This window comes from Candidatus Avelusimicrobium stercoris, from assembly GCF_002437085.1.
In the GTDB taxonomy this organism is placed as follows: Bacteria; Elusimicrobiota; Elusimicrobia; order Elusimicrobiales; family Elusimicrobiaceae; genus Avelusimicrobium; species Avelusimicrobium stercoris.
In genome coordinates, this window is record NZ_DJOA01000018.1 from 21,177 (window position 1) to 75,129 (window position 53,953).

Consider the following 53,953-nt stretch of genomic DNA (forward strand, 5'->3'; position numbering starts at 1 on the left):
AAACGAGAATCGCAGGAGTTATCCCGATTGTCCCCCATAGCAAAATAGGTGTTTTCCGGCACTACCACAGGGCCAAAGGAATCGCGTAGTTCAAGCCCTAAATAATTATCAAGCAAATGCTCTTGCCACAAGGTTTGATACTCTTCTTTATCTTCCACTTCAAAATAAGGCACGCGCTCTATATTTTCATAAACCTCATAATCTTGCGCAGGTAGTTCTTTCCCATTAACCCACGGGCGGCCGTTTTTAACCTGAACCGTATCACCCGGCATAGCAATTACACGCTTTACAAAATCTTTACCATATTGGCTACCCCCGCAGTTTTGTTGAGAGCGGTCCTTAGCCGGAAACTGGAAAACAATAATATCACCCGGTTTAATTTGCTCATAAGGAAAAAGGCGGATATCCGTAAAAGGAATACGCAAACCATAGGCGGCCTTGTTTACAAATAAATGGTCTCCCTCTACCAAGGTATAGCGCATAGAAGCGGAGGGAATTTTAAAGGCCTGAATAAAAAAGAACATCACAATAGAGGCCACAAACCCGGCAAAATAAACCGTGTTACTCCACTCCAAATCAGCCTTCATTAGTTTTTGTCTTTTTTCATCAGCCACTTTTTTACCCTTAAAAAAACCATAAACACCACACCCAAAGGCTAAAATAATTCCTAAAATAAGTTTAGGCCAATTTAAAGGCTCCCCTGTTCCACCTCCCATTACAAAGGTTAAAATATATGCCGCGCAGGATAAAATAATAAATAAGAAAGAACTATGCCACCAGGCAAAGGCATTATTCGTAGTCAATTTATCCTTTTTATTTAAATAACGGGTAAATAACGTAAAGGCATACATAATACACGCCACTACAAAAAGACGTTGTTCCATATAGGCTCCTAATTTGTTTTCACGTGAAAACTGTTGTTTAATACTTGTTGATAAATTTGTTGATATTGTTGAGAACTCTGCCCAATCCGCTGGGAAATTTGTGCAGAATTATTACGCATTTGCTCACGCAAGGGTGCATTGTCCGTTAGTTCTGCCATAAAGCAACTAAGCAAGGTAACATCTTGCGCAGGGAAAACAAAGCCATTTTTACCGTGTTCCACCCATAGGGGCATATCCCCCACCTTACTAACTAGACAAGGCAATCCCACCTGGATAGATTCCAATAAAGACAACGGCAAGGACTCTTCCACGGACGGCAAAACAAATGCGTCCGCCATATTAAGCCAAGCATTAATATTATCTTGCTTCCCGGCCAATAATACCGTTTTTTCCAGTCCGTTTTGGTGGATAAACTCTTCCAGCATAGGCCGTTTTTCCCCCTCTCCCACATATACTAAACGGGCGTTTGGGTGTTTTTTAACTACGTTACAAAATGCCTTTAATAAAGTGAAAGGGTCCTTAACCGGGGCCAAGCGCGCCACATCCATAAATACGGTATGTTCCGGAGTGTAGCCATACTTTTGGCGCATTTGTTTGCGCAAAGATTCGTCTGCATAAAAAACAGTTTTATCTACTCCGTTTGGGAGCAAATAAACCTTATTTTTATTATATTTTTGCTTTTCTATTAAATACCGGGCCGTAGAAAAGGATTCCGCCACAGTCAGCGTATCTAAATCTTTTAAAAGTCTATCTGCCCAGCGGAGCGGAAAACTCTTTTTAGACAAATCAAAATGCGGAGTTGTAATGAGTTTTACCTTTTTTCCTGCGCACGCCACCCGGGCATATTCTATGGCGCGGTAGAGCATTGCGTGAACAATATCCGGCTGAAAATCTTTAATTTGCGCCGCGAGTTTTTGGATAATTCTCCCACCCAGCCAGCGCATATTCAGGCTTATTACTTGTATGTGATGTTGGGCCAATTCCTGTGCCACCGGCCCCAGCGGTTTTAAACAAACTACCCGCACGGTATGCGCTTGGGCCGTTTTTATGGTCAGTTGTAACAGGGCCTTTTCCGCCCCCCCTACATCAGTTGAAGTAATAACATATAAAATTTTCATATGTCTTATTATACCAAGTTTCACCCTGCCGCGCGGCCCCGAAAAACCAATAAAAAACGGGGCATAAAATGCACCCGTTTTTATGTGTAAAAAAATACTTAAAATTTAAGCATTTTTTTTAAAACTGCCCCTAATTTTAATTTTGAGGCTTAAACTGGTCCTTTCCTACCCCGCAAACCGGGCAAACCCAGTCCTCTTTTACATCTTCCCATTTGGTTCCGGCCGGAACGCCGTTGTCCGGGTCCCCTACTGCCGGGTCATACACATAACCGCAAACTTCACAAACGTATTTCACCATAATTTACTCCTCCCTATTTTTTATAAATGCGTGGCGCCCGCGGGTGTTTTACCTTTTATCACGTTATGATAATAATCATACGTTAAGGCTTTTCCCTCCGGGTTTAGAACGCCCGCATCCTTTACTTGCCCAATAAAAAGCGTATGGGTGCCCATATCCACCGTTTGGCTCACTTCTACTTCCATATAAGAAAGCGTATGCTCCACGACGATAGGGCACCCCAAAAAGCCCGTTTTATAGGGTACCTTTGCCAGTTTATCAAATGTCCGTCCCGAGCGGAAACCGAAGATTCCGATAAACGGCAACGGCGTATTTTGTTCTAGCGGCATAGCGGCAAACACACGGCTTTTTAAAATCATATCGTGCGTAAGGCTGTTTTTATTGACGGAAATAGCCATTTGGGCCGGGTCCGCCGTTACCTGGAAGACGGTGTTTACGATAAGACCGTTCTTCTTTTCCCCCTCGCAGGTGGTAACAATATACAGCCCGTACGTTATATAATTAAGCCCTTGGTTAATGTCGTTCACCGCCATATAGAAAACTCCGTTATTTTACTTTTTCGGCCAATTTTTGGCTGATAAGCAGACCCAAATCGCGGCAGGCTTGCTTTACTTTCTCGTCGGGCACAAAAGGCGATTTGATAGCCGGGGCCACCACTTCCACCTTCATTGCTTCCAAGGTTTTAGTCAGTTCGTCAATAGGCGCCCCGCTCCAACCGTAGGAGCCGAAAGCCGCGCCGATAAGGCCCTTTTTGCGCAACCCCTTTAAGTAGCAAAGCATATCCGCCATAGACGGGAAAATCTGGCTGTTAAGCACCGGTGAGCCGATAATAAGCGCGCTGGCGTCTAACAGTTCGGTAACTACATCACTGCGGTGGTTGCTGTGCATAGAAAGTTGTTTTACTTCCGTGCCGCCCGCGCGGAGTCCGTCGGTAATGTAGGACGCCATTTTTTCGGTACTGCCCCACATCGTATCATAGACGACAACCGCCTTGTTTTTCGGCGCCTGCGTGGCCCATTTAGCATACAAATTAATGATTTTGGCCGGGTCCTTGCGCCATACAAAGCCGTGGTCCGGCGCAATCAAACGCGGGGAAAGCCCCATTTTTTTAACTTGGTCCAAAAAGCGCAAGACGATATCGGAATACGGCAGGACGATATTGGCGTAATATTTTTCCGCTTCGTAGAGCCACAAGCGTTCCTCGTTCTCGTCATCAAACAGTTTGCCCGTAGCGTAATGCATACCAAAAACGTCATTGGTAAACAGGACGTTTTCCTTTTCCAGGTAAGAAAACATACTGTCCGGCCAGTGTAACATACGCGCTTCCACGAACGAAATCGTATCGCCGCCGACGTCAATGCGGTCCCCGGTTTTAACGGTTTTTAACTTCAAATCACAATGGAACTGCTCGGTAATATCTTTAAAACCCATTGTAGAAACATACACTTCTTCGGGCTCAATATAATTTACCGCCTGCGGCAAAGCGCCGGAGTGGTCCATTTCCGAGTGGTTGGAAATAATAATTTTGATTTTTTTCGGGTCAATTACGCTCTGGATGCGTTCCATCATTTCGCCGTAAAATTCCTTTTTTACGGTATCAATCAGGGTCGGTTTTTCCCCCATTACCAAATAGGCATTATACGTCGTACCACGCCTGGTGGAATAGCCGTGGAAATCGCGGATGTTCCAATCAATCGCCCCCACCCAATAAACTTTGTCTGAAATTTTTACCGCTTGCATCATATTATTTTTTCCCCTTAAATTAATTTTCCTTCTGCCATAAACCGTGTAAATTGCAATATTCCCGCGCCGTTACTTTATCCGACGCGCTCTTAAATTCCGCCTGCGGTTTTTCGCCGGGTTTTAAATATTTGCGCTGGACCTTGCCGCATTTTTCGCAAATCAGTTCAATCCACTCAATATAATGGTTGTCCAACATCGGGTGTTCCACACTACCCACAGTTACGCGGTAACCGCCGTCAATTTTTTCAATCACGGGGACGTGCTTTTCAGCCGCACCGTCGGAAATGCCCGCCTGCATTAGTTTCATCGCGTGCCCGCAGCAGGAGAGTTCTCCCCCCGCCGCGTGGACTACTTCCACCATATTACCGCAAGTTTCACATTTATAAATATCGTTTAATTTCGTCATATGCACCTCTTATAAAACCTTTTTGATTTCGTTTAAAACTGCTTCATAGTCCGGCTCGTTTGTTACTTCCGGTACAAACTGTGTATAGGTAACAATGCCTTGCTTATTAATGACAAAGACCGCCCGGGTAAGTAACCCCAGTTCCTTAATCAGTACGCCGTAATCCTGTGCAAAGCCGAAGTTGCGGTAGTCAGAAGCCGTAATCACCTTTTTTACGCCATTGGCTGCACACCAGCGAGCCTGTGCAAAGGGCAAGTCCTTGCTTACCGTTAATACTACAATATCACCCGGCAATTTGTCAGCCTCCATATTAAAGCGGCGCGTCTGTACACTGCATACCGGCGTATCCAAAGATGGCACACAGGAAATAACAAGTACCTTGCCTTCTAAATCCTTCTTGGAAATTTCTTCCAAATTGTTGCCGATTAGTTTAAAATCGGGCGCTTTTTCCCCCACTTTCACGGGGTTCCCCAGCAACGTAACCGGGTTTCCGTTCATTTTTATAGATAAGTTTGTCATCGTAAAAACTCCTTATTAATAATTATTCCTATTAATACTATATCATATTTCCCGCTTTTTTGCATCATAACAAAGGTTCCTTATCCGCACAAGCACAAAAAGGGATTAGTTTATTTAAAAAGAGTATTTTTTGGCAAAAACCGCGTTTTTAACACTTTTTATATGTTTTAATAGAAATATAGCCAAAATTTCAAAAAGCGGTTTATTTTGCATTTTAACCCCATTATCAACCGTTTTAAACATTTTTTATTTGACGGAGCCCGTAATAAGTGGTATTATAAAGAATATATTATTTTATGGTGGCTTTACTGTGGATAACTTTCAGGACACACCCCAATTAATTCCCGTTTTTCAAGATATAGAAAATATTATAGGTAAGGATACTTACGATATGTGGCTTCGCCCGGCGCAGTTTGCCTACGCGGGCAATGTGCTTACGATTTCCTTACCCAACCAATTTTGGGGTAAAACGATTCGCGAGCGTTACGAACATATTATAAAGGACGCTTTTTTAAAACATTTAGGCGCGGAAATTAACGTCGTTTACGAGGTTTCCGCCCAACAACCTACCCCGACGGTGCAAACCGCGCAGGATGTTCTTTCCGCCGCGCCCGTTTTGGCGGCCTCTGTGCAGGCAGCCCCGGCAATAAAAAGAAACCCTTTTCCCTCGCGGTTAAATTCCGCCTATATGTTTGATAACTTTATTGAATCCCCCTCCAACCGCTTTGCTTACAAAGCGGCCGAAGCCGTGGTTCATAAACTGGGTAACCGCGAAAATAACCCGCTGGTGATTTATTCTTCCCCGGGGCTCGGCAAAACCCATTTACTCCACGCCATCGGCAACCAAATCTTAAAGGAAAACCCAGACGCCAAAGTTTTATATATGTCCGGCGAGGAATTTGTGAGCGAATACATTGAGGCCTTGCAGAATAAAGCCTCGGAAAGTTTCCGCAAAAAATACCGCTCCTTGGATTGTTTTTTAATGGATGATATCCAATTTGTAGCCGGCAAATCCGCCAGCGAGGTGGAATTCTTCTACACCTTTAACGCGCTGTTTGAAAGCCATAAACAAATTGTGCTCTCGTCCGATAGAACCCCCCAACAGTTGGAACTGGATGAACGTTTGTCCTCGCGCTTGCTGTCGGGTATTTGCGTAGAGGTAAAACGCCCCAATTTGGAAACGCGTATTGCCATTTTGCGCCAAAAAAGGGACAGTATTAACTTTGACATCGGCGACGACGTATTAGCCTTTATCGCCGAGGGCGTACAGACCAATATCCGCGAATTAGAGGGCTCCCTCTTCCGTTTGGTGGCCTATTGCGGGATGCACGGCGTAACGCCCACTATATCCATTGCCAAGGAATTATTGGCCGATATTTTGGTAAGCGACAACGATTTGTCCATTAACGTAAATACGATTAAAAAAATCGTAGGCAAACATTTTAATATTAAAATGGAAGATTTTAATTCCAAGCGCAAGACGCAGTCTATTGCGTGGCCGCGCCAGATAGCAATGTTTTTAACCACGGAACTGACGGATTTATCCCTGCCGGAAATCGGCCGGGAATTTAACCGCGACCACAGCACCGTGGTCCACGCGCGCGACTTGGTAAAAGAAAAAATAGAGACGGATCCGTTTTTTGCGGCCGAAATAAACCAAATTATTTTGGATATTAAGGCTGTGGATAAGTAGTATATAACCGGTGGATAACTTGGGAATAAGTTTAAAAAACGGCTAATAAAATTTTTTGCGGTGGATGATGTGGATAAAAAAACCGGGTTATACACAAGTAAACCCCAACAGTTGTATAGGTAAAATCACATTATCCACGCAATCAACAGGACATATAATAGAGATTAAGATATGAAAATAAATATTACTAAATCAACCTTTTTGGAAGGCATACAGATTGTTTCTTCGGGTGTTTCATCCAGAACCACGCTGCCTATCCTGCATAACTTTTTGATTGAGGCGCAAGCCGGAAAGTTAAAGTTGGTCCGTACCGATATGGAAATGGCCACCATCCACTATGTAAATGCAGAAGTGGAAGAAGAGGGCAGCATTACTGTACCGATAAAGGAATTTTCGGAAATTATCAAAAACTTACCCGATGATAAAGAAATCAACTTGTACACCGACGAAAACAATAAATTTCATATCAAATCCGGCAAGAGTAAATTTTGGGTAATCGGCACCCCCAAGTCCGAATACCCGGCTATTCCCGAGGTGGAACGCACGAACAGCGTTTCGTTGTCTCCCTTGGAATTGCAGGATATGGTGGTTAAAACCGCCTTTTCCGCTTCCACGCAGGAAACCCGCTATATTTTAAACGGCCTTTTGTGGAATAACACCCCTGAAAAGTTTGAAGTCGTCGCCACCGACGGCGGCCGCTTGGCGGTGGCCTCGCACGCATCTTTGCCGGGCAGCAACGAATTTAAAATTATTATTCCCACTAAGATTTTGAACGAAGTCTGCCGCTATATCACCATTGCCAAACCGGGCAAGGACGATATGATTGAAGTAAACGTGGCTTCCAACCAAGTCAGTTTTATGATGAAGGAAACCACCTTTATTTCCCGCTTGATTGAAGGCAATTTTCCGAATTACAACCAAGTAATTCCCACCAAAAAGAACCTTGGTTTTGAAGTATTTACCAAGGATTTGCTGGCTTCCACCCGCCGCGCGAAACTTTGTATCGGGGAATTTGGCGCACTCGTTAAATTCAAATTGGAAAATAACAATTTGACGATTTCCGCCAACTCCCAAAAGATGGATTTTACAGACGAATTACCCGTAGAATACACGCAGGAAGCCTTTGATGTGGCCTTTAACCCGGATTATATTATTGACGTACTGAAAAACATCGCTACGGAAAAGGTTTCTTTTTCGTTTGTAAACGCTTCCCAGCCTGTACTGGTGGAACCGGTGGGCGATACGATGTTTAAATATGTCATTATGCCGGTGCGCGCTTAATGAAGTTCGGCCAAAACCCCAAAAAAGAGTGGCGTTCCAGCGCGGAACTGGAAAACCGTTTTAACGGCCTAAACCGCCGTTTAAACAGGCTTATGATCTTGGACCACGTATGGAACCAACTTATTGGAAATAAAGCCAAATTTTGGGTATTAAAGGCCGTTAAAGACGATACGCTCTATGTGCAGGTCAAAATTTCGGTGGCTAAGAACGAATTAATCGCCCGCCGCCAGCAGTTAATTAAAGAACTGAACAAACATTTTGAGCAGCCGTGGATCGGAAAGATAGAAATACAATAGATTTGCCGTATTTACATTAAGGAGTTGTAAATGACAACCGAAGAACAGAAAGAGAAGGATTACGATTCTTCCAAAATTACCGTTTTAGAGGGATTGGAAGCGGTCCGCAAACGTCCGGCTATGTACATTGGCTCTACGGGGCTTCCCGGGCTTCACCACTTGGTGTACGAAGTGGTGGATAACTCTGTGGACGAAATTTTAGCCGGCGGGGCCACTACCATCACCGTTACGATTAAAGATGATATGACCTGCTCTATTCAGGACGACGGGCGCGGTATCCCCGTGGACCTGATGAAGAACGCCAAGGACGCCAAACTGCGCAATAAATCCGCGCTGGAAGTGGTAATGACCGTTCTCCACGCGGGCGGTAAGTTTGACAGCGGAGCTTATAAAGTGTCCGGCGGTTTGCACGGCGTGGGTGTGTCCTGCGTAAACGCTTTGTCTGAAACAATGGAAGTGGAAGTCCGCCGCAACGGGCATATCCACTACCAGTGCTACCACCGCGGTAAACCTGCCGAACCGGTTAAAGTGATCGGCGATACCGACGAACACGGTACCAAGGTTACCTTCCACGCAGATAAAGAAATCTTCGGCGATGTGGCCTTTTCCTATGAAACTATCGGCAACCGCTTGCGCGAACTTGCGTTCTTAAACGCGGGCATCAAAATTATTTACACCGATGAACGCAAGGAAGACAACCAAACCGTTACCTTCCATTACGAAGGGGGGATTGCCCAGTTTGTTAAGTATTTAAATACCAATAAAACCGTTATCAACCCGGAACCGATTTATTTAACCAAAGAGGTGGGGGATAATTATATTTCCTTTGCTATTCAGTATAACGAAAGTTATTCTGAAAACGTGTTTTCGTTCGTTAATAATATTCACACCGTGGAAGGCGGTACGCATTTAAGCGGTTTCCGCTCTTCGCTTACGCGTATTATTAATGAATACATCAAGAATAACAACCTTTCCAAACATAAAGATATTTCTGTGGGCGGGGATGATATTAAAGAAGGTTTGACGGCTGTTTTGTCCGTCAAAATTCCGCACCCGCAGTTTGAAGGGCAGACCAAAACCAAATTGGGCAACTCGGAAGTGGAAGGTATTGTCCGCTCTGTGGTGAGTGATACTCTTTCTACGTTCTTTGAAGAGAACCCCAAAACGGCCCGCGCCATTTGCGAAAAATGCGTCGGCGCCGCGGTGGCGCGTGAAGCCGCCAGAAAGGCGCGCGATTTAACCCGCCGCAAAGGTGCCTTGGAGGGGGGCGGACTGCCGGGTAAACTGGCCGACTGCCAAGAAAAAGATTCCGCCAAGTGCGAACTCTTCCTCGTAGAAGGGGACTCCGCAGGCGGTTCTGCCAAACAAGGGCGCGACCGTGTGTTCCAGGCCATTTTGCCGTTGCGCGGTAAAATTATCAACGTGGAAAAAGCCCCGCTTGTGAAGATTTTGTCCAGCGATACCGTGCGCGACTTAATCGCCGCCGTCGGTACGGGCGTAGGCGAAGGGGAAGGCGGTTTTGATATTGCTAAACTCCGCTATCACAAAATTATTTTAATGGCTGATGCTGATGTGGATGGACAGCACATTTCTACCTTGCTTTTGACGTTCTTCTACCGCCAGTTAAAGCCGCTTATTGAAAACGGCCACGTCTATTTGGCCCAGCCGCCTTTGTACAAGGTGAAAAAGGGCAAAGTGGAACAGTATCTGCAAACCGAAGACCAAATGCAGCAATGGCTGATGAAGGAAGGCCTTGCCACCGTTACGGTTACGGATATGAAGAAACAGGAAGCCCTGTCCGGCGACCAGTTGCGCGATTTGCTTAAAATTCTGCGCGACGTGGAAGACACCTTGGGCAAACTGGAAGTTAAAAATATTACGCTTTCCGATTTTATGGCGTTCCTCGCCGAAGGCAAAGTGCCGGTGTACCGCATCCCGTTAAGAAGCGGCGGTTTCCGCTATTTCTATACGGAACAGGAATACCGCGAATACGAGGAACAGTATATGCAGGAAAAACGCGACGAATTAGCCGCCGACGGCGTGGATATTGCCACCGTCAGCAATGATTCGCTCGTGCCGGAACACCAGAGCCTCTTTGAGTTTGGCAAATTGCTGGCTGACGAAAAGAAGATGGAAGTCTTCGGCTTTACGTTTGCCCAATACCCGGTGATTGAAAACGAAAAAGAACGTATCAATCCGCTGTTTAAAGTCAATAACGGCAAGACCGACGCCTTGGTATATAGTTTGGCGGAACTCTTGCACGCGGTAAAGGAAGCCGCTTCCTCCGGCGCTACGATTCAGCGCTACAAAGGTTTGGGTGAAATGAACCCCGAACAGTTGTGGGAAACCACTATGGACCCGGCCAAACGCAAACTTATTCAAGTAAAAATCAACGACGCCGCCGATACCGAACAGGCGTTTACGATGTTGATGGGCGACAAGGTGGAGCCGCGCCGCGACTTCATCCAATCGCACGCCTTGGAAGTAAAGAACTTGGATATTTAATATACGGGGCGTTTAACGCCCCACAGATTTAATCCGTAACAGGAGATATTTTTAAATGAGCGAAGAAATGAACAACCAGCCCCAAGCCCAAAATACCAATGTGGACTTGTTCGGCAATATTCAGCAGCGCGATATCGCGGGCGAAATGCGTTCTTACTACATTGATTACGCTATGAGTGTAATCGTAGGCCGCGCGTTGCCCGATGTGCGCGACGGTTTGAAGCCGGTACACCGCCGTGTGTTATATTCTATGAACGAAATGGGCCTCAAATACAATAAGGCCTATAAGAAATCCGCCCGTGTAGTGGGTGATGTACTCGGTAAATATCACCCGCACGGCGACACAGCCGTATATGATACGCTCGTGCGTATGGTGCAGGACTTTTCCTTGCGCAAACCTTTGATTGACGGTCAGGGCAACTTCGGTTCTATTGACGGCGACTCCGCCGCCGCTATGCGTTACACCGAGTGCCGCTTGCAGCGCATTTCCGAAGAAATGCTGGGCGACTTGGACAAAGACACCGTCAAAATGATTCCCAACTACGACGGCTCCTTAATGGAACCATCCGTCTTGCCGGCTAAACTCCCTGCCTTGCTCGTAAACGGTTCCGCCGGTATCGCCGTAGGTATGGCCACCAATATTCCTACGCACAACTTGGGCGAAGTCTGCGACGGTATTATCGCTTATATCCACAACCCCGACATTTCCACCAAGGAAATGATGAAGATTATCAAGGGGCCGGACTTCCCCACGGGCGCCATTATCCGCGGTACGAAGGGAATTTATGAATACTTTGAAACGGGCCACGGCAGCGTAAAAGTGCAGGCCAGCACCGAAATTGAAGAGCGCAAAAACGGCCGCGAAGCCATTATCGTAACCGCTATTCCGTACCAGGTAAACAAAACTGCGCTTATTGAGAGCATTGTCGCCCTCGTGCGCGATAAAAAAGTTACCGATATTTCCGATATCCGCGACGAGTCGGACAGACGCGGTATGCGCTTGGTAATTGAGGTAAAACGCGACGGTAACGCCCAAGTGGTGTTAAACCACCTCTTTAAGCATACCCAGTTGCAAACCTCGTTCCCGGTCAATATGTTGGCGATTGTGGACGGCCGCCCGCGTGTGCTGTCTCTCAAAGAAGTAATGAAGGCCTATGTAAAGCACCGCCAAGAGGTTATTACCAACCGCACAAAATTTGATTTAAATAAAGCACAAAGACGTGAACACGTTTTGAACGGTTTACTGGTGGCTATTGCCAATATGGACGAAGTCGTCGCCATTATCCGCAAAGCCAAGGACCCGACCGAAGCCAAATTTACGTTAATGCAACGCTTTAACTTGTCCGAAGTGCAGGCGCAGGCTATTTTGGATATGCGCTTACACCAGTTGACGCAACTGTCCGCGCTCGCTATTGAAAACGAACGCAAGGACTTGCTCAAACTGATTGCGGAATTGCAGGATATTTTGGGCAACCCGCAGCGCATTTTGGATATCATCGTAGAAGAACTTACGCAGTTAAAGAAAGACTACAACGACCCGCGCCGCACCGAAATCGGCCCGGATATGACGGACTTCTCTATGGAAGATTTGATTGAGAAGGAAGATGTAGTCATCACTATTTCCAACGACGGCTACGCCAAACGCATCCCGCTCTCTACGTATAAGAGCCAGAACCGCGGCGGAAAGGGTATTATCGGCAGTAAAACGAAAGAGGAAGACTTTATGGAACACCTGTTTGTAACGTCTTCGCACTCTACTATTTTGCTGTTCACCAATCGCGGCCGCGTATTTGCGTTACGCGCCTTTGAAATCCCCGAGGGCAACCGTATGTCCAAGGGTAAGGCGATTGTCAACCTGTTGCAACTGACGGGCGAGGAAAAAGTAACTGCCGCCACCGCCATTGAAACGTTTGACAAAGAACATTGCGAAAATACGTACCTGACGATGTGCACCCGCTTGGGCACCATTAAGCGTGTGGCCTTGGGCGAATTTGCCAACATCCGCCGCTCCGGCATTATTGCCATCGGCTTGGAAGAAGGCGACGTGCTCGTCGGCGTACAGACCACGCACGGCAAATCGGATATTTTGATTGCCACCAAGAACGGCAAATCCATCCGCTTTGACGAAAACCAAGTGCGCTGTATGGGCCGCCCGGCCAAGGGTGTGCGCGCCATTAACTTAGGCGCCGGCGATGTAGTGGTGGGTATGGAACAAGCCCCCAACGACGAACCGCAGCCCGATGTGCTCTCCGTCTGCGAAAACGGCTTTGGTAAACGCACGGAATTTAGCGAATACAAACGCCAGAACCGCGGCGGTATGGGTGTAATTACCATTAAAACCAGCGCGCGCAACGGCTCGGTAGTGGGCATTAAACTGGTGGACGAAACGAAAGACTTGATGATTGTAACCGAAAAGGGGATGACCATCCGCGTCCGTTGTGCCGATATCCGTTCCGTCAGCCGCAACTCCCAAGGGGTTACGCTGGCCAAAATGGACGAAGGCGACAAAATTGCCCGTATTGCTCCCGTCGTTAAAGACGAGGAAGAAGCCGAATCGGACGAAAAATAAGCCGCTAACGGATTAGATTAAAAGCCCCGGTGGGTGATATAACCCGCCGGGGTTTTTGCGTGTTACAGGAGTGTTTTGATTGTTCTTCGTAATGTTTTTATAACATTGGTGGTTATTCTGAACAGCCACCCTTATTGCTAGGCGGCACCCCGTAGTGTTTCTGTACGGGGACTATTGATCGGCTTCAGAATCTACTTTTTGGGGTGTTAGTCGTTGTCGTCATCCCCGAGTGTTTTTGTCGGGGAACTGTTGTTTTTTTAAAAAGAGGAAAACGACAGATACTGGACAGAAACTTTCCAGTATGACTTTTTTATTTAACAACGACAAGTTTCGTTAGAGCTCGACATAACAGAATAGTGTGGCTCCACCAATCATTAGCCTTGCGTATAGAGTAGCGGCGCGCAACGTGCCGTTTCGTTCGGGCGCGTCATAACAAACGCAGTGTTGCTCAATGAATCACTAGGCTCGCGCATAGAGTAGCGGCGCGCAGCGTGCGGCCCGCAGGGCAGGGTGTTTACAAGAGGGCGCGAAAGTGGTATAAGAATAATAGGGGAAATCTACTATGAGGACAAATCCGCATATTTTAGAAATAAATACGCGTTCCTGGTTAAGACGCCTGGAAACGCAGTTGGGCCGGCCTGTAACCTTGGCGACGATTCCGGATGAACATTGGGACAGAATCAAGGAAGCGGGCTTTGACGCCGTGTGGCTGATGGGGGTATGGAAGTTAAGCCCGGCGGCAGAAAAAATTGCGCGTGAGCATAAGGATATCCAAGCGCAAATCCGGGCGATAAAGCCGGATTTCAAGCCGGAGGATATCACGGCTTCGCCGTACGCCGTATATGAATACACCGTGGATGACACTTTGGGCGGGGACGCGGCGTTGCGTGAATTACGCGGCAAATTAAACAGCCGGGGCATCTGCCTGCTGTTAGACTTTGTGGGCAACCATACGGCTATTGACAGCCCAACGGTTACCGCACAACCCGATTTGTATATTAATACCGGTAAAAATATGCCTAAATCGCACCCGGATTGGTTCTTCAAAAACCCGGACGGCGTGTATATTGCCCACGGGCGCGACCCGTACTTTGCTCCGTGGACCGATACGGCGCAACTGAACTATTTTAACCCCAAAACGCGGGAATTTATGTTGCAAAACTTACTGCGCGTGGCCGATATGTGCGACGGCGTGCGTTGCGATATGGCAATGTTGCAGTTAAATAAAGTCCAGCGCGATACTTGGTGGGAATTTATCGGTAGCGATTTGCCCAAAGAGGAATTTTGGCGCCAAGCGTTGGACAGCGTGCGCGAAAAACACCCGGAATTTACCTTCATCGCCGAAGTGTATTGGGGATTGGAGTGGGATATCCAGGAAATGGGCTTTGATTATACGTATGATAAAGTGCTTTATGACCGCCTGCGCTTTTCCAACGCCGAGGACATTAAAGGCCACTTGGGCGCGGAACATTTGTTTCAAATGCGCTCTATCCGCTTTATCGCCAACCACGACGAAGAGGAAAGTTTAAAGGCCTTCGGTAAAGAAAAATCCTTGGCGGCCAGCACAATTATCGCCACCTTGCCCGGCGCGCGGATGTTCCATTATTTCCAAATTTTGGGCCGCCCGGCGCGTATGCCTATCCAGTATGTAAACGACACCTTCACGGAAAATGCCGAGGTAAAGGCGTATTATATGCGCTTGTTGCAGATTGCTTCCGCTCCGGCGTTTCACGGGGGCCAATGGTCTCTGCGCGATGTAACCCCGGCCGAAATGGGCAATGACAGTTACCGCAATATTTTGTCTTGGCAGTGGAAACAAATGAACACGGGCAAAATGGTCATTATCAATTACAGCGGCGCACCTGCCAAAGGCCGCCTGCATATGAAGGGCGTTTATGGCCCCAACAGCCAAGTAACCGAGGAGTTCACGGGTGAAAAACTGACCGTTACGCCGGAAATGCTTTCCCAAGGGTATGTAGTGGATTTAAAGCCCTACGAAAGCAAAATCTTTACTTACACCGTGTAAGGCAAGAGCAAAATTTGCATATAAAAAACCCGCGGGCAGTTGGACGCGGGTTTTTTATATTATTTGTGCTAAAAAAGTGCGCAGGGTTGCTAAATTTAATACAATACTAATAAGCGGCGGTTGTACGACTTAAAAAGGTAGATTTTTTGCCCAAATTGTTTTATAATATTAAGTGTACTTACCGCCCGGTAAATAAACCGGGGGATACCTATGGCGCTGGGACCTTTTACCAAACAGGACCATTTGCAAATTACGACGTTAGGCTTGGAGTTTGCCGTGTCGGAAATCTTGGGCGCTTACGTAGGGTACAGGCTGGATGAAAAATTAAACACAAGCCCGTGGTTTTTAATCGGGGGCGTGATAGCCGGGTTTGCATTGGGCTTTTACCAAATTTTGCGTTCGGCCAAACAGATGCAAAAGGACGCCGCAACTTTAAAAAAGGCAGATAAAAAAGATGGACGTAGCTGAAATAATTTCTCATCATATTTTGGACCACGATTGGGGCGTATCCCTGGGTGGTTTCCGTATTCCGCTTACCACGCATAGCGTTACGATTTTGGCGGTAAGCGTATTGCTGTTCTGTGCGTTGTGCTGGATTGCCCGCGTGCGCCAAAGCCGTTCCGGCCGCCTGCTTACGGCGCTGGCGGAAGAATATGTGCTGTTCATCCGCGACGGTATGGTACTGCCCAATATGGGTAAAGAAGGCAAGGGCTTTCTGCCGTATTTCTGCACGCTGTTTCTGTTTATTTTGTTTGTAAACTTGGCGGGTATGATTCCCGAAATGAAGACCGCCACTTCTAACATTTCCGTTACGGCCGCCTTGGCGTTGTGCTCGGGCGGGCTTATCTTGTACAGCGGGCTTAAATTCCACGGCATTATTGGCTTTTTAAAGGGGTTTGTGCCATCGGGTACGCCCGGTTGGCTGGTGCCGCTTATCTTTCCGCTGGAAGTCATCAGTTTGATTATCAAGGTGTGCGTGTTGGCTATCCGTTTGTTTGCCAATATGCTATCTGGCCATATGGTGCTGATTTGCTTGCTGTTGATTATTTTTATTGTCGGGCAAATGCACATTGCGGCGGGCGCGGGTGCGCTGCTGCCGGCGATGTGCTTGGAAATTTTTATGACGTGTCTGGAACTGTTGGTAGCGTTTTTACAGGCGTATGTGTTTACGTTGCTGACGGCTATTTTTGCAGGATCTGTTATTCATACGCATTAATTTGAAAAATCTATCAAGGGGATTACCCCAAAGGAGAAGAACTTATGGAACTCGTAGCACTTAAATATATTGCCGCCGGTATCGGCGCGGGACTTACCGTCATTGGCGCGGGGCTCGGTTTGGGTAAAATCGGCACCGCCGCTTTGGAAGGCACCGCCCGCCAGCCGGAAGCCGGTTCCGACCTTCGCACCACGATGATCATCATCGCCGCGTTGTTGGAAGGCGCCGCTATGTTGGGCTTGGTTATCTGCTTGCTCACGATGGTAATGAAATAAACTTAAAAAGAGTAATCTATGGAAGATTTATTGAAGCCTGATTACGGCGTACTCGCTTTGACGGTTTGCAATTTTTTGCTGCTCGTCTATTTGCTTAAAAAGTTTGCGTGGAACCGCATCATTGGTGCCTTGGAATCGCGTGAACAGCAAATAGCGCAGGACAAATTGCAAGCCCAACAAGCGCGCGAGGCTGCGGAAAAAGTCAAACGCGAATTGGACGAAAAATTGTCCCAAATCGCGGACGAAGCCGCTAAAAAAATGGCCGAAGCCGTAAAAATGGGCGAAACGCAAAAAGAACAACTCTTGGCTACGGCCAAAGAGCAGTCCGAACGCCTGGTAGAACAGGCCAAAGCGCAAATTGAAGCCGAAAAGAACAAAGCGCTTTCGGACGTACGTGGTGAAATTGCCCGCGTGAGCGTGTTGGCTGCTTCCAAGGTAATTGAACAGCAGTTGAACGAAGACTCTGCCAAAGCCGTGGTGGACCGCGTGCTGGCGGAAGTAAAGGCGAAGTAATATGAACAGTTCAGACAGAATTGCGGTGCAGCGCTACGCCGCCGCCTACAATGCGTTAAGCGCCACGAACGAAGAGGCCGCCCAACGGGCGCAATCTTTACAAGTGGCCGCCGAAGCGTTGGCAGGCGTGCAGACGTATATGTCCAGCCCGCGCATTTCCACGGATGCCAAAAAACAAACCGTCAAGGAAGCGCTTAAAGCGTTGCCCGAGGCGGCTTCGTTTGTGGAAGTGCTGCTGGACGCGAAACGCTACGCGCTGTTGGACGCCGTCGTCCGCCGTGTGGGGGAACTGTTGGATGAACGGTTGGGCATTTTGCGCGCGGAGGTTATTTCCGCCCGCGCACTCAGTGAGGCCCAGCAACGCCAAACCGAAGAAGCCCTTTCCGCGCGTTACGGCGGAGAGGTAAAAGCGATTTTTAAAACGAACCCGGCCCTCTTGGGCGGACTCCAAATTTGGTGCCGGGGGGAACTGATAGACGGCAGTCTGCAAGGGCGTTTAGCCAAGTTGCAGGCGGAACTAGCACAGTAACAATGGTAATTATATGGCAATCAGACCAGAAGAAATAACCAATATCATTAAAGAAAAGATTGAACACTTTGACGCGTCCGCCGATGTCAACGAAGTGGGTACCGTTATCCAAGTAGGGGACGGTATCGCCCGCGTACACGGGTTAAACAACGTAAAAGCATCGGAATTGGTGGACTTCGGCAACGGAGTGAAAGGTATGGCGCTGAACCTGGAATACGACAACGTCGGCTGCGTGCTGATGGGGCCGGACCACTTGGTTCACGAAGGCGGTACCGTTAAACGCACCGGCGAAGTTATCAGCATCCCCGTAGGCGCGGATATGATTGGCCGCGTGGTGGACCCGCTCGGCAACGCGTTGGACGGCAAGGGCGCGGTAAAGACCGACAAAAATATGCCGCTGGACATTGTAGCCCCCGGTATTATTGACCGCCAGCCCGTCAAACAGCCGCTCCAAACCGGTATCAAAGCCATTGACGCTATGGTGCCGATTGGTAAGGGCCAGCGCGAACTTATCATTGGCGACCGCCAAACGGGTAAAACCGCTATCGCGGTGGACGCCATTATCAACCAAAAGAATATTCCCGCTTCCGAACGTTGCATTTGTATTTATGTGGCCGTAGGCCAAAAACAGAGCACGGTGGCCCAAGTGGTCAAAACCTTGACCGACTTCGGCGCTATGGACTATACGATTGTAGTGTCCGCCACCGCTTCGGATCCGGCTTCCCTTTTGTACATCGCCCCGTACGCGGGTTGCGCTATCGGCGAATACTTTATGTGGCAGGGCAAAGACGTGCTTATCGTGTATGACGATTTGTCTAAACACGCGCAGGCCTACCGCCAGATGTCCTTGCTGTTGCGCCGTCCGCCAGGCCGCGAAGCCTATCCCGGCGACGTATTTTACTTGCACTCCCGCTTGTTGGAGCGCGCGTGCAAACTTTCCAAAGAAAACGGCGGCGGCTCCATTACCGCTTTGCCGATTATTGAAACGCAGGCCAACGACGTTTCCGCGTATATTCCGACCAACGTAATTTCTATTACCGACGGTCAGATTTACCTGGAAAGTAGTCTGTTTTTAAGCGGCATTAAGCCGGCTATTAACGTCGGTTTGTCCGTATCCCGTGTGGGCGGCTCGGCCCAGCGCAAAACGATGCGCAAGGTGGCCGGTACGCTGCGTATTGACTTGTCCCAGTACCAGGAATTGGAGGGCTTTGCCCAATTCGGTTCCGAACTGGATAAAGAATCCCAGCGCCAAATCGCCCGCGGTAAACGTATGACGGAACTCTTGAAACAGAACCAGTATTCTCCTATGAAAGTAGGCGAAGAAGTGCTGGTGCTTTACGCAGGTACGCACGGCTATTTGGACACGGTGGAAGTAAGCGACGTGTTGGAATACGAAAAACAACTCCTCGCCTATGCCCGCGCCGAACGCCCGGACGTGCTGGATACGCTCAATGCCTCTGTGGAACTGACCAAAGAAGTGGAAGACAAAATGGTCAGCGCGTTGGACGCGTTTAAAACGGTTTTCAAACCTTCGCAACAGGAGAAATAAATGGACGCTAAAACCAAGAAAAAATACCTGGTTACCGGCGGCGCCGGATTTATCGGCAGCAACATTGCCAAAACGCTGGAAGCCCAGGGACACGAAGTAACCGTCTTGGATGATTTTTCCAAGAACGGACATTTCAAAAACTTAATCGGTTTTAAAGGCGACGTTATTACGGCCGACCTGTTTGAATATATGCCGACCGATATGTATTTTGACGCCATCTTCCACGAAGCGGCTATTACCGATACCACGGTAATGGATCAAAAGGCGATGATGGAACAAAACGTGGAAGCGTTCAAAAACTTACTCGCTTTTGCGGCGGATAACGAAATTAAAAAGGTCATTTACGCCTCTTCCGCGGCCACTTACGGCAACGGGCCCGTCCCCAATGTGGAAACGCAGCCCACGCACCCGGAAAACGTCTATGGCTTCTCCAAGGCCATTATGGATAACGTAGCCCGCCAATTTGCCGACGACAACAACGATATGAAGATTATCGGCTTGCGCTATTTTAACGTATATGGTCCCGGTGAATATTTTAAGGGCAAAATGGCCAGTATGGTCTATCAGTTGTACAACCAGATGAAGGCCGGCAAACGCCCGCGCGTGTTTAAACACGGCGAGCAAATGCGCGACTTTGTATATGTAAAGGATATCGTTAAAATCAACCTCTGCGCCTTGAACAACGGCAAAGAAACGGGCGTTTACAACGCCGCTACGGGTATTCCGCGCGATTATAACGACATTATCAAATGCTTGAACAAAGAACTGGGCACCAACTTGGAACCCGAATACATTGACAATCCGTATCCGTTCTTCCAGTTAAAGACCCAGGCGGACATTACCAAATCCAAAGAAAAACTGGGCTACGAGCCGGATTACTCGCTGGAAGCGGGTATTGCGGATTACGTGTCCATTTTGGAAGGCCGCAACAAATAAGGAACCGCTATGGAATCGTTAAGGGACATACGGCAAAATATTAAAGCCATCAAATCCACGCAGCAGATTATGCAGACGATGAAGATGATCTCCAACGCCCGCATCCGCCGCGCGCAGGACGCGATGACCGCCGCCCGTCCGTTCGCCAAAAAGATGTACCAAATGGTGGACGATTTAAAGCAGGATATCTTGGCTATGCCACAGCCGGATGACGTGGCAGAAAGTTGGGCCGGACGCTTTTTTATCAACAAGACGGGGAACCCGAAGAAGGTCGGGCTCCTCGTCATTACGGGTGATAAAGGGCTGGCGGGCTCGTTTAACGCCGTTATTCTGCGCAGCGCGCTGCACTTTTTAAAGGAAAACCAAGACAAGGAAATTTTCGTCTTTGCCGTGGGCAAAAAAGGGCGCGATTTTCTGGCGCGTTTAAAAATGCCGAACCTGCATTTGGTATATGAAAGCGTAGGTATCTTTCCAAAGGTGTCTTACGCGCACGCCGAACTGTTGGGCGAAGCGGTGCTCAAAACGTATTTTGAGCAAAACCTCGGCTCCGTAACGCTGATTTACAACGACTTTAAATCCTTGGCCAGCCAAAACTTGGTGGAGCAGAAGTTATTGCCCTTCCATTTTGAAGCCACGGAAAGCAAAAAGGACGAAAGCGACTTTTTATTTGAACCGGGTATGCTGGAAATTTTTAAACTCTTGGTGCCCCGCTTGGTAAAGGCCAATATGTACCGTATGCTGCTGGAATCGCAGGCAGCCAACTTGGCCGCTACTATGAACGCGATGGACGCCGCCAGCAAAAACGCCGGGGAACTGGTAGCCGCGTTGGGCGTAAAACTCAACAAAGTGCGCCAGGCCAGCATTACGAACGAAATTTTGGATATTGTGAACGGGGCCGAAGCCCTGAACAGTTAATTCTACAATACAGGAAACCATATGAAGACTGGAAAAGTAATTCAAATCATTGGCGCGGCTGTGGACGTGCAGTTTGAACAAGACCACCTGCCCGCCATTGAGAACGCCATTGAAATAGAAATGGACGGCGGAAAAAAGATTGTGGCCGAAGTTGCCCAGCAGATGGGCGACGGGATTGTGCGCTGCGTATCTTTGGAAAGCACCGACGGTCTCCAACGCGGCGCCAAAGCCGTGGATACCGAAGGGCCTCTGTCCGTGCCGGTGGGGGAAGCGTGCCTGGGCCGTTTGATGAACGTGCTGGGCAAAGCGCAAGACCACAAGGGCGACATCAAGGCCGCTATGAATATGCCTATTCACCGCGACCCGCCGACCCTGGAAGACCAAAACCCGACCCCGGAAATTTTTGAAACCGGTATTAAAGTTATTGACCTGATTGCCCCGTATATGAAGGGTGGTAAAGTAGGTTTGTTCGGCGGCGCCGGCGTAGGAAAGACCGTACTTATTATGGAACTGATTAACAACGTGGCGCGCGAACACCACGGCAGTTCCGTATTCGGCGGCGTGGGGGAAAGAAGCCGCGAAGGCAACGATTTGATGCTGGAAATGAGCGAATCCAAACTTTCGGACGGCAGCACCGTATTGGACAAAACCGTATTGGTTTACGGCCAGATGAACGAACCGCCAGGTGCCCGTGCCAAAGTAGCCTTGACCGCTCTTACGCAGGCGGAATACTTCCGCGACGTAAAAGGCCAAGATGTGTTGTTGTTCTTGGATAACATCTTCCGCTTTGTGCTCGCTAACTCCGAAGTGTCCGCGCTCTTGGGCCGTATGCCCTCCGCGGTAGGTTACCAGCCGACGCTTAACACCGAAATCGGTAACTTGCAGGAACGTATTACTTCCACCAAGAAGGGCGCTATTACGTCTATTCAGGCCGTATATGTGCCAGCCGACGACTTGACCGACCCCGGTGTGGCGGCTACGTTTACGCACTTGGATTCCACGTCTGTATTGTCGCGCCAAATTGCCAGTTTGGGTATTTACCCGGCCGTGGACCCCTTGGAATCCACGTCCCGCATTTTGGACCCGCGCATTATCGGCGCCGAACATTATAATGTTTCCCAAAGTGTGCGCAAAATCTTGCAGAAATACAAAGATTTGCAGGATATTATCGCCATTTTGGGTATGGACGAACTCGGCGACGAGGACAAAAAGACCGTGGCCCGCGCCAGAAGAATCCAAAAGTTCTTGTCTCAGCCGTTCTCTGTGGCCGAACAGTTTACGGGGCACCCGGGCAAATACGTCAAATTGGCCGATACCATTAAAGCCTTTAAGGGTATTGTGGACGGCGAATACGACCATATCCCGGAATCGTGCTTCTATATGTGCGGCGGCATAGAGGATGTGTTGGCCAATTACGAAAAAGTAAAAGACAAAGAGTAATTTATGGCTAAAAAACTGACCCTTAACCTGATTACGCCGGAAAAACCGCTTATTTCCAACCTGGAAGTGGATATGGTTGTTCTGCCCGCTTTACTGGGGGAAATGGGTATTCTGCCCGGGCACGTCAAAACGATTGTGCAGTTGGGTATGGGTTCCCTGCGTTATAAAAAGGACGGGAAGGAAGAAGAGTTTGCCGCATTGGGCGGGTTTGTGGAAGTGCTCAACGATGTGGTAAATGTATTTGCCGAAAGCGCCGCCTTGGCGGACGAGATTGACGAGGAGGCCGAAAAGCAGAAGATTAAAAAGGCCAAGGAGTCCCTCTCCGGCAAAGATGCCGATATTGATTTTGAACTCGCGGAAATGGAATTAAAGCAAGCCATTGCTCGTATGAAGGTCAAAAAGCGGCATATTTAGCAGTATTTAGACTTATATACCCCGCTGGGAGAAAGTTTCCCGGCGGGGTATTTTTACGCCTTTAAAAGGGTATTTGGCCGCAAGAAGCCATAAAAAAGCCCGCACCACATAAGCGGTACGGACTTTACTTGCTGCAAGAACGCTCTTAGGCGGCTTTTACCACGTCCACCAATTTCTTGAAGGACACGGGGTCTTTAATCGCCATTTCAGACAACATTTTGCGGTTAAGCGTAATGTTGGCTTTGGCCAAGCCGCTGATGAATTTGGAGTAAGACAAACCTTCTTCTCTCACCGCGGCGTTGATGCGGGTAATCCACATCTGGCGGTAAGTGGTTTTTTTGTCTTTGCGGTCCACATAAGCGTGCACGCCGGAGTGATCCAGCTGCTGGGTGGCCATACGCAAGCGGCGGGATTTATCTCCGTAATAGCCGCTGGCTCTTTTCAATACTTTTTTCTTTCTCGCGTGTCTCGCGACGCTGAATTTAATTCTCATTTTCTACCTCTTATTTGGCCATCGGGAGATATTTTTCCAAAATCTTCCCTTTGTTGGACTCAGGCGTAATGACGCCGGTCTTTCTCATTTCGTGCTTCCGGGAGGCAGAAACAGGCGTAAGCAAGTGTTTTCTGCCGGCTTTTCTGTGGGTAAACTTACCCGTGGCGGTTTTTCTGAAGCGTTTTTTACCACCGCTATGGTTTTTCAATTTAGGCATTGTTAATATTACCTCTGTTTAATTAGCCCTTTTTCAGAACGACCTACGCCGGGAGCCGGTCAAGCCCCGTACGCAGTACACTAAAAAGGACCTAAAAATCTGTTTAGTTTTTGGGCACAAACGTCATAGACATACGGTTGCCCAACTGCTGCAAGCCGCCGTCCACATTGGCGATTTCGGCCAAGCGTTTGGCCGTATCGTTCAAAATTTGGATGCCAATGTCTTTGTGCTGGTTTTCGCGCCCGTGGAACACCACTACAAAACGCACCATATCCTTCTTACGCAAAAATTCTTCAATTTGGCGGATTTTTACGTCCAAATCGTGCGCGGCAATGCGCGATTTAATGCGTAACTCCTTCAAGGTTACTTTGGCTTGTTTCTTTTTGGCTTCCGCGGCTTTTTTACCCTGTTCGTACACATACCGGTTGTAATCAAGTATCTTACAGACAGGAGGTTGGGCGTTGGGGGAAATTTCCACTAAGTCCAACTCTTGTTCCTTAGCCAGGGCGATGGCTTGCGCCACCGGCAAAATGCCGACCATACTTCCGTCGGAATTAATCACGCGCACTTCGGGTACGCGGATGTTCTGGTTTCTGCGGTAGAGATCTTTTTTGTATTCTCTTCTGTTATCAAATCTGGCCATTATCTATATATTTTCTTTTTGCAAAAATTGTCCCCATACGGGAACATTTTTATTATACAAACTTACTATACAGGGTGTCAAAATTATTGAGCCTGTTCCGCCCGGTAAGTAAGCGTTCCGTTTTCGTACAGTTCCCACGCGGCGGGCAAGCGTTTAAGGAGCATCTTTTTGCCGCTCCATTGGGGGCCGTCTTGCGTGAAAGAGCGGGTTAATACTTGGGTTCCGCCCTTGGTGAACACCTCGGCCTGCGTGCCGTCCGCCGATAAAATGACGTACGCGACAAATTGCGCGCCGTCCGTTTGGGCGGTTTGGTTCAGGCGGATGCCCGCTTCCCAGGGCTGCAAACACGCTTGTTTCACTTGGCTCCAAGTGGTGCCGGCGGAAGGGATGCAACCGTGATTGTCCCGGTCCGCACCCGTCAGCGGTCCGTTGGAAGCGCACGCGCCTAAGGTGCCCGCTAAAAGCATTGTAAAAAGGACTTTTCTGTTCATACTTATATTTTACCACAAACCCGCGTGCGGTGCCCCTGCAAGGACGACGTAAATTTGCTAAAATAAATATAAACTTTTATTTAAAATTTGTACGCTTTATACAGGTGGAAACTATGAGTAACAGAAGAATGGCCCGTGAGTGTGCCCTACAATCGCTTTACTACGCCGACAGTTCTAAATCGGCCGACGAAAACAATATCTTGCGTTACGCGGCGGATTTCAAGCACGAACTGGGCGATTGCTACCCGTTCTGCGAAGAATTGGTTACCGGCACCACGGAGCACTTACCTGAAATTGATAAACTCGTTTCCTCTTATGCCAAAAATTGGACCATTGCCCGTATGTCGGCGGTGGACCGCTCTATTTTGCGTATGGCTACTTACGAAATGGTTTTCAGCCCCGAACGCACGCCCTTGGCCGCGATTATGGACGAAGCCATTGAACTGGCCAAAAAGTATTCCACCGAAAATTCCAGCAAATTCATTAACGGCTTGCTGGACCAACTGAAAAAAGAACGCAAATAAAAGTTATGCACCCGAAAGAAGAGATTGAGCGGCTTAAAAAACTGATCAATTATCACAATAATTTGTACTATAACTTGGACAATCCTGTCTTGTCCGATACCCAGTACGACGAACTTTACAAGCAACTTAAAGATTTAGAAGACCAATATCCGCAGTACCGCACTAAAAACTCTCCCACCCAGCGCGTGGGCGGGCAGGCGGGCAATTTGTTTACGCCCGTTAAGCACGCCGTGCCGATGATGTCCTTGGATAACTCCTATTCCCCTGACGAAATACGGGAGTGGTACGCCCGCGCGGAAAAAATTTTGCAGCGCAACGATTTTGAAATGGTGGTAGAGGGCAAAATTGACGGTGTTTCCTGCTCTCTTACCTACGAAAACGGTATTTTGATTACCGCCGCCAGCCGCGGGGACGGCAAAGTGGGCGAGGACATTACGTCTAACGTCCGCACCATTAAAAATATCCCGCAAAAGATAGCAAACGCCCCCGCCGGGCTTTTGGAAGTGCGCGGCGAGGTGTATTTGGATAAAAAAGATTTGGCCGCCCTGAACGAACGCCAGCAACTAAAAGGCGATAACATTTTTGCCAATACCCGCAACGCCGCCGCCGGTTCCTTACGCCAAAAGGACCCGCTCATCACGGCCCAGCGGCCCCTTAAATTTTTTGCCCACTCCTTTGGTACGGGCGATATAGCGGCTGATAGTTTCAGCGGGTTTATTGATTTGTGCAAATCTTGGGGCTTTTCAGTTTGCCCCGTGCGTACCAAAACTACGCTTATCAGCGATGTAATCCGTTTTTATAACCAGTTTGACTCTGCCCGCCACCAATTGCCCTTTGATGTGGACGGGCTCGTGGTAAAGGTAAACCGCTTTGAGGACCAGCGGGTTTTAGGCGTAACGGCCAAAAGCCCGCGCTGGGCGATTGCCTTTAAATACCCGGCTCCGCAAGCCACTACGACGGTTAAAAACATTATCTTTTCCGTGGGCAGAAGCGGCGTAATTACCCCGGTGGCCGAATTGGAACCCGTGCCGTGTGCGGGGGTGATTATATCCAATACCACCTTGCACAATTTTGACGAAATCAAACGTTTGGGCGTGCGGGTGGGCGACCGCGTAATTATTGAGCGCGCCGGGGAAGTTATCCCTAAAATGGTAAAGGTGGTAGAGCAATTAGGCACGCAAGAAGTATTGCCTCCCGCCAAATGCCCTTCGTGCGGGGAACCCGTTTATAAAGAGCCCGACGAGGTGGGCTATTATTGCGTGAACCCCTCTTGCCCGGCCCAGTTGCGGGCGCGCCTACTTCACTTTGCTTCGCGCGGGGCGATGGATATTGAGGGTTTGGGCGATGTGGTAATGGATAAACTGCTGGAAAGCCAGTATGTAACCGACTTTGCCGACATCTACGGGCTGACGTTTCTGCACCTGCTCAATTTGGAAAACTTTAAAGACAAAAAGGCCCAAAACCTGCTGGACTCCATAGAAGCCAGCAAACAAAAGCCTTTATCCCGCTTGCTTTTTGCGTTGGGAATTGCGTTCGTGGGCGCGAAGACGGCTGAAATTTTGGCGGACAGATTCCGCACCTTGGACACCTTGAAGAACGCTTCCTTGGCTGAATTGCAGGCCGTGCCGGACGTGGGGGAGACGGTTTCGCAGAGTATTTACGATTTCTTCCATAGCCAAAGCGCGCTGGACCAAATTGAAAAGTTGCGCGCCGCCGGACTGAACTTTACCCAACCCAAAAAGGAACTCTCCGGCAACATTTTAGAGGGCAAAACGCTTGTATTTACGGGCGAACTCAAAACGATGACCCGCACCGAGGCTGAACGCTTGGCCAAGGAATACGGCGGCAAAGCCAGCGGAAGCGTCTCCAAAAAGACGGCCTATGTAGTGGCCGGGGAAGCCGCGGGCACCAAACTAAAAAAAGCACAGGAACTGGGCGTTCCCGTGCTTACCGAAGAAGAATTTCTAAAACTGCTGGGCCGGATTTAGCCTCCGCGCCCCAGACAATTCTACAATTTACTTGGCCATACTCCTAGCGTGTAGAGGAGCGGCGCGCGCGTTTTAAATTGGCGGTGTTCTGCTTCATTAACTGCGTCAGTTTTTGGTCTTGCAGGGCCAACAGCCTTTTTTGTTCGGCAAAGTAGGCTTGAAAGTTGGCGCTTTTCGCGGCGGCGGCCTTCAAGTCTTTTTCCGTTTGGGTGGTAATCAAAAAGGCTTTGTGCTTTACAGAAGCATTAAAACTGTTTTCAATAGCGCTCAGGGCGGCCTGGTTGTTGATTTGCACCGCATCAAAGGCGCGTTTCATTTTGGCGCGTTCAGCCTGCGGGGCTTTGCCGGGCAGTTCATCCGTATCTATGGTTACATCCATAAATTGCGGGGCCGGGGCCGCGCGGCGGACGGGAGCCGTGGCTTGGGACGCATTTTGATTTTGCGCGGGCAAGGCGGGCTCGGGTTCGTCAAAATTTTCAGGCAAATCCATATGGGGCGTTCCCATAGCACCCATTGCGCCAAAATTGGACGACTTGGCGGCCAATTTGGAGAGTTTTTCCATATTGGCCGGGGTGGCTACCTTATTCATTACTTCCAAGGATTGCATCATCCAAAAGGTTTTGATTTGCTCGTCTTGCTCTTTGGTGGTGCATCCTGCCAAAAGAGCCACGGCGATTAACGGCAGTAACGTGTATTTGTTCATAAATCCTCTGTTCCCAAAATATAACAAATTACACCAGCCCATACAAGGCTTTTGTATTGCGGGTGGTAATTTCAGCCAGTTCTTCCAGCGGGATATCCAAATAATCAGCCGTATATTGGGCAATCAGCGGAATGTTGGACGGGTCGTTGCGCTGGCCGCGTTTGCCTTGGGGGGATAAATACGGACAGTCCGTTTCCAAAATGATTTTATCCGCCCCCGCCTTTTTGACGGCCTCGCGGATATGCTCGTTCTTTTTATAGGTAAAGCAGCCGTTAATACCTAATAATAGTCCCATATTAAGCGCTTTTTGGGCTTCCTCATAGCGCGCGCAAAAACAATGTAATACGCCCGGGTGTGCGGTGGACGATTTTTGCTTCCACTCGTGCTTTAAGGCGTAAAAGGCATCCTCGTAGGCAGAATAGTCGTCGCCCTCGCGGCGGACGTGCAATACAAGAGGCTTTTCCGTTTGGTTGGCAAGCCCTAACATCTGCGAGAACATTTTTTGTTGCAGTTCCTTATTAGTAATGTCCAGGCAGGTGTAGTCCAGGCCGATTTCACCCACCGCCACGCAATCTTTGTGCGTAAGCAGTTGGGAGAGAACATCTAAATCGCCGGGGGCGGTTTTTATGGCGTATTCCGGGTGAACCCCCAATACGGCCGGGATAAAGCCCGGGTGCTTTTGGGCCAGGTCCAGCGCGGGCTGCCACTCTTCGGGCGAACAGCCGATTTCCACGCTCATCGCAATTTGCGCGGCGGGGAGTTTGGAAATTAATTCTTCCCGGTCAGGGTCAAAGGCCGGGTCGTTTAAATGGGCGTGTGAATCAATAAATTGCATAGTAATATTGTAACTTTTCTGCCAGATGTCCGTCAGCAACCGCTAAAAATGTAAACTACTAATCCAAAAAAACGCTTGTTAAAATAAACCGAAACTTGGTATTTGTATAGGGAAAACAGTCAAAATAAAAGTTCAAAATTAGCACTCAAAAAATGGGGTTGACAAAAAAGACTTTTTTATCTATAATAATAGCAGAGAGGTTCAAAGAGTGCTAAAATAAAAAACGAAACACACTCCCAGAACCCGGGAAGTTTAAGCGTATGAGAATTTTAAAACCGGAAATTGCCAAAGCGCGTAAAGAAAAGATTTTAAGGTGGGTGGTCCAGCAGTTTGTGGAAACCCGCCGCCCGGTCGGTTCGCAGATGATTGCGGACGGTGCGCTGCAAGATGTATCCAGCGCAACGATTCGTAATATTATGAAGGAACTGGAAGAAGAAGGGTATCTTTACCAGCCGCATACTTCCGGCGGACGTATTCCTACGGATAAAGCCTACCGCTATTATGTGGACTACCTGGCCAGCGTACAGCAAATGGCCGCCCGCGAACGCCAACGCATTGAAGAACAATATGATGAGCGCGTAAACGAAGTGGACAATATGCTGGTGCAGACTTCGCGCCTGTTGGCGATGCTCTCCGGCGCGGCGGGGTTTGTATATACCGCCCACGTGGATGACCAGCGTATCCAGCGGCTTGATTTTATTCCGTTGGCGCCCGGTATGATGTTAGCCGTTTTGGTTACCCAGTCCGGGGCCGTACGCCATTGGCCGGTTCGCACGGCGTATGTAATAGAGCCTGCCCGCTTGCGTGTACTCAGCCGCTTTATCAACGGCGAGATTTCGGGGCGGACCTTGGCCGAGGCGCGCAAGGTGCTTTGGCATCATATCCACAGCGACCACCCGGAAATTGCAGGCGTAGCCGATTTGGCCACGCAGGTATTAAAGGATATGGAACGTCCCCAAACGGGAGCGAACGAGTTGTATGTGGAAGGCATCGGCCGGCTGCTGGAAAACACAACCGAAGACGATTACGAAGATTTGAAGCAAATGATGCGCGTAGTAGAAGAGCGCGAACGTTTTTCCTCGCTGCTTAGCGAGAAAATGACGGATATGGAGAAATCCAAACAAAAATTAAATGTCAGTATCGGCAGCGAGAACGAACTGAAAGAACTTAAAAATTTAAGTATCGTTTCATCCGCCTGCCGCGTGGGAGACAAAACGGTGGGTATGCTGGGCATCATCGGGCCGAAACATATGGAATATACGCGGGTGATGTCGTTGGTAAACTTTATTGGCAGTTTGTTGGAAACATCTATGAAGAGTTGGACAGCATTGCCCTCCGGGGAAGAAAATTATGAGTAAGCACGAAAAACATAGTGAACACGAACACGCTGAAATAAAAAAAGAAGTTCCGCAGCAAGAGCAGCCTTGTAGCGCCGAAGCCGCGCAGGAAACTCCTGCCGCAGAACAAAAGCCTGACTATTATGACAGATATGTGCGTTTAAGCGCAGATTTTGAAAACTTCCGCAAACGCACCGAGCGCGAAAAGGCTTCCTTCTTGGCATATGGTAAAAAGGAATTTGCCGAGAAGTTGCTCCCTTCGTACGAAGTGTTGTTGCGCCAGTTAGTGGAGATGGACAAAAAGGAAGAAGAAGGTCAAATGTCCGCCGAACTAAAAGCCGTTAAAACGGGCCTGAAAATGGTGTTTGGCGAAATGGAAAAAGCATTTAAGGCCGAAGGCATTGAGCATATGGATGTGCTTGATAAACCTTACGACCCCGCCACACAGGAAGTAGTGGCGATGATTCCTTCCTCCGGGGACCAAGACGGTCTCGTGTTGCAGGAAGTACAAATGGGCTTTACGATGGACGGCAAAGTCCTGCGCCCGGCGCGGGTGATTGTCGGCCAGCACGCGGAAGATTAATCCGCCGGTCCGTTTGAAAACAATTTAATTAATAAACTTTGTAAGGAGAAACACATATATGGCTAAGATTATTGGTATTGACTTGGGTACTTCTAACACCGCCGCTGCGGTAATGGAAGGTGGCAGAGGTACGATTATTCCGTCTGCCGAAGGCAGTTCTATCGGCGGTAAAGCGTTTCCGTCTTATGTAGCGTTTACGAAGGACGGCCAGCGCCTCGTGGGTGAACCCGCCCGCCGCCAGGCCATCGCCAACCCGGATGGCACCGTAACCGCGTTCAAACGCAAAATGGGTGAAAACTATAAATATAATTTGCACGGTCAGGAATTTACGCCGCAACAGTTGTCCGCATTTGTATTGCAGAAAGTTAAAAAAGACGCCGAAGCCTTCTTGGGCGAACCTGTGGAAAAGGCCGTCATCACGGTACCTGCGTACTTTAACGATAACCAACGTCAGGCCACCAAAGATGCGGGCCGCATCGCGGGCTTGGATGTAGTGCGCCTCGTAAACGAACCGACGGCTGCCGCCTTGGCCTTTGGTATTGATAAGGCCGGTAAAGAACAAAAAGTAATGGTGTTTGACTTGGGCGGCGGTACCTTGGATGTAACCATTATGGAAATGGGTAAAGAAGGCACGTTTGACGTACTCGCTACCTCTGGTGATACGCACTTGGGCGGTACGGATATGGATAACGCGGTTATTAAGTGGATGGAAGACGAATTCCGCAAACAAACGGGTATTGATTTGTCCAAAGACATCCAAGCGCAACAACGCTTGAAAGACGCGGCCGAAAAAGCCAAGATTGAATTGTCCACCACTATGGAAACGGACATCAACTTGCCTTACATCTCCGCCGATGCAACCGGCCCCAAACACCTCGCTTTGACGCTCTCCCGCGCTAAACTGGAAAGTTTGGTGGACGACATTGTAAAACGCTGCGGTAAGTCTGTGGAACAGGCTTTGAGCGACGCCAAATTGACCGCCTCTCAAATTGACCGCATCATTTTGGTCGGTGGTCCGACCCGTATGCCGATTGTGCAAAAATATGTGGAAGACTTGGTCGGCAAAAAGATTGAACGCGGCATTGACCCGATGGAATGCGTGGCAATCGGTGCGGCTGTACAGGCCGGTATTTTGACGGGCGACGTGAAAGACGTCCTCTTGTTGGATGTTACGCCCTTGTCCTTGGGTTTGGAAACCTTGGGTGGCGTATGCACTCGCTTGATTGAACGCAACACTACGATCCCGGTGCGCAAGACGCAGATCTTCTCTACCGCCAGCGACAACCAGCCGGCTGTAACCATTAACGTCTTGCAGGGTGAACGCCCGATGGCCAAAGACAACGTACCGCTGGGCAAATTTGACTTGGACGGTATTCCGCCAGCTCCTCGTGGCGTGCCTCAGATTGAAGTTACGTTTGATATTGATGCCAACGGTATCTTGAACGTATCCGCCAAAGACTTGGGCACCAACAAGGAACAGCATATTACCATCAGTTCGCCGAACAAACTCAGCGATGCCGAAGTGGAAAAATTCGTCAAGGATGCGGAGAAATTCGCCGACGAAGATAAAAAGCACAAAGAAGTCATTGAAGCCAAAAACCAAGGCGACAGCGTGCTCTATCAGACCGAAAAGGCCTTGAAGGAATACGGTGATAAAGTGTCCCAGGAAGACCGCTTGGCCATTGACCGCGCTTTAAATGACTTGCGCGATGCCTTGAAGGGCGAAGATGCCGCCAAAATGAAAGCGGCCACCGATGCGGCCTTGCAAGTCAGCCAGAAACTCGGCGAAGCGATGTACAAATCGCAGCAGGCTAACGCCGGTGCCCAGGCCCAACAGGCCGGAGCCCAAGCGGGCGCCAATGCCGGTGCGCAAGCCGGTGCCGCCAACAACGGCGGGAAAGACGACGTAGTAGAAGCGGAAGTCGTTGATAAATAATCTAGCAGTATAACCGCTTAAAAGGGGAACCCGAAAGGTTCCCCTTTTTTTGTAAAATATCCCTATGCCGCAGTATTTTGCCGATATCAAAGAAACCGAATTTTTTTTAACCGACGCCGAAGCACACCACGCGTCCGCCGTCGCCCGTCATAAAGAGGGCGACGAAATCCGCGTTTTTGACGGAACGGGCAAGCAGTTTATGGCCCGCATAGACCGCGTACAAAAAAAGTTTATCCGCGGAACGCTGTTAAAACCGTGTGAGGTCCGCCGCGTGCCCTTGGAACTGGAACTTTGCTTCGCGCCCAATTCCCGCACGGGCTTGGAGGAAGTGTTGGATAAAGGCACGCAATTAGGCGTAGCCGCCTTCCGCCCGATTATGACGGAGCGCAGTGAGTACGACGTGCTCAAAAAGTGGGACGGTAAAAACGACCGCTGGCACCAAATTATGATTGCCGCCTGTAAACAATGCGACACTCCCTTTGTTCCCGAAATTCTGCCGCCCGTTAAGTTCCCGGCGGCCTTGGTGCAGGAAATTCCTTCTTTAATTGCTTACGAGGCCGAGGAAACGCATACCCTGCAATGGGGGCTTGAAAAATTGGGCAACCCCAAGCGCTTGCGTGTGTTTGTGGGGCCTGCTGGCGGGTGGACGGACGAGGAAATCGTCGTAGCCGCCCAATACAATGTGCTCCCGGTTACGCTGGGGGTAAATATCTTGCGCGCAGAAACGGCCTGCATTGCGGTGGCCGCTAAACTTTTATGACCACTTTTTTTATTAAAACCTTTGGCTGCCGCGTAAACCAAGTGGAAAGCCAAGCCATTTTGGAGCAGTTTTTAAACTCCGGTGCTACCCCCGCGGACTCCTTTGAAACCGCCGATATTTGCGTGCTCAATACCTGCACGGTTACACACCAGGCTGATAAGGATGTGGAAAAACAAATCCGCCAAATCTTGCGCCGCAACCCGCATACACGCCTTGTGCTGACGGGGTGCTATGCCGCCGCGCACGCGGACGAAGTGCATAAGAACTTCCCGCAGGCGGAAATTGTGGGCAAGTATGACTTGGGCAAGGTTTTGTTCCATACGGACGATGTGTGCTGGACGGTTTCCGGCCACGAGGGCCACAGCCGCGCGTTTATCAAAATCCAAGACGGGTGCGACTGCTTTTGTTCCTATTGTATTGTGCCGTATGCCCGCCCCGTAAAACGCTCAAAACCCTTAAACGATGTGCTCAAAGAAATTGACGCTTTGGAAAAGAAGGGCTTTGCCGAGGTGGTTTTGACGGGTATTAACATTGGCAATTACAAATGCCCGCAAACAGGGGCCGATTTGGCTGAACTCTGCCGACAGATTGCCCAAATGAAGGGCCATTTCCGCGTGCGGTTTTCGTCCATTGAACTCCAAACGGTTACGGACGGCGTGATAGAAATGATGCACGAATATCCCTCCCGCTTTTGCAATTATTTCCACTTGCCTTTGCAGGCCGGGTGCGATAAGGTGCTAAAAGATATGAACCGCCATTACGACACCGCCGCCTATGCGGCCAAGGTGCAGGAGTTGCGCTCCCGCGTGCCGCAAATGGGCATTTTTGCAGATGTTATAGCCGGATATCCCACCGAAACGGAAGCGGATTTTGAAGCCACTTACGCCTTTATTAAACAGGTAAAGTTGGCGGGGCTCCACGTTTTTAGTTATTCCCCGCGCCCGGGCACGCCCGCGGCGGCCTTAAAGCAACTGCCGCACGAGGAAATCAAGCGCCGCGCGGAGGCCTTGCGCGCGCTGGATAAAGAATTGCGCGCCAACTTTGCCGCCTCTTTGGTGGGCACGGAGCAAGAAGTGTTTGTGGAGGAGCATAAGGACGGCCGCCCGCACGGCATTACGTCCAATTTTCAGCCTGTCGTGCTGGAAACGTCAACCCCCGTCCACGGCCTTGTGCGCGTGCAAATCACCCGCGCCGAAGGCCCGCTGTGCGTTGCAAAAGTCCTTTGAAAGCGTAAAAAATAGGTGGTAATAACGGCCCGGTAATTTGTTTTGCCGGGCTGTTTTTTACTGCGAGGCGCATTGCAAACCACGCATACAGCGCCATTAGGATCATCCCCAGCACAAAGGATATCGGGTAGAGCCACAGCACGCCATCCAACGAGTGGAACAGCGGCACGGCCCAATGTATCCAGCCAATGCGGAACAGACAAAGCGAAAACAGCAAAATCAGCATTGGGGCCACGGCCTTGCCTATGCCGCACAGGGCTCCCGCCAAAATTTGCATTATCCCTACCATAAAATAAATAGTGCAAATGTATTTTAGGGCCAATATGCCATAGGCCAAGGCTTCTTCATCTGTGGTAAAAATGCGGATAATCGGGCGCGCAAACCCGATGAGTACGGCTGAGGCAGTTAAGCAATACAGCATCCCCAAACACAACGTGATTTTTATGCCCTTTTTGATGCGGAGCGTTTGCCCGGCCCCGTAATTTTGCCCGGCAAAGGCGGAAACCGCCAGCGCCAAACTTAATACGGGCAAAATGTTAAACCCGTCAATCTTCATATACGCGCCAAAGCCCGCCACCGCGGCGACGCCAAAACCGTTGACCGCCGTTTGCACAAACACATTGGAGAGTGAAATTAAAGTGTTTTGCAACCCCGTGGGCAGGCCGATGCGTACAATATCTGCCATTGTTCCCTTGTGGAGGTGCCAAAGCGACCATTGGAAGCGGTAGTCTTCTTTTGTTCCCAGTAAAAAACGGAAGACTAACAGGCAGGTCAAGGCTTGGCTGATATCTGTGGCAAAGGCCGCCCCGGCAACCCCAAAATGAAGCCCTAATATAAATAGCAAGTCTAAAACGATATTTACGGCCGCTGCCACGGCTAAATACAGAAGCGGACGTACGGAATCGCCTACCGCCATTAAAATCCCGGCGGCCATATTGTATAGTACACTGAACACAAGCCCGCCCGAATAAATACGCAGGTAGAAGGTGGAATCAGACATAATTTCCAAGGGGGTGTTCATCCAAGATAAGATACGCGGACTAAAAAATATTCCCGTTACCGTCAGCATTGTTCCCAAAAAAGCCGATAGTCCTAAGGCCGTGTGTACCGTTTCTTGCAGGGCTTTTTTATTCTGCGCCCCGGCTTTTTGCGCCACTACTACCCCTGCCCCGGCGGCAATGCCCATACTAAACGCAATTAGAAAATTGATTAAAAAGGTCCCCGCCCCTACGGCGGCCAACGCGTTTTTTCCCAGCGCATTGCCCACGATGACGGAATCCGCCACATTGTAGAGTTGTTGGAGCAGGTTCCCCGCCAAAAGCGGTAGCGAAAAAAGGATAAGTTCCTTCCAAATATTACCCCTGGTCATTAAAATTTTGTGTGTTTTCATACTTATATTGTAGGGCTTTTGAAATATATATGTCCAATACTTATATTAAATGGATTATTATATGCTAAAATTATGGTAATGCCAGAAGGGGGCTTTTATGGACATACAAGATTTGCGCTATTTTTTGGCTGTCAGCCGAGAGGAAAACATTACCCGCGCCGCGGAAGCCGCGCATATTTCCCAGCCCGCGCTATCTAGGCGGTTAATGGATTTGGAACAGGAGTTAGGGCAACAGTTACTGGTAAGGGGCAAGCGGAAGATTACGCTTACGGAACGCGGGGGTTTGTTACGCAAACGGGCGGAGGAAATTTTAGCCTTAGTGGAAAAAGCCGGGAGGGAAGTATCCTCCTCGGCGGAGCAACTTGCCGGGGAACTGGCGGTAGGTGGCGGAGCGTCGGCACAAGTGGCCGGAGCGGCTGCCCGGTTGGCCCGGCAGTATCCGGGTGTTAGTCTGTATTTTTTCAGCGGGAGCGCCGAGGACGTGTTGGAGCGGGTAGAGCACGGTGTACTGGATTTTGGCGTACTGATAGAACCGCCGGACCCGCTCCGTTATGAAAGCCTTGTGCTTCCCGGGCAGAATTATTGGGGCGTGCTGATGCGGGGGGATAACCCCTTGGCGCAGAAAAAAGTTATCCGCCCGGATGACCTTGCCCAAGTTCGCTTGATTATGCACCAGCGGGCTTCCTTGCGTGAACGCTTGGCCGCGTGGTTGGGCAAACCCGTTAAAGATTTACAAATTACCGCTTCCTATAACTTAATATACGGCAACGCTATGTCGCTCGTAAAAAAAGGTCTGGGTTGTGCTCTCACGCTCAATGCCCAAGTGGAGCAAAACGGCTTATGCTTTGTGCCGTTGGCGCCTGCGCTGCCGGTGGTGTATTATTTGGTGTGGAAGCGGGGACGCGTGATGAGCCGGCTATCTGGGAAATTTTTAACACTTTTGAAAGAGGCGGTCCCGGCCAGTAACGGCCCCGCAAAAATGGTAAAATAAAGTAATGCCCGGGCCTAAGGCAGGATTATATTAAAATACCGCGCTTGGACTGGTGGCTGGATTTTGATATAATATATATATAATTTGTTTTTAAACAAGTTAGATTCTTTTTAGGCAAGAGTTAAACAAAATGGTAGCCAAAAAAAATCTGTGTGTACTCATCTTGGCGGCCGGAAAGGGCACCCGGATGAAATCTCCTCTTCCCAAACCGCTTCACCTGGTTTGCGGAATCCCGATACTTGCACATATTTTAAAGGCGGCCCAGGAATTGGGTCCTGCCGCTATTGGTATTGTGGTCGGCCACGGGGCCGATGAAGTGGTTGCCGCCGTTAAGGCCGGGCTTACCGAGTGGGGCATTACCGCCCCGGTGGTGTTTATCCCGCAAACGGATTTATCCGGCTCCGCTTCCGCTGTAAAAGCCGCCGTACCTCTCTTGCAAAAATTTGAAACCGTAATGGTGTTAAACGGCGATACGCCGCTCTTAAAAGCCAAAACGCTTGCCCATATGGCCGATGTATTTGAAGGCGGCGAAATGGGCGCCTTGGTTTTGGGCGTAAATGTGCCGAACCCCACGGGGTACGGGCGCATTATCCGCGCGGAGGATGCCTCCTTTGAAAAAATCGTAGAGGAAGCCGACGCGGACGCAGACACCAAGAAGATTACCGAAATTAACAGCGGTATGTATGTTTTTAATTCCAAGGCCCTGCAAGCCGCGCTTATCCAATTAACGCCCCAAGGGCCGAAGCAGGAATACTATTTAACCGACACCTTGGCCTTGATTAAAGCGATGCAAAAGCCCGTTTTAGTGTTTGCCGGGACGGATTACCGCGAAGCGCTTGGCGTAAACAGCAAGGCGCAACTGGCCGAAGCCGAACAGATTATGCGCGACCGCGTCGCCCAAGAATTAATGGACGAAGGCGTAACGCTGGGCCGCCCGCACGAGGTATTTATTGACCCGGGCGTAAAAATCGGCGTGGATACGTTCATTTGCCCCGGCTGCTATATTTGCGGCAAAACGGTTATCGGCAAAAACTGCACGATTGAGGGAAACGTATATATTAAAGATTCCGTCATCGGCGACAACGTAACCCTGAAAATGGGAACGTATATTGAAGAGTCCGAAGTGGCCGAATCCTGCCAGTTGGGGCCGTACGCCCACTTGCGCCCGAAATCTGTTTTAAAGAAGGGCGCGAAGGTCGGAAATTTTTCGGAAATTAAAAAATCTGTCATTGGGGAAGGTTCCAAGGTCAACCATTTAAGTTACATCGGCGATACCCAAATGGGCGCGGGTGTGAACATCGGTGCGGGAACCATTACCTGCAATTACGATGGTAAAAATAAACATCAAACCGTCATCGGGGACCACGCTTTTGTGGGCTCCAACGTGAATTTTGTGGCGCCGGTAACGGTGCACGAATATACAAAAATCGGCGCGGGTTCAACCATAACCAAAGAGGTTCCGGCGGAATCCTTGGCTATTGCCCGCTCGCGCCAGGTTGTTCTAGAAAACAAAGGTATCAAAAAAAATGACTAAAAGCGTAAACGGCGATTTGAGAATCTTCTCCGGCAATTCCAACATTGCCCTAGCCCAAAAGATTTGCAATCACCTGAATATGGAGATGGGAAAGTTGCGCGTGGAACGTTTCGCCGACGGCGAAATTGACGTGCAGATTTTGGAAAGCGTGCGCGCGCACGACTGCTATATTATTCAGCCCACCTGCCCGCCCGTCAACGAAAATTTGATGGAACTCCTCATTATGATTGACGCGTTCAAGCGCGCCAGCGCGGGGAAAATTACCGCGGTAATCCCGTACTTCGGTTATGCCCGCGCGGACCGCAAGGCCTCGCCGCGTGTGCCGATTACGGCCAAACTGGCTTCTAACTTAATTACCAAGGCCGGGGCGGACCGCATTATGACGGTGGATTTGCACGCAGGCCAAATTCAGGGGTTCTTTGATATCCCGGTGGACCACCTGCGCGCCCGCAAAGTATTTTTGGATTATTTTAAAGATTTTGATAAAAAAGATATCGTGGTTATCTCCCCCGATGTGGGCGGCGTGGAACGCGCCCGCAAGTTTGCGGCCCGTATGGACGCGGGGTTGGTAATTATTGATAAACGCCGCCCGAAACCGAACGAAGCCGTGGTGTACAACGTCATCGGCGATGTGAAGGACAAAGTGGCGATTATTTTTGATGATATCGTGGATACGGCCGGCACGCTGACCACCGTAGCCCAAAAAATCAAAGAACGCGGCGCGCGTGAAATTTACGCCGTCTGCACGCACGGGTTGCTCTCCCGCAACGCTATGGAAAAGATTAACAAGTCCGATATCAAAAAGTTAATCATTTCCGACTCGTTGCCTATCCGCGACCTGGGCCCGAAAGTGGACGTATTGTCCGTTTCGTACTTGCTGGCGGACGCCATTAAACGCAACCACGATGGCCGCTCTATCAGCGATATGTTTAACTAAAATTTTGTAAATACTTTGGAGGAAACAAATGGAAAAAGTAAATATTGCTGCCGAATCCCGCGAAGGTATCGGCGTTAAAGGGGCTCTTTCTAAAATCAGAGCCGAAAAGAAAGTACCGGCCGTAATCTACGGCGGTCATAAAGAACCTGTTAGCGTAACCGTAACCGTAAAAGATTTGGATAAAATCGTAAAAGCCGGTAAAAACACGCTGGTGGAAATCGCCTTGGGCAAAGAAAACGAACTTGCCTTGGTGAAGGAAATCCAATACCACGCCGTAACCGACAACCCGATTCACGCCGATTTTCAGCGCGTTAGTATGAAGGACAAAATGGACGTTATCGTTCCGCTCAAACTGGAAGGTACGCCCGCCGATGTGGCCAACTATGGCGCTATCATTGAACACATTATGCGCGAAATTGAAGTCCGCGCTTTGGTAAGCGCTATCCCGCACGAAATCGTGCTTGATATTACGCCGATGACCATCAACAAAGGTATTGTTGCGGGCGAAGTGAAATTGCCGGAAGGCGTTGAACTCTTGACCGATCCGGAAGCCCCAGTCGTGCACTTGATGATTCCGAAAGAAGAAGAAGCCCCTGCTCCTGTGGCGGCCGATGCCGCTGCTGCGCAGCCGGAAAGTTCTTCTACCAAGGGCAAAAAGGACGAAGAAGGCAACCTCACCAAGAACGCTGCCGCCGCCCCTGCCAAGGACGCCGCGAAGAAATAACCTATGCAATACCTCCTGGCTGGGCTGGGCAACCCTGGAACCCAATACGAGCATACGCGGCACAACGCCGGATTTATGGTGTTGGACCACGCCGCACGCCAATGGGGCGCCGAGTGGAAAGCCTGGCAGAATCTGGGAGTGTATGCCAAGGTCTCCGTGGCCGGGTGCGAGGTCTTTCTCCTCAAACCATCCACTTATATGAACGAATCGGGTCGGGCTGTATCCAGCCTGGCCCGGTTCTACAAAATTCCGCCGCAAAATTGCCTGGTCTGCTTTGACGATGTATCGCTAAATGTGGGCAAGTTGCGTATCCGCAAAAACGGTTCTGCGGGCGGACAGAAGGGTATGAAGAGCGTTATTGAGCAGTTGGGCACGCAGGATATTGCCCGGCTGCGTGTGGGCATTGGGCCGAAGCCCGAAAAGTTTGATTTGGCCAATTTTGTGCTGTCTAATTTCCCCAAGGCGGATGCCCCCTTGTTGGAAGAAGCGTTAAACCACGCGGTGGAAGCGCTGGAAATATTTTTTAAAGACGGTATAGAAAAAGCGATGAACCGCTTTAATTAAATTAGATTTGTTTAGATAAAACCGCCCCGGAGCAGTTTTTACTCTGGGGCGGCTTTTCATATTGCGGCAAGGTTATTTGGTGTATGCCATACAGCAGTTGCCCAGCATACAGGTTTTGCACGAGGCCGCCGGCTGGCGTTCCTTTAAAGAGGCCAACAACTTGTGGGCAAAGTCCGTCAAGGTGGGGTCTCGTGCCCCTAACACCAGTAAAATATCGCCCGGTTGGGCCGCGCCGGCCATTTCTTGCAAAATGCGTTCGCGGCAGTCGTCGTAACTTACATTGGTGCCGCGCGCCTTCAAGCCCTCAAAAATCGTCCGGCAGGAAACGCCCTGTGGCACGGTTCCGCCCGGGTAATACACCTCGGTCAGCCACAGGTGGTCGCTGGGGCCGATGTGATTAGCGAAACTATCCACAAAGTCCGCCGCCAGCATTTTGATAGAGGTGAATGCGTGGGGCTGGTAAAAGGCCAAGACGCGTTTGCCGCGCAGGTGCGCCGCTTCAATGGTGGCGGCTAATTTGTGCGGGTTGTGGGCGAAATCGTCCACCACCTCAATTTTGTTGTAACTGCCTACGCTTGCAAAGCGGCGGGCAATCCCGGCGAATTTGTTTAACGCCTTGGCGCAGGTGTCCAAATCTACGCCCATTTGCAGGGCCGCGGCCACTGCGGCGGTGGCGTTGCATACATTGTGCACGCCCGGAATATGCAGACGGAAGGGTTGTCCTTGAATTACAAAGTCAGAGCCGAAGCCGTCGGCCTTGATTTCGCTCGGGTGCACATCCCCCATAGAAAGCCCGAAGGTCTTCGCTTGCGGGGCCAGCACGCGCAGGTTTTCTTCCTCGGCGTTAATGATCGCGGTTTTACAATGGGAGATAAACTCCTTAAAATATCCCTGTAAAATGTTTATTTCCTTGTGGTCCTTTTGCAAATTAAGGCACAGGCCCAAATGAGGATGGTATTTAACGATAGAACCGTCGCTTTCGTCGGCCTCAATAATTAAAATATCGCTCTCGCCCTTATATACGTTGCCGAAGACGCCCTGTTCCTTTTGCAAGGACAAAATGGATGCCCCCGTAATGACGGACGGGCTTAACCCCGCAAAGGCCAAAATATCATAGACCATAGCGGTAGTGGTGCTTTTGCCGCTGGTGCCGGAGACGGCAATCGTGCGGTGTTCGGCCACGTGCTTGGCAAGCAGTTCCGAGCGGTGCATCGTGGGGATGCCCAAGGCCTTGGCCTTGATAAGTTCGGGGTTGGTGTCTTCAATAGCCGAGGATAAAATAACCAAATCGGTTTTGTGGTCAATGCCGCTTCCGTCCTGCGGGAAGAGTTGGATGCCCAACTTTTTAAGATATCCCCACAGGGCCATATCGGTATAACCTTTGCTGATTAAACGGTCGGACCCGGTTACTTGGTCCTTGCCCATTGCGTGCAGTTGCGCTAAGGCGCTCATCCCTACGCCGCCAATACCTACGAAGTGAATTTTCATTTGCGTTTTTCCTTCAATTTAAATTTTGCATAGTCCGACATTGTGTAAAACCCGCTCTCGCGCTTCATTAGCCACAGGGCAACCTGTATAGCAGATTCTGCGAATAAGTCTCGGTTTTTGGCCGTGTGCGTGAGCGTAATTTCATCAAAAGGGGAAACAAACTTAGCCGTGTGCGTGCCGACTGTTTCGCCAATCCGTTCATAGGTAACGGCGGAATAGGGCAGGCCGATTGCGTCGGCCAAGGTTTTTGCGGTGCCGCTGGGGGCATCGTTTTTGTGGATATGGTGGATTTCGTGCAGGGCGGCCGCATACTGCGGGAACATTTTGCCCGCCAGACGCACCAGTTCCGTAAAGAAATACACGCTTAAACTGACGTTTGGCGCGTAAAAAACAGGTATTTTTTCCTCTGCCTGCATTTGGAACAAAAAGGTTTCCGGCAAGTTGGTAGTGCCCGTTAAAAAGGGGCGGCGGTGCTTATGCGCAATTGTAAAGGCTTCCTGCGCACCTTGCGGGGTAGAAAAGTCAATTACAATATCAAAATCGCCAATTACCTTTTGCCCGCTTTCGCGCTTGACGGATACGGTGAGCCCCCATTGGGGGTTGGCTTCAATCAGGCGGGCAATGGCCTTGCCCATTTTGCCGTCCGCTCCGTTTAATAAAACTTTCTTCATACAAAACGCTCCAATAATAGTTCTGCAATTTGGCGGCCGTTCATTGCGGCCCCTTTTAATAAATTGTCAAAGGTTACAAAATAGTGAATTACGTTGGGCTCCTCTACATCTTGGCGCAGACGGCAAATGTAGGTGGTTTCCTGGCCGCTGGCTTCCTTGGGCGTAATGACGCCTTCGCTGTATTTTAAATTAGGAAATGCGTTCCACAATTTTTTTACTTGGGCGAGGTTAAAGGGTTCCTGGGCCTTTACGGTAACGCCCAGCGAGTGGGAATTTTCTACGGACGCGCGCACCGTGTGGCAATACACCTTTAAGGCGGGCAAGCCCAAAATCTTGCGCGATTCATATAAGCCCTTTAACTCCTCGGATGTGTGTCCGTTCGGCTGGACAGAGCCGATAAGCGGCACGCAGTTGTTGGCGTAATACGAGCCCGGGGTGTGGAAATCGTCCAACAGTTTTTTGCCCCCGCCGCTAATGGCCTGATAGGAGCAAAAAAAGACTTCCTCAAAATGATAGAACGGTTTAAGCGGGGCCAAACTCATCACCAGCCCGGTGGTTGTACAGTTGGGACTGGCTATTAAGCGGGTGTCAGCCGTAATGTCCTGCGGGTTAATCTCTGGGATGAGAAGCGGCACGCCCGGCGTCATACGGAACTCGGACGACATATCTACCGTATATTTCACGCGGTCCTTGATTTTGGGGGCCAGTTCTTTGCTAACAGGGTTATCCGTACACAAAATGGCAATATCCAGGGGCGTGATTTCGTCCGCGCGCCCAAAGGTTTTAATTTCAATGGGGGTTTTAATCTTTTTAAGTTCGGCGAGCATCTTCTGCCCGACCATCCCGTTAATGCCGATAATTCCAACGGTCTTCATAAAAATCCTTATTTAATAAATAAATTTTTGTCCGCCGTTTGCAACAAACGGTCTATTTTTTGCTTGTTTTCGGCGGAAACTTCCCCCAGCGGCAAGCGTACCGCTTCCGTGCCGAACCCGATTTTGGAAAGCATATACTTTACGCAAGTGGGGTTCGTTTCCAAATAGCAGACCTTTATAAGCGGATAAAGTTGCGCAAACAAGGCAAAGGCTTCTTTGGGCTGACCCGCCTGAAAGCGGTTGTAAATTTGCACAAAGGCGGGTGCGAACACATTGGCCGCCGCGCTGATAATGCCCGCGGCGTTAAGCGCCAAATACTGCGGAAATAAATCGTCGTTGCCGCAGAGGTAACTTAATTTGCCGCTGTATTTAACGGCGGTATCGGTAACGTGCGCCATATCATAGTCGGATTCCTTTACGCCCACAATTTGCGGCACTTCGCTAAGTAATCTGTCCAAGGTGGCGGCGGAGAGTTTTAACCCCGTCCGGCCCGGGATGTGATATAAGATAATAGGCGCGCCCAAGGCGCCCACTTGCTTGTAGTGGGCAATCAGGCCGCTGGGGTTGGGTTTATTGTAATACGGTGTAACCACTAGCACGCCGTCGGGCTCAAACGCAAGCGCCTCGCGGGTATTTTGCAAAGTGGAAGCGGTATTATTGGTGCCCGTGCCGATAATAATTTTGGCGCGGCCCTTTATGCGCGGAGTGCAAAAGCGTAAGATTTCGGCCTTTTCGGTGGCTGACAATGTAGCGGCTTCGGCCGTGGTGCCCAGCAATACAAATCCGGCTACTTGGGCATCTAGTTGCGCCTGAATTAAACGCTCTAAAACGGGATAATCCACTTGCCCCTGGTTATTGAAGGGGGTGGCAAGTGCGGTGTAAACTCCGGTAAACATAACGCCTCCTAATCTATTCCCCGCGCGGGAAGAACTGCCCATATTTTAGCAATTTAATTTGTATAATTAAGTAACAATTTTAATAAAAGGATATTTTATGCCAGAAAACGATAAAGCAAACCAAACTAATACGGATATCAGCCTGCCCAAAGAAGAGTGGGAAAAGAAGTTATTGGAAAACGAAAAAACGGCCTTAACGGAGTTTCCGCTCCCGCAAGAGCCGAACGAAAAAAAGCCCGCGGATAAACACGCGGTGCACGGCATTTGGGCGGTGTTGTTGCTCGCCGTTTTTGCCGTTTCTGCGGTGTGCGGGGTATATTTAACGGTTAAACCCGTGGCCAAATGCGCACCTGCCAAAGCGGCGGAAAAAGAGGAAGGAACCTCTAAATTAGCGGCGGCCTTTTCGCGCGCCAAAGGGGAAAAGGGCATTGCCTGGATTAAGGTCCGCGGCGTGATTGCGCAGGACAATAATTCCTCTGCGTTTTCCCGCCCGTCCGGCGCGTCGTCTATCGCTAAAAAAATCCGCGAGGCCGGGCAGGACGACAACGTCCAAGCCATTGTACTGGATATCAATTCCCCCGGCGGCACGGTGGCTTCCGTACAGAACATTTACAGCGAAATTTTAAAGGCCAAAGAGAAAAAGAAAGTCGTAGCCCTGTTCCGCGATGTGGCGGCCAGCGGCGGTTTTTATATTGCTATGGCGGCGGACAAAATCGTGGCGGAACCCGGCACGATTACGGGCTCCGTGGGCGTGATTATGCAAACGAGCAACGTAGAAGGCTTGTTTGACAAAATCGGCGTAAAGGTTACCCCGATTACCTCGGGCAAATACAAGGATATGGGTTCCTCCTTCCGCCCGATGAGCGACGCCGAAAAAGCCATTTTGCAGGATATGGTAAACGATACCTATACGCAGTTTTTTGCGGCGGTAAAAGCGGGCCGCCCCAATGTAAAACCCGAGGATTTAACCGAATACACCGACGGACGCGTCTTTACGGGTCAGCGGGCGTATAATTTGGGCTTTGTGGATAAATTGGGCGGCGAAGAAGACGCCCGGTTGCTGGCGGGTGAATTGGCCGGTATCAAAGACCCCAAGGTCATTACGTCCCGCCCGGACGGACTGCGTGAACTTATTTTCTCATTTGGCTCGTCTATGGAAAACCAAACGCTTGCCAAACAGTTGCAAACGCTGGCTACGCCGAGCGTGTCCTACTTGTGGGTGAACTAATATGAACTTGCTTAAATCTTATTTTAAGTATATGGACGACCCGTCCGGCGCCATTACCCAACTGGCCGAGGAACGCTCGCTTTCCCGTGCGTGTATGGGCTACTTTGCGGCTACGCTGGGGTGGGTGCTGTTCTTTAACATTGGCGACGGTATCAGCCCGGTAGTCTTGCTGTTAAAGTTACTCGTGGTATTTATTGCGGAACTGACAGCGGGCTATTTTATCGCTTCCCTGTGCGGGCTGTTTTTGGATTTTAAACATATCAAATCCTCGCCTGCCGGGTTGTTTGTGCTGATTGGCTCCGCCGGATTTATCAAGGGCTTACTGGTGGCGTTTGCGCTTATTTCCGCGGCTGTGCCCGGTGCCGGGCTTGGCCTGTTGGCTCCGTTTGCGCTGCTCTTGGTATTGGGCCTGCAACTGGGGTATTTAACGCGCTCCTTAATGCGCCTGTGCGGCCTTAATGCGGGCAAAGCCTTAACGGCTTGGCTGTTTGCCTTTGTGCCCGTGTTGGTGGCGGTGGGACTGCTGACTGTGTTTTTTGTGTGGGGGATTGCCCTGCTGTTTTAAAAGAGGCTTATTCCTATACCGGGCCCCGGTTTTGCCGGGGCTCTTTTGTTTTATATGCAATAATTTAGGCGGCAAGTGCGTTTACATATGTACAGGGATTAGCAATATTTGGTAAAATATTACCGACCGGTAAGTAAAATTATTTGAATAATCCTATGAAAAAACAAGAGACCGAAAAAACAGATAAATCCGAACGGGAAAACCGTATGCGTGCGGCCATTAAGCAGGCGGCGTTCCACCTGATGGCGGAAAAGGGTTTAGACAAAGTGTCTATGCGCGAAATTGCCGAAAAGGTAAACGTAACCAAGCCTGTGCTTTATTATTACTTTAAAAATAAAGAAGATTTGTGCCGCAGTATTATTGAGGACCACGAGCAACTGTTCAGCAAACTGTTGGACCGCGTGTCCGAACACGCCAGCGGCCCGGCGGAAATATTGAACGAAGGGTTAAAATCCCACTTGGATTTTTTTGCCAAGGACCCGGTTCACTCCAAATTTGTCTTACAGATGATTTCTTATACCTTGGATGTGGACCCGAAGCAACTTCCTACTAAGGAAAAGCCTTGCGTACAGGATATGCTGGCGGAAACCTTAACGCGGGAAGAGAAAAAAGGCAAACTCCCGGCCGGCAGCGTGGCGGATATTGTCCGCTTGGTGTCGGGCATTTCGGCGGAGATTATGTTCAGCGCGTATTTAACGCAGCACATCAATCCCGCCGCCTACCGCGGGGGCGCCTTCAACCAGCAAACCGTAGAACGGTTGGTAAAAATCATTTTACTTGGTATTCAAGCATACTATAAGGAAACAAAATAAAACATATGAAAAAATGGGTAATACTCGCGCTTATGGCAGCATATGCGCCTGCGTGCCTGGGGGCTGCCCCGGGCAAAGCGGCAAACAGTTTGTTTGCCGAACGTGAAGAGGTAGGGGGGGAGAAAATCACCATTTCCGACGCAATTCGGATGGCGCTCTCGGACAGTTACCAAATCATTGATGCGCAAAAGACGAAGGAAATCTACGAAAAGCAACTCTCGCAGTCGCGTTCGGATTACTACCCGTCTTTGTCGTTGGATGCTTCGTATAGCCGCGCTCTTAAAAAGGGCAAGATTATTATGGGCTCCCAAAGCATTGAAATCGGCCAGAATAACACCTATCAGGCTGGGCTGAACGCCTCTTATGTATTGTGGGCGGGCGGACAAATCCGCAACTCGGTCAATTTGGCCAAAGTGGGTGCGGAGCAGGGGCTTTTTAACTTGCGCCACGTGCAGGATACCGTTACCAAGCAGGTGGTGGTTTTTTGCTACGACATTATTTATGCCGCCGCTTTAATCCGCGTGCAAGAGGAATATTTGGATATTGCCAAACAGCACTTGGACGAAGCCCAGGCCAAATACAAGCAGGGCCTTGCCAGCAGTTTGGACGTGCTGACCCAAAAGGTAAAGGTGGAAAACATTGAACCTACGGTTTTGCAGGCCAAAAAGAACTTTGAACTGGGCAACCTGTATTTGCGCCAAATTCTAAACCGCGACCCGGAAGACCGCATTTATTTAACCTGGACGCAAAAGGATTTAGAGTTGCCGCAAACGCCGTCCTTGGATGAGTTATACAATATGGCGATGGAAAAACGCCCGGAATTAAAACTCTCCAAATTGGCTGTGGACGCGGCGCATTACAATATTAAAATTGCGCGTGCGGGCCATATGCCGGTGCTGGCGTTAAATGGCAACTATACCTATAACGGCGTAACCGACAACGGTTTCCCGCAGCACAAGCAAGATTATTATTGGTCCAGTTCCGCGGGTGTAACGCTGAGCGTACCGCTGTTTGAAGGGTTTAAAGTATCCTCGCAAGTGGCGCAAAAGGAACTCGCCTACGAGCAGGCAGTAGCGGCGTACCAAAACAAAATGAAGAACGTGCGCATCCAAGTCAAAGAAGCGTGGCTGAATTTGGAAGAAGCCCGCTCCCGCATTGAGGCCACCAAGGGCGTAGTGGAACAGGCCCGGGAAAACTTGAACTCGCAAATGAAGCGTTACCGCGCAGGCCTTACGAGCCAGTTGGAAGTAAATGACGCTATTTCCAACGTAAACGATTCCGACTTGCAATATGTGCAGGCCGTGTATGACGGGGCGATTGCCCTTTCCGATTTGAAATTCGCCGTAGGTGTAGAGGTAAATTTGTATGAAAAGAAGAACTAAAAGAAGAATTATATGGGGGGTAGTGGCCCTGGCTTTTATTTTGGCCTTGGTGGTCATTTTTAAACCCAAAACGTCCGGTCCGTTAGACGGCGTGGCCAAGGATGTTTTCTTGGTGAAACAAGAAACCGTGCAAAAACGCACTTTGAAACACGAACTGTTAATGTCCGGCAGCATCAAGGCGTTGGAAGAAGCGACGCTCTTTCCGCGTGTAAACGGCAAATTGCTTAAAAACGTCTTGCGCGAAGGCGACTCGGTCAAAAAGAACCAGACCGTTTCTTTAATTGAGCGCGACGAAGTAGGCGCCGTGTATGAGCCGGTGGTCGTGCCGTCCACTATTACGGGCGTAGTCGGCCGCGTGTATTTGGACCCGGGTGCAAACGTAACGGTTTCTACGCCGATTGCCTTGGTGGTAAACCAGGAAAAAGTGCGCGTAGCGGTGGATATCCCGGAACGCTACATTGGCGAAATTTACAAGGGCCAGCCCGCCACCTTGCGCGTGGACGCGTTGCCCGGCAAAGAATTTGAAGCCAAACTGACGATTATCAGCCCGGTGGTGGACTCCACCAGCCGCGCGGTAGCCGTGGAATTTTACGCCGATAACACCAAAGGTTTGTTGAAGTCGGGTATGTTTGCCAAGGTGGATATTACGTTGTCCGAAAAAGCGAACGCTGTTTCCGTTTCCAAACAGAGCGTTTACACGGATGAAGAAACGAACGAAACGTATGTGTTTGTTCCGTCCGCAGACGGCAAAACCGCCGTACGCAGAAACGTAAAGACGGGCTTTATCAACAGCAACCACTTGGAAGTGAGCGAAGGCCTTTCCGTGGGTGAGCAGGTGCTTACGTTTACCTATGGTTTGAAAGACGGCAGCAAAATTGAATTGGAAAAATAATTAAGTATGGCTGAAAATAACAACAATTTACAAGCGTCCCAAACGCTGGAAAAGGAGAAAATGAAGAAGGGCGGCTTTACCGCCGTCTTCATCCGTCGCCCGGTAGCCACTATTATGATGTGCTTGGCTATTGTGGTCATCGGGTTAATGTCCTATTCCAGTATGGGCGTGGGTATGTTCCCGAACGTGGACGTGCCGTATGTGTTGGTGCAGACCACCTTGGCCGGCGCCAGCCCGGAAGAAATTGAAACTTCCGTTACCAAGATTATTGAAGAATCCGTCAACCAGGTGGAAGGGATTGATGAAATCAAATCCCAGAGTATGGAAGGCGCCTCCTTGGTAAGCATTAAGTTCTTAATGGATAAAGACGGCGACGTAGCCGCCCAGGAAGTGCGCGATAAAGTGGAACTCATTAAAAACGACCTTCCGGACGGCACCGAAGCCCCCGTGGTGCAAAAGTTGGATATGGACTCCATCGCCGTATTAAACGTGGTGGTGTCCGGCGACCGCGACATTGTAGAACTGACGGAAATTGCCAAAAAGAAGGTAAAAGAAAACATTGAAAACATCCGCGGCGTAGGGGCCGTGAACATTGTAGGGGGCCGCGAACGCGAAATCCATATCACGGTCAACCCGCTCAAACTGTTTTCTTTGAACTTGCCCATTAGCGACGTTTCCGCCGCGTTGGCTGACCAGAACGTAGAAATCCCGGGCGGCCGTGTGGAACAGCAGCACCAGGAATTTACGCTGCGTATTTTGGGCCGTATCCCGGATGTGCCGTCCTTCAACGATATTTTTATTGCCAACCGCAACGGCGCTTCTATTAAAATTGCCGATATCGGCTATGCCGAAGACTCCGGCGAATACGAACGCGAATCCACGTTCTTAAACAAACGCCGTGCCGTAACGCTGGAAATCACCAAGCAGTCCGGCACCAACACCTTGGCTGTTGTGCAGGGTGTAAAAGATAAGTTGGAAAAAATTAAACCCACGCTTCCCTCTGATATTTCCATTTCCTTAATGATGGACCAGTCGGGCAATATCCGTGCCTCTGTGCACAGCGTGTTGGAACACATTATTCTGGGTGGTATTTTAGCCGGTATTATGGTGTTCTTCTTTATGGGCTCTTTGCGCTCTACGTTCATTTCGTTCCTAGCTATGCCGATTTCCATTATCGGTTCGTTCATCTTTATGAATATGGCCGGGTTTACGATTGATACGATGACGCTTTTGGGCTTGCTGGTAGCCGTAGGTATCGTAATTGACGACGCTATCGTAATGTTGGAAAACATCTTCCGCCATATGGAAAAGTACGGCAAAAGCCCGAAAGTGGCGGCTATTGACGGTTCGCACGAAATCACCTCTACCGTAGTGGCGACGACGCTGTCTATTTTGGTAATCTTCCTGCCTTTGGCGTATATGGACGGTATCGTAGGCCGTGTGGTAAGCAGTTACGGTATGACGGTGGTGTTCGCTATCGCGCTCTCCGGTGTGGTGGCCTTGACGCTGACGCCTATGCTCTGCGCCAAGATGTTAAAGCAGGAAAGGAAAACTAAACTGGATAACTTTGTTGACGGCGTCAATAAAAAATTGGTGGATTGGTATATCCCGCTTTTGGATTGGTCTATCCACCACCGCAAAATTATGGTTTCCTTGGCGTGCTTGTGCTTGGTGTTGTTGGTGCCGATGTTGGCGCGCGTAGGCGGGGAATTTATGCCTACGGACGACAGCGGTAAAGTACAGGTCAGCATTGAAGCCCCGGTGGGCACCAGTTACACCGATACGCAAGATATCTTAAAGCAGATTGAAAAGGATATCCGCCGCTTGCCGCACATCAAAGACACCTTGGTGGCGGCCGGTGTGTCTTCCAGCAGTTTCGTGTCCTCTAACCCTTCCAACAAAGGGTATATCCGCGTGGAATTGGACGGGCGCACAGAACGCGGCGGCGTAACGACCAAAGAATATTTGAACGCTATCCGCGAAATGATGAAGAAATACAAAGGGTTAAAGAGCAACTCTTATGTAGTCAGCGAAACGCCGTCCTCCGGCTCGTACGAATTGGAATTCGTTATTTCCGGCCCGGATATCAATAAGTTAAGCGAATACAGCCAGGCAATGGTACAGCAATTATCCAAGGACCCGCGCTTTATTGACGTGGATACTTCGCTGGACTTGTCCAAGCCGGAATACCGCGTAGTCATCAACCGCGAAAAAGCGCAGAACTTGGGCGTTAAGATTTCGTCCATTGCGTCCGCTTTACGCACAATGGTAGGCGGCGAAGACGACATCACCAAATACAAGGAAGGCGACGACTTGTATGACGTGCGCGTCCGCGTGGCCGAGGAATACCGCGACACCAAGGAAGCCATTTCCGCTTTGATGGTGCCCGGCAAAATCAACGGACAGGATACGATTCAGCGTTTGGACAGCGTGGCCTATATTGAAGAAGGTACCGGCCCCAGCCAAATTGACCGCCAGAACCGCCAGCGTCAGGTAACCGTGCAGGCCAACTTGAACGGCATTGATACGCGCTCCGCCTTGGCGATTATGAACGATATCTTCCACCGTCTGAACGCAGGCGCGGAATATTCGGGCGGCGTAACGGGTATGTCCGAAGAAATGACCAAGATGTTCTCCTCGTTCTTGCTCGCGTTCGTCTTGGCGTTCTTCTTTAAATATATGATTTTGGCCGCGCAGTTTGAAAGTTATACGCACCCGGTGGCGATTATTGTTTCCTTGCCGCTTACGCTGCCGTTTGCGGTGCTGTCCTTGTTCTTAACGGGGCAGTCGCTTAACTTGTACAGTTTGTTGGGTATCTTTATGTTAATCGGCGTAGTCAGTAAGAACGCTATTTTACAGACCGATTACACCAACCAACTGCGTGCCCGCGGCTATGGCCGTACGGACGCTATCTTGCAGGCCAACCGCGTGCGCTTGCGCCCTATCTTGATGACGACGCTCACCTTGATTATGGGTGTGGCCCCGATGATCTTCTCCAACGGCGAAGGCGCCGACCAGCGCCGCAGTTTGGCGATTGTTATCGTGGGCGGGCAGGCGCTCTCGCTGCTTGTTACGCTATTGATGACCCCGGTTACCTATATTTTAATGGACGAACTGGGCGATTGGTTCAACTATACTTTTAAGGGGATTCCTTATCCGGAAGATAAGAGCAAAACGGAAATTTTGCCCGAAGTGCCGGAAGAAGATTAATCCTTACAGGAAAACAGCCAACCCCCGCTTACCAACCCTAAGCGGGGGCTTTCTTATGGTAGTGATTAATGTTATTTAAACCGATAATTTGGGCTGTTGTTGAGCGGGTCTTGCCCGTTTATAAAAGGCGTATAAGGCGGAGGAGTATTTTTACTTGTTTGAGCCTGTTAAGGCGAGTTGTAAAAATACCCGCCGTTACTGCCTTTTATGGGCGTTGACCCGCTGGTCTTTTTGGTTCTTTTTCTCCCACGAGAAAAAGAAGAGAAGAATTTTTGCTTACTTTTTGTCGGCACAAAAAGTAAGGATAAAAAGAAGTTAATTTTTTAGAAAACTATTTTTTGGCAAAAAATAACCCTGCGTTATCTTTAAACGCAGGGTTCAAATCGTAAGGTGCGGGCGGGAATCGAACCCGCGAATATGAGTTTTGCAGACTCACGCCTTACCACTTGGCCACCGCACCGTAACATCTAAATCGGTAAGACCTAATTATTATAGCAAAAAATTTCAAATTTAGGAAATAAAAATAAAAAAGTATAAAATTGGGCCTTGATTTTTTACGCTTTTCCGCTATACTAGCCATATGGGAGTGCCACTATCGCCCGTTTTTGGGTACGCCTCTTGTAGGGGACAAGGCCTCCCTCCATTTTTAGCCCGGCCCGAGCGGCCGGGTTTTTCTATTGCTAAATATATTTCTTTTTTGTATAATAAAACAAAGGCTCCCGACTGGGGGCCGTTTTTCGCGGGGTTTTTGACTAAAACCCTTTTGTAATTGTATATTTTTTGATATAATAAAGTAATGCCTTGCGCGGGCGTAGTTCAATGGTAGAACACTAGCCTTCCAAGCTTGATACGTGGGTTCGATTCCCATCGCCCGCTTGGCAAGGATAAAAAGCCTGTAAAGGCCAGCATAAAATGCTGGGGTAGCTCAGTCGG

Annotated in this window: 52 protein-coding genes and 2 tRNA genes; 35 read left to right on the top strand and 19 right to left on the bottom strand. The window is 49.5% G+C overall.

From position 1 onward, the window contains the following. The 7 genes from lepB to tpx all read right to left on the bottom strand — a co-directional run. Positions 1-884 (bottom strand): signal peptidase I (lepB, locus tag B2118_RS02990; protein WP_428053221.1); only part of this gene is annotated, 884 nt, incomplete at its 3' end. Positions 885-892: 8 nt separating this feature from the next. Continuing rightward, positions 893-2,002 carry a glycosyltransferase gene (locus B2118_RS02995; protein WP_428053223.1) on the bottom strand — a complete coding sequence of 370 codons (1,110 nt, stop codon included), beginning with the start codon at positions 2,000-2,002 and terminating at the stop codon, positions 893-895. Positions 2,003-2,138: 136 nt separating this feature from the next. Further along, the gene (gene rd, locus B2118_RS03000) at positions 2,139-2,300 is read right to left on the bottom strand and encodes a rubredoxin (RefSeq protein WP_428053225.1); all 162 of its coding nucleotides are present in this window, start codon (positions 2,298-2,300) and stop codon (positions 2,139-2,141) included. A gap of 20 nt (positions 2,301-2,320) precedes the next feature. Continuing rightward, entirely contained in the window at positions 2,321-2,833 is a 513-nt protein-coding gene (locus B2118_RS03005; RefSeq protein WP_428053227.1) for a flavin reductase family protein, read from the bottom strand. A 13-nt stretch (positions 2,834-2,846) separates the two neighbouring features. Then, positions 2,847-4,043, bottom strand: coding sequence for an FprA family A-type flavoprotein (locus B2118_RS03010; RefSeq protein ID WP_428053229.1), 1,197 nt, complete (start codon positions 4,041-4,043; stop codon positions 2,847-2,849). A gap of 19 nt (positions 4,044-4,062) precedes the next feature. Continuing rightward, positions 4,063-4,449, bottom strand: coding sequence for a desulfoferrodoxin (locus tag B2118_RS03015; protein ID WP_428053231.1), 387 nt, complete (start codon positions 4,447-4,449; stop codon positions 4,063-4,065). A 9-nt stretch (positions 4,450-4,458) separates the two neighbouring features. Then, a complete protein-coding gene (gene tpx, locus B2118_RS03020; RefSeq protein ID WP_428053233.1) occupies positions 4,459-4,968 on the bottom strand; it encodes a thiol peroxidase in 510 nt (169 codons plus the stop codon). 310 nt (positions 4,969-5,278) lie between these two features. Between tpx and dnaA the strand changes: the two genes are divergently transcribed. The 16 genes from dnaA (at position 5,279) to atpC (ending at position 23,125) form a co-directional block, all read left to right on the top strand. Beyond that, complete coding sequence (gene dnaA / locus B2118_RS03025; protein WP_428053235.1) at positions 5,279-6,661, top strand: chromosomal replication initiator protein DnaA; 1,383 nt, start codon at positions 5,279-5,281, stop codon at positions 6,659-6,661. Positions 6,662-6,832: 171 nt separating this feature from the next. Continuing rightward, on the top strand, positions 6,833-7,942 hold the full coding sequence (gene dnaN / locus B2118_RS03030; protein WP_428053237.1) for a DNA polymerase III subunit beta: 1,110 nt from the start codon (positions 6,833-6,835) through the stop codon (positions 7,940-7,942). Continuing rightward, positions 7,942-8,238: a DciA family protein gene (locus B2118_RS03035; RefSeq protein WP_428053239.1), complete on the top strand. Its 297-nt coding sequence runs from the start codon at positions 7,942-7,944 to the stop codon at positions 8,236-8,238. Before dnaN ends, B2118_RS03035 begins: the two co-directional genes overlap by 1 nt. A 30-nt stretch (positions 8,239-8,268) precedes the next feature. After that, a complete protein-coding gene (gyrB, locus tag B2118_RS03040) occupies positions 8,269-10,743 on the top strand; it encodes a DNA topoisomerase (ATP-hydrolyzing) subunit B (protein ID WP_428053241.1) in 2,475 nt (824 codons plus the stop codon). A gap of 55 nt (positions 10,744-10,798) precedes the next feature. After that, a complete protein-coding gene (gyrA, locus tag B2118_RS03045; protein WP_428053243.1) occupies positions 10,799-13,312 on the top strand; it encodes a DNA gyrase subunit A in 2,514 nt (837 codons plus the stop codon). A gap of 562 nt (positions 13,313-13,874) precedes the next feature. Beyond that, positions 13,875-15,338 carry an alpha-amylase family glycosyl hydrolase gene (locus B2118_RS03050; RefSeq protein ID WP_428053245.1) on the top strand — a complete coding sequence of 488 codons (1,464 nt, stop codon included), beginning with the start codon at positions 13,875-13,877 and terminating at the stop codon, positions 15,336-15,338. 210 nt (positions 15,339-15,548) lie between these two features. After that, complete coding sequence (locus tag B2118_RS03055; RefSeq protein ID WP_428053247.1) at positions 15,549-15,806, top strand: AtpZ/AtpI family protein; 258 nt, start codon at positions 15,549-15,551, stop codon at positions 15,804-15,806. Next, positions 15,793-16,554: a F0F1 ATP synthase subunit A gene (atpB, locus tag B2118_RS03060; protein WP_428053248.1), complete on the top strand. Its 762-nt coding sequence runs from the start codon at positions 15,793-15,795 to the stop codon at positions 16,552-16,554. The genes B2118_RS03055 and atpB overlap by 14 nt, the downstream gene beginning before the upstream one ends. 44 nt (positions 16,555-16,598) lie before the next feature. Further along, positions 16,599-16,829: an ATP synthase F0 subunit C gene (gene atpE, locus B2118_RS03065; protein WP_177746667.1), complete on the top strand. Its 231-nt coding sequence runs from the start codon at positions 16,599-16,601 to the stop codon at positions 16,827-16,829. A gap of 18 nt (positions 16,830-16,847) precedes the next feature. Beyond that, on the top strand, positions 16,848-17,342 hold the full coding sequence (gene atpF, locus B2118_RS03070) for a F0F1 ATP synthase subunit B (RefSeq protein WP_428053249.1): 495 nt from the start codon (positions 16,848-16,850) through the stop codon (positions 17,340-17,342). 1 nt (position 17,343) lies between these two features. Next, positions 17,344-17,871: an ATP synthase F1 subunit delta gene (gene atpH, locus B2118_RS03075; protein WP_428053250.1), complete on the top strand. Its 528-nt coding sequence runs from the start codon at positions 17,344-17,346 to the stop codon at positions 17,869-17,871. 13 nt (positions 17,872-17,884) lie between these two features. Next, positions 17,885-19,420 carry a F0F1 ATP synthase subunit alpha gene (gene atpA / locus B2118_RS03080; protein ID WP_428053251.1) on the top strand — a complete coding sequence of 512 codons (1,536 nt, stop codon included), beginning with the start codon at positions 17,885-17,887 and terminating at the stop codon, positions 19,418-19,420. Next, the gene (rfaD, locus tag B2118_RS03085) at positions 19,421-20,356 is read left to right on the top strand and encodes an ADP-glyceromanno-heptose 6-epimerase (RefSeq protein ID WP_177746675.1); all 936 of its coding nucleotides are present in this window, start codon (positions 19,421-19,423) and stop codon (positions 20,354-20,356) included. A gap of 9 nt (positions 20,357-20,365) precedes the next feature. Then, positions 20,366-21,271 carry an ATP synthase F1 subunit gamma gene (atpG, locus tag B2118_RS03090; RefSeq protein ID WP_428053252.1) on the top strand — a complete coding sequence of 302 codons (906 nt, stop codon included), beginning with the start codon at positions 20,366-20,368 and terminating at the stop codon, positions 21,269-21,271. Positions 21,272-21,292: 21 nt separating this feature from the next. Next, positions 21,293-22,711 (top strand): F0F1 ATP synthase subunit beta, encoded by a 1,419-nt coding sequence (gene atpD, locus B2118_RS03095; RefSeq protein WP_428037854.1) that lies wholly within the window; start codon positions 21,293-21,295, stop codon positions 22,709-22,711. A 3-nt stretch (positions 22,712-22,714) separates the two neighbouring features. Continuing rightward, the gene (atpC, locus tag B2118_RS03100; protein WP_428053253.1) at positions 22,715-23,125 is read left to right on the top strand and encodes an ATP synthase F1 subunit epsilon; all 411 of its coding nucleotides are present in this window, start codon (positions 22,715-22,717) and stop codon (positions 23,123-23,125) included. A 145-nt stretch (positions 23,126-23,270) separates the two neighbouring features. On the opposite strand, the gene rplT is transcribed toward atpC, so the two are convergent. From rplT to B2118_RS03120, 4 genes are all read right to left on the bottom strand, one after another. Beyond that, positions 23,271-23,618: a 50S ribosomal protein L20 gene (gene rplT / locus B2118_RS03105; RefSeq protein ID WP_177746683.1), complete on the bottom strand. Its 348-nt coding sequence runs from the start codon at positions 23,616-23,618 to the stop codon at positions 23,271-23,273. A gap of 10 nt (positions 23,619-23,628) precedes the next feature. Next, positions 23,629-23,835 (bottom strand): 50S ribosomal protein L35, encoded by a 207-nt coding sequence (locus B2118_RS03110; RefSeq protein WP_177746685.1) that lies wholly within the window; start codon positions 23,833-23,835, stop codon positions 23,629-23,631. Positions 23,836-23,938: 103 nt separating this feature from the next. Next, on the bottom strand, positions 23,939-24,478 hold the full coding sequence (gene infC, locus B2118_RS03115) for a translation initiation factor IF-3 (protein ID WP_177746687.1): 540 nt from the start codon (positions 24,476-24,478) through the stop codon (positions 23,939-23,941). An 83-nt stretch (positions 24,479-24,561) separates the two neighbouring features. Then, positions 24,562-24,969, bottom strand: a complete 408-nt coding sequence (locus tag B2118_RS03120; protein WP_428053254.1) for a hypothetical protein — start codon at positions 24,967-24,969, stop codon at positions 24,562-24,564. A 113-nt stretch (positions 24,970-25,082) separates the two neighbouring features. Here B2118_RS03120 and nusB point away from each other — a divergent pair, with 113 nt between their 5' ends. Beyond that, positions 25,083-25,493, top strand: a complete 411-nt coding sequence (gene nusB / locus B2118_RS03125) for a transcription antitermination factor NusB (RefSeq protein ID WP_428053255.1) — start codon at positions 25,083-25,085, stop codon at positions 25,491-25,493. A 5-nt stretch (positions 25,494-25,498) separates the two neighbouring features. Then, positions 25,499-27,481 (top strand): NAD-dependent DNA ligase LigA, encoded by a 1,983-nt coding sequence (gene ligA, locus B2118_RS03130; RefSeq protein ID WP_428053256.1) that lies wholly within the window; start codon positions 25,499-25,501, stop codon positions 27,479-27,481. 43 nt (positions 27,482-27,524) lie between these two features. On the opposite strand, the gene B2118_RS03135 is transcribed toward ligA, so the two are convergent. Together B2118_RS03135 and B2118_RS03140 are read right to left on the bottom strand one after the other, a co-directional pair. Beyond that, a complete protein-coding gene (locus tag B2118_RS03135; RefSeq protein WP_428053257.1) occupies positions 27,525-28,184 on the bottom strand; it encodes a hypothetical protein in 660 nt (219 codons plus the stop codon). Positions 28,185-28,212: 28 nt separating this feature from the next. Continuing rightward, positions 28,213-29,019, bottom strand: a complete 807-nt coding sequence (locus tag B2118_RS03140; RefSeq protein ID WP_428053258.1) for a TatD family hydrolase — start codon at positions 29,017-29,019, stop codon at positions 28,213-28,215. Positions 29,020-29,279: 260 nt separating this feature from the next. On the opposite strand from B2118_RS03140, the gene hrcA reads away from it, so the two are divergent. The 5 genes from hrcA to mtaB all read left to right on the top strand — a co-directional run bounded on the left by hrcA (position 29,280) and on the right by mtaB (position 34,861). Next, positions 29,280-30,377, top strand: coding sequence for a heat-inducible transcriptional repressor HrcA (gene hrcA, locus B2118_RS03145; protein WP_428053259.1), 1,098 nt, complete (start codon positions 29,280-29,282; stop codon positions 30,375-30,377). Further along, on the top strand, positions 30,370-30,939 hold the full coding sequence (locus B2118_RS03150; RefSeq protein ID WP_428053260.1) for a nucleotide exchange factor GrpE: 570 nt from the start codon (positions 30,370-30,372) through the stop codon (positions 30,937-30,939). Before hrcA ends, B2118_RS03150 begins: the two co-directional genes overlap by 8 nt. A gap of 58 nt (positions 30,940-30,997) precedes the next feature. Next, on the top strand, positions 30,998-32,875 hold the full coding sequence (gene dnaK, locus B2118_RS03155) for a molecular chaperone DnaK (RefSeq protein ID WP_428053261.1): 1,878 nt from the start codon (positions 30,998-31,000) through the stop codon (positions 32,873-32,875). Between the two features lie 64 nt (positions 32,876-32,939). Next, complete coding sequence (locus B2118_RS03160; protein ID WP_428053262.1) at positions 32,940-33,635, top strand: RsmE family RNA methyltransferase; 696 nt, start codon at positions 32,940-32,942, stop codon at positions 33,633-33,635. After that, the gene (mtaB, locus tag B2118_RS03165) at positions 33,632-34,861 is read left to right on the top strand and encodes a tRNA (N(6)-L-threonylcarbamoyladenosine(37)-C(2))-methylthiotransferase MtaB (RefSeq protein ID WP_428053263.1); all 1,230 of its coding nucleotides are present in this window, start codon (positions 33,632-33,634) and stop codon (positions 34,859-34,861) included. Before B2118_RS03160 ends, mtaB begins: the two co-directional genes overlap by 4 nt. Here the strand turns inward: mtaB and B2118_RS03170 are convergent. Beyond that, positions 34,818-36,251, bottom strand: coding sequence for an MATE family efflux transporter (locus tag B2118_RS03170; RefSeq protein WP_428053264.1), 1,434 nt, complete (start codon positions 36,249-36,251; stop codon positions 34,818-34,820). The genes mtaB and B2118_RS03170 overlap by 44 nt on opposite strands. 97 nt (positions 36,252-36,348) lie before the next feature. Here B2118_RS03170 and B2118_RS03175 point away from each other — a divergent pair, with 97 nt between their 5' ends. The 5 genes from B2118_RS03175 (at position 36,349) to pth (ending at position 41,001) form a co-directional block, all read left to right on the top strand. Continuing rightward, positions 36,349-37,242, top strand: coding sequence for a LysR family transcriptional regulator (locus tag B2118_RS03175; RefSeq protein ID WP_428053265.1), 894 nt, complete (start codon positions 36,349-36,351; stop codon positions 37,240-37,242). Positions 37,243-37,372: 130 nt separating this feature from the next. Continuing rightward, complete coding sequence (gene glmU, locus B2118_RS03180) at positions 37,373-38,776, top strand: bifunctional UDP-N-acetylglucosamine diphosphorylase/glucosamine-1-phosphate N-acetyltransferase GlmU (RefSeq protein WP_428053266.1); 1,404 nt, start codon at positions 37,373-37,375, stop codon at positions 38,774-38,776. Beyond that, positions 38,769-39,713, top strand: a complete 945-nt coding sequence (locus B2118_RS03185; protein ID WP_428053267.1) for a ribose-phosphate diphosphokinase — start codon at positions 38,769-38,771, stop codon at positions 39,711-39,713. The genes glmU and B2118_RS03185 overlap by 8 nt, the downstream gene beginning before the upstream one ends. Before the next feature lie 28 nt (positions 39,714-39,741). Beyond that, positions 39,742-40,437, top strand: a complete 696-nt coding sequence (locus B2118_RS03190; protein ID WP_428053268.1) for a 50S ribosomal protein L25 — start codon at positions 39,742-39,744, stop codon at positions 40,435-40,437. A 3-nt stretch (positions 40,438-40,440) separates the two neighbouring features. Then, entirely contained in the window at positions 40,441-41,001 is a 561-nt protein-coding gene (gene pth, locus B2118_RS03195; protein WP_428053269.1) for an aminoacyl-tRNA hydrolase, read from the top strand. A gap of 72 nt (positions 41,002-41,073) precedes the next feature. On the opposite strand, the gene B2118_RS03200 is transcribed toward pth, so the two are convergent. Genes B2118_RS03200 through dapA form a run of 4 tightly spaced genes read right to left on the bottom strand, consistent with a single transcriptional unit; the run spans position 41,074 to position 44,931 of the window. Then, positions 41,074-42,489: a UDP-N-acetylmuramate--L-alanine ligase gene (locus tag B2118_RS03200; RefSeq protein WP_428053270.1), complete on the bottom strand. Its 1,416-nt coding sequence runs from the start codon at positions 42,487-42,489 to the stop codon at positions 41,074-41,076. Further along, complete coding sequence (locus B2118_RS03205) at positions 42,486-43,160, bottom strand: 4-hydroxy-tetrahydrodipicolinate reductase (RefSeq protein WP_428053271.1); 675 nt, start codon at positions 43,158-43,160, stop codon at positions 42,486-42,488. Before B2118_RS03205 ends, B2118_RS03200 begins: the two co-directional genes overlap by 4 nt. Then, a complete protein-coding gene (locus B2118_RS03210) occupies positions 43,157-44,035 on the bottom strand; it encodes an aspartate-semialdehyde dehydrogenase (protein ID WP_428053272.1) in 879 nt (292 codons plus the stop codon). Before B2118_RS03210 ends, B2118_RS03205 begins: the two co-directional genes overlap by 4 nt. Before the next feature lie 8 nt (positions 44,036-44,043). Then, entirely contained in the window at positions 44,044-44,931 is an 888-nt protein-coding gene (gene dapA / locus B2118_RS03215) for a 4-hydroxy-tetrahydrodipicolinate synthase (RefSeq protein ID WP_428053273.1), read from the bottom strand. Between the two features lie 97 nt (positions 44,932-45,028). Here dapA and sppA point away from each other — a divergent pair, with 97 nt between their 5' ends. From sppA to B2118_RS03245, 6 genes are all read left to right on the top strand, one after another. Continuing rightward, complete coding sequence (sppA, locus tag B2118_RS03220) at positions 45,029-46,159, top strand: signal peptide peptidase SppA (protein ID WP_428053274.1); 1,131 nt, start codon at positions 45,029-45,031, stop codon at positions 46,157-46,159. Position 46,160: 1 nt separating this feature from the next. Beyond that, positions 46,161-46,724 carry a hypothetical protein gene (locus tag B2118_RS03225; RefSeq protein ID WP_428053275.1) on the top strand — a complete coding sequence of 188 codons (564 nt, stop codon included), beginning with the start codon at positions 46,161-46,163 and terminating at the stop codon, positions 46,722-46,724. A gap of 155 nt (positions 46,725-46,879) precedes the next feature. Beyond that, a complete protein-coding gene (locus tag B2118_RS03230) occupies positions 46,880-47,536 on the top strand; it encodes a TetR/AcrR family transcriptional regulator (RefSeq protein ID WP_428053276.1) in 657 nt (218 codons plus the stop codon). 5 nt (positions 47,537-47,541) lie between these two features. After that, positions 47,542-48,918 (top strand): TolC family protein, encoded by a 1,377-nt coding sequence (locus tag B2118_RS03235; protein ID WP_428053277.1) that lies wholly within the window; start codon positions 47,542-47,544, stop codon positions 48,916-48,918. After that, entirely contained in the window at positions 48,902-49,810 is a 909-nt protein-coding gene (locus B2118_RS03240) for an efflux RND transporter periplasmic adaptor subunit (protein WP_428053278.1), read from the top strand. The genes B2118_RS03235 and B2118_RS03240 overlap by 17 nt, the downstream gene beginning before the upstream one ends. Positions 49,811-49,816: 6 nt before the next feature. Beyond that, positions 49,817-53,020, top strand: a complete 3,204-nt coding sequence (locus B2118_RS03245) for an efflux RND transporter permease subunit (protein ID WP_428053279.1) — start codon at positions 49,817-49,819, stop codon at positions 53,018-53,020. 388 nt (positions 53,021-53,408) lie between these two features. Here B2118_RS03245 and B2118_RS03250 read toward each other — a convergent pair. After that, positions 53,409-53,480 (bottom strand) — tRNA-Cys (locus B2118_RS03250). Between the two features lie 345 nt (positions 53,481-53,825). On the opposite strand from B2118_RS03250, the gene B2118_RS03255 reads away from it, so the two are divergent. Then, positions 53,826-53,896: transfer RNA gene (locus B2118_RS03255), tRNA-Gly, on the top strand. Positions 53,897-53,953 lie beyond the last annotated feature (57 nt).

Bases quoted from the DNA above. Each gene is read 5' to 3' on its own strand.
- atpD (WP_428037854.1), top strand. From the start codon at position 21,293: ATGAAGACTGGAAAAGTAATTCAAATCATTGGCGCGGCTGTGGACGTG.
- B2118_RS03035 (WP_428053239.1), top strand. From the start codon at position 7,942: ATGAAGTTCGGCCAAAACCCCAAAAAAGAGTGGCGTTCCAGCGCGGAA.
- glmU (WP_428053266.1), top strand. From the start codon at position 37,373: ATGGTAGCCAAAAAAAATCTGTGTGTACTCATCTTGGCGGCCGGAAAG.
- dnaN (WP_428053237.1), top strand. From the start codon at position 6,833: ATGAAAATAAATATTACTAAATCAACCTTTTTGGAAGGCATACAGATT.
- hrcA (WP_428053259.1), top strand. From the start codon at position 29,280: ATGAGAATTTTAAAACCGGAAATTGCCAAAGCGCGTAAAGAAAAGATT.
- gyrA (WP_428053243.1), top strand. From the start codon at position 10,799: ATGAGCGAAGAAATGAACAACCAGCCCCAAGCCCAAAATACCAATGTG.
- atpF (WP_428053249.1), top strand. From the start codon at position 16,848: ATGGAAGATTTATTGAAGCCTGATTACGGCGTACTCGCTTTGACGGTT.
- mtaB (WP_428053263.1), top strand. From the start codon at position 33,632: ATGACCACTTTTTTTATTAAAACCTTTGGCTGCCGCGTAAACCAAGTG.
- nusB (WP_428053255.1), top strand. From the start codon at position 25,083: ATGAGTAACAGAAGAATGGCCCGTGAGTGTGCCCTACAATCGCTTTAC.
- rfaD (WP_177746675.1), top strand. From the start codon at position 19,421: ATGGACGCTAAAACCAAGAAAAAATACCTGGTTACCGGCGGCGCCGGA.
- B2118_RS03005 (WP_428053227.1), bottom strand. From the start codon at position 2,833: ATGGCGGTGAACGACATTAACCAAGGGCTTAATTATATAACGTACGGG.
- B2118_RS03230 (WP_428053276.1), top strand. From the start codon at position 46,880: ATGAAAAAACAAGAGACCGAAAAAACAGATAAATCCGAACGGGAAAAC.
- atpH (WP_428053250.1), top strand. From the start codon at position 17,344: ATGAACAGTTCAGACAGAATTGCGGTGCAGCGCTACGCCGCCGCCTAC.
- B2118_RS03015 (WP_428053231.1), bottom strand. From the start codon at position 4,449: ATGACGAAATTAAACGATATTTATAAATGTGAAACTTGCGGTAATATG.
- dnaK (WP_428053261.1), top strand. From the start codon at position 30,998: ATGGCTAAGATTATTGGTATTGACTTGGGTACTTCTAACACCGCCGCT.
- gyrB (WP_428053241.1), top strand. From the start codon at position 8,269: ATGACAACCGAAGAACAGAAAGAGAAGGATTACGATTCTTCCAAAATT.
- dapA (WP_428053273.1), bottom strand. From the start codon at position 44,931: ATGTTTACCGGAGTTTACACCGCACTTGCCACCCCCTTCAATAACCAG.
- atpG (WP_428053252.1), top strand. From the start codon at position 20,366: ATGGAATCGTTAAGGGACATACGGCAAAATATTAAAGCCATCAAATCC.
- tpx (WP_428053233.1), bottom strand. From the start codon at position 4,968: ATGACAAACTTATCTATAAAAATGAACGGAAACCCGGTTACGTTGCTG.
- B2118_RS03235 (WP_428053277.1), top strand. From the start codon at position 47,542: ATGAAAAAATGGGTAATACTCGCGCTTATGGCAGCATATGCGCCTGCG.
- B2118_RS03150 (WP_428053260.1), top strand. From the start codon at position 30,370: ATGAGTAAGCACGAAAAACATAGTGAACACGAACACGCTGAAATAAAA.
- B2118_RS03210 (WP_428053272.1), bottom strand. From the start codon at position 44,035: ATGAAGACCGTTGGAATTATCGGCATTAACGGGATGGTCGGGCAGAAG.
- B2118_RS03160 (WP_428053262.1), top strand. From the start codon at position 32,940: ATGCCGCAGTATTTTGCCGATATCAAAGAAACCGAATTTTTTTTAACC.
- ligA (WP_428053256.1), top strand. From the start codon at position 25,499: ATGCACCCGAAAGAAGAGATTGAGCGGCTTAAAAAACTGATCAATTAT.
- pth (WP_428053269.1), top strand. From the start codon at position 40,441: ATGCAATACCTCCTGGCTGGGCTGGGCAACCCTGGAACCCAATACGAG.
- rd (WP_428053225.1), bottom strand. From the start codon at position 2,300: ATGGTGAAATACGTTTGTGAAGTTTGCGGTTATGTGTATGACCCGGCA.
- B2118_RS03120 (WP_428053254.1), bottom strand. From the start codon at position 24,969: ATGAACAGAAAAGTCCTTTTTACAATGCTTTTAGCGGGCACCTTAGGC.
- B2118_RS03055 (WP_428053247.1), top strand. From the start codon at position 15,549: ATGGCGCTGGGACCTTTTACCAAACAGGACCATTTGCAAATTACGACG.
- B2118_RS03170 (WP_428053264.1), bottom strand. From the start codon at position 36,251: ATGAAAACACACAAAATTTTAATGACCAGGGGTAATATTTGGAAGGAA.
- atpB (WP_428053248.1), top strand. From the start codon at position 15,793: ATGGACGTAGCTGAAATAATTTCTCATCATATTTTGGACCACGATTGG.
- rplT (WP_177746683.1), bottom strand. From the start codon at position 23,618: ATGAGAATTAAATTCAGCGTCGCGAGACACGCGAGAAAGAAAAAAGTA.
- B2118_RS03200 (WP_428053270.1), bottom strand. From the start codon at position 42,489: ATGAAAATTCACTTCGTAGGTATTGGCGGCGTAGGGATGAGCGCCTTA.
- B2118_RS03010 (WP_428053229.1), bottom strand. From the start codon at position 4,043: ATGATGCAAGCGGTAAAAATTTCAGACAAAGTTTATTGGGTGGGGGCG.
- atpA (WP_428053251.1), top strand. From the start codon at position 17,885: ATGGCAATCAGACCAGAAGAAATAACCAATATCATTAAAGAAAAGATT.
- B2118_RS03175 (WP_428053265.1), top strand. From the start codon at position 36,349: ATGGACATACAAGATTTGCGCTATTTTTTGGCTGTCAGCCGAGAGGAA.
- B2118_RS03110 (WP_177746685.1), bottom strand. From the start codon at position 23,835: ATGCCTAAATTGAAAAACCATAGCGGTGGTAAAAAACGCTTCAGAAAA.
- atpC (WP_428053253.1), top strand. From the start codon at position 22,715: ATGGCTAAAAAACTGACCCTTAACCTGATTACGCCGGAAAAACCGCTT.
- B2118_RS03240 (WP_428053278.1), top strand. From the start codon at position 48,902: ATGAAAAGAAGAACTAAAAGAAGAATTATATGGGGGGTAGTGGCCCTG.
- B2118_RS03185 (WP_428053267.1), top strand. From the start codon at position 38,769: ATGACTAAAAGCGTAAACGGCGATTTGAGAATCTTCTCCGGCAATTCC.
- B2118_RS03140 (WP_428053258.1), bottom strand. From the start codon at position 29,019: ATGCAATTTATTGATTCACACGCCCATTTAAACGACCCGGCCTTTGAC.
- B2118_RS03205 (WP_428053271.1), bottom strand. From the start codon at position 43,160: ATGAAGAAAGTTTTATTAAACGGAGCGGACGGCAAAATGGGCAAGGCC.
- B2118_RS03190 (WP_428053268.1), top strand. From the start codon at position 39,742: ATGGAAAAAGTAAATATTGCTGCCGAATCCCGCGAAGGTATCGGCGTT.
- B2118_RS03245 (WP_428053279.1), top strand. From the start codon at position 49,817: ATGGCTGAAAATAACAACAATTTACAAGCGTCCCAAACGCTGGAAAAG.
- B2118_RS03050 (WP_428053245.1), top strand. From the start codon at position 13,875: ATGAGGACAAATCCGCATATTTTAGAAATAAATACGCGTTCCTGGTTA.
- B2118_RS03225 (WP_428053275.1), top strand. From the start codon at position 46,161: ATGAACTTGCTTAAATCTTATTTTAAGTATATGGACGACCCGTCCGGC.
- infC (WP_177746687.1), bottom strand. From the start codon at position 24,478: ATGGCCAGATTTGATAACAGAAGAGAATACAAAAAAGATCTCTACCGC.
- sppA (WP_428053274.1), top strand. From the start codon at position 45,029: ATGCCAGAAAACGATAAAGCAAACCAAACTAATACGGATATCAGCCTG.
- atpE (WP_177746667.1), top strand. From the start codon at position 16,599: ATGGAACTCGTAGCACTTAAATATATTGCCGCCGGTATCGGCGCGGGA.
- B2118_RS02995 (WP_428053223.1), bottom strand. From the start codon at position 2,002: ATGAAAATTTTATATGTTATTACTTCAACTGATGTAGGGGGGGCGGAA.
- B2118_RS03135 (WP_428053257.1), bottom strand. From the start codon at position 28,184: ATGAACAAATACACGTTACTGCCGTTAATCGCCGTGGCTCTTTTGGCA.